53 protein-coding genes and 1 pseudogene (2 of these 54 cut by a window edge) are annotated in these 55,582 nt (G+C 71.3%); 37 read left to right on the forward strand and 17 right to left on the reverse strand.

The annotated features are described in order from the left end of the window. Both FXF51_RS43105 and FXF51_RS43110 read right to left on the reverse strand, forming a co-directional pair. Nucleotides 1-567 carry the 5' portion of a carbohydrate ABC transporter permease gene (locus tag FXF51_RS43105; protein ID WP_262380207.1) on the reverse strand. It extends 393 nt beyond the left edge of the window, so the window shows 567 of its 960 coding nt (coding positions 1-567); it begins with the start codon at nt 565-567; its stop codon lies off the left edge, out of view. Next, nucleotides 549-1,841, reverse strand: a complete 1,293-nt coding sequence (locus tag FXF51_RS43110) for an ABC transporter substrate-binding protein (protein ID WP_187414895.1) — start codon at nt 1,839-1,841, stop codon at nt 549-551. The genes FXF51_RS43105 and FXF51_RS43110 overlap by 19 nt, the downstream gene beginning before the upstream one ends. Nucleotides 1,842-2,014: 173 nt before the next feature. Between FXF51_RS43110 and FXF51_RS43115 the strand changes: the two genes are divergently transcribed. Genes FXF51_RS43115 through FXF51_RS43125 form a run of 3 tightly spaced genes read left to right on the forward strand, consistent with a single transcriptional unit; the run spans nt 2,015 to nt 5,595 of the window. Beyond that, nucleotides 2,015-3,070, forward strand: coding sequence for a substrate-binding domain-containing protein (locus FXF51_RS43115; RefSeq protein WP_187414896.1), 1,056 nt, complete (start codon nt 2,015-2,017; stop codon nt 3,068-3,070). Nucleotides 3,071-3,128: 58 nt separating this feature from the next. Then, nucleotides 3,129-4,214 (forward strand): Gfo/Idh/MocA family protein, encoded by a 1,086-nt coding sequence (locus tag FXF51_RS43120; protein ID WP_148440571.1) that lies wholly within the window; start codon nt 3,129-3,131, stop codon nt 4,212-4,214. Then, nucleotides 4,201-5,595: a sulfatase-like hydrolase/transferase gene (locus FXF51_RS43125; RefSeq protein WP_148440572.1), complete on the forward strand. Its 1,395-nt coding sequence runs from the start codon at nt 4,201-4,203 to the stop codon at nt 5,593-5,595. The genes FXF51_RS43120 and FXF51_RS43125 overlap by 14 nt, the downstream gene beginning before the upstream one ends. 9 nt (nt 5,596-5,604) lie before the next feature. Here FXF51_RS43125 and FXF51_RS43130 read toward each other — a convergent pair whose 3' ends face one another. Further along, on the reverse strand, nt 5,605-6,360 hold the full coding sequence (locus FXF51_RS43130; protein WP_148440573.1) for a class I SAM-dependent methyltransferase: 756 nt from the start codon (nt 6,358-6,360) through the stop codon (nt 5,605-5,607). Beyond that, nucleotides 6,344-7,561, reverse strand: a complete 1,218-nt coding sequence (locus FXF51_RS43135; RefSeq protein WP_148440574.1) for an MFS transporter — start codon at nt 7,559-7,561, stop codon at nt 6,344-6,346. Before FXF51_RS43135 ends, FXF51_RS43130 begins: the two co-directional genes overlap by 17 nt. 50 nt (nt 7,562-7,611) lie before the next feature. Between FXF51_RS43135 and FXF51_RS43140 the strand changes: the two genes are divergently transcribed. Continuing rightward, nucleotides 7,612-7,998, forward strand: a complete 387-nt coding sequence (locus FXF51_RS43140) for a MerR family transcriptional regulator (protein WP_148440575.1) — start codon at nt 7,612-7,614, stop codon at nt 7,996-7,998. Then, nucleotides 7,995-8,429, forward strand: coding sequence for a hypothetical protein (locus FXF51_RS43145; protein WP_222871717.1), 435 nt, complete (start codon nt 7,995-7,997; stop codon nt 8,427-8,429). Before FXF51_RS43140 ends, FXF51_RS43145 begins: the two co-directional genes overlap by 4 nt. A gap of 63 nt (nt 8,430-8,492) precedes the next feature. Here the strand turns inward: FXF51_RS43145 and FXF51_RS43150 are convergent, their stop codons facing one another. After that, nucleotides 8,493-9,470: a zinc-dependent alcohol dehydrogenase family protein gene (locus FXF51_RS43150; RefSeq protein ID WP_148440576.1), complete on the reverse strand. Its 978-nt coding sequence runs from the start codon at nt 9,468-9,470 to the stop codon at nt 8,493-8,495. Between the two features lie 85 nt (nt 9,471-9,555). Here FXF51_RS43150 and FXF51_RS43155 point away from each other — a divergent pair, with 85 nt between their 5' ends. Continuing rightward, nucleotides 9,556-9,921, forward strand: coding sequence for a winged helix-turn-helix transcriptional regulator (locus FXF51_RS43155; protein ID WP_148440577.1), 366 nt, complete (start codon nt 9,556-9,558; stop codon nt 9,919-9,921). Between the two features lie 86 nt (nt 9,922-10,007). Beyond that, a complete protein-coding gene (locus tag FXF51_RS43160) occupies nt 10,008-10,826 on the forward strand; it encodes an MBL fold metallo-hydrolase (protein ID WP_222871718.1) in 819 nt (272 codons plus the stop codon). 12 nt (nt 10,827-10,838) lie between these two features. On the opposite strand, the gene FXF51_RS43165 is transcribed toward FXF51_RS43160, so the two are convergent. After that, nucleotides 10,839-12,080: a low temperature requirement protein A gene (locus FXF51_RS43165; protein WP_148440578.1), complete on the reverse strand. Its 1,242-nt coding sequence runs from the start codon at nt 12,078-12,080 to the stop codon at nt 10,839-10,841. A 78-nt stretch (nt 12,081-12,158) separates the two neighbouring features. Further along, the gene (locus FXF51_RS61265) at nt 12,159-12,326 is read right to left on the reverse strand and encodes a hypothetical protein (protein ID WP_187414897.1); all 168 of its coding nucleotides are present in this window, start codon (nt 12,324-12,326) and stop codon (nt 12,159-12,161) included. A gap of 122 nt (nt 12,327-12,448) precedes the next feature. Here FXF51_RS61265 and FXF51_RS43170 point away from each other — a divergent pair, with 122 nt between their 5' ends. From FXF51_RS43170 to FXF51_RS43205, 8 genes are all read left to right on the forward strand, one after another. Next, nucleotides 12,449-13,480 carry a LacI family DNA-binding transcriptional regulator gene (locus FXF51_RS43170; RefSeq protein ID WP_148440579.1) on the forward strand — a complete coding sequence of 344 codons (1,032 nt, stop codon included), beginning with the start codon at nt 12,449-12,451 and terminating at the stop codon, nt 13,478-13,480. A 129-nt stretch (nt 13,481-13,609) separates the two neighbouring features. Next, on the forward strand, nt 13,610-14,515 hold the full coding sequence (locus FXF51_RS43175) for a carbohydrate ABC transporter permease (protein WP_148440580.1): 906 nt from the start codon (nt 13,610-13,612) through the stop codon (nt 14,513-14,515). Continuing rightward, complete coding sequence (locus FXF51_RS43180; protein ID WP_148440581.1) at nt 14,512-15,414, forward strand: carbohydrate ABC transporter permease; 903 nt, start codon at nt 14,512-14,514, stop codon at nt 15,412-15,414. The genes FXF51_RS43175 and FXF51_RS43180 overlap by 4 nt, the downstream gene beginning before the upstream one ends. After that, entirely contained in the window at nt 15,411-16,079 is a 669-nt protein-coding gene (locus FXF51_RS43185) for a hypothetical protein (protein ID WP_148440582.1), read from the forward strand. Before FXF51_RS43180 ends, FXF51_RS43185 begins: the two co-directional genes overlap by 4 nt. Further along, nucleotides 16,076-17,437: an ABC transporter substrate-binding protein gene (locus tag FXF51_RS43190; RefSeq protein ID WP_148440583.1), complete on the forward strand. Its 1,362-nt coding sequence runs from the start codon at nt 16,076-16,078 to the stop codon at nt 17,435-17,437. The genes FXF51_RS43185 and FXF51_RS43190 overlap by 4 nt, the downstream gene beginning before the upstream one ends. Beyond that, nucleotides 17,434-18,861 (forward strand): sulfatase-like hydrolase/transferase, encoded by a 1,428-nt coding sequence (locus FXF51_RS43195; RefSeq protein WP_148440584.1) that lies wholly within the window; start codon nt 17,434-17,436, stop codon nt 18,859-18,861. The genes FXF51_RS43190 and FXF51_RS43195 overlap by 4 nt, the downstream gene beginning before the upstream one ends. Before the next feature lie 8 nt (nt 18,862-18,869). Continuing rightward, nucleotides 18,870-20,342: a sulfatase gene (locus FXF51_RS43200; RefSeq protein ID WP_148440585.1), complete on the forward strand. Its 1,473-nt coding sequence runs from the start codon at nt 18,870-18,872 to the stop codon at nt 20,340-20,342. Nucleotides 20,343-20,511: 169 nt separating this feature from the next. After that, nucleotides 20,512-21,621: a cytochrome P450 gene (locus FXF51_RS43205; RefSeq protein WP_262380208.1), complete on the forward strand. Its 1,110-nt coding sequence runs from the start codon at nt 20,512-20,514 to the stop codon at nt 21,619-21,621. A gap of 4 nt (nt 21,622-21,625) precedes the next feature. On the opposite strand, the gene rraA is transcribed toward FXF51_RS43205, so the two are convergent. From rraA to FXF51_RS43220, 3 genes are read right to left on the reverse strand one after another with little or no spacing between them, the layout of a single operon-like run. Continuing rightward, a complete protein-coding gene (gene rraA / locus FXF51_RS43210) occupies nt 21,626-22,096 on the reverse strand; it encodes a ribonuclease E activity regulator RraA (protein WP_148440587.1) in 471 nt (156 codons plus the stop codon). Between the two features lie 14 nt (nt 22,097-22,110). After that, the gene (locus FXF51_RS43215; RefSeq protein WP_148440588.1) at nt 22,111-23,265 is read right to left on the reverse strand and encodes an MFS transporter; all 1,155 of its coding nucleotides are present in this window, start codon (nt 23,263-23,265) and stop codon (nt 22,111-22,113) included. After that, nucleotides 23,258-23,947 carry a GntR family transcriptional regulator gene (locus FXF51_RS43220; protein WP_148440589.1) on the reverse strand — a complete coding sequence of 230 codons (690 nt, stop codon included), beginning with the start codon at nt 23,945-23,947 and terminating at the stop codon, nt 23,258-23,260. Before FXF51_RS43220 ends, FXF51_RS43215 begins: the two co-directional genes overlap by 8 nt. A gap of 245 nt (nt 23,948-24,192) precedes the next feature. Here FXF51_RS43220 and FXF51_RS43225 point away from each other — a divergent pair, with 245 nt between their 5' ends. The 10 genes from FXF51_RS43225 to acnA are packed head-to-tail and all read left to right on the forward strand — an operon-like array spanning nt 24,193 to nt 35,564. Then, the gene (locus FXF51_RS43225) at nt 24,193-25,338 is read left to right on the forward strand and encodes an ABC transporter substrate-binding protein (RefSeq protein WP_148440590.1); all 1,146 of its coding nucleotides are present in this window, start codon (nt 24,193-24,195) and stop codon (nt 25,336-25,338) included. Beyond that, nucleotides 25,335-27,068 (forward strand): ABC transporter permease, encoded by a 1,734-nt coding sequence (locus FXF51_RS43230; RefSeq protein WP_148440591.1) that lies wholly within the window; start codon nt 25,335-25,337, stop codon nt 27,066-27,068. The genes FXF51_RS43225 and FXF51_RS43230 overlap by 4 nt, the downstream gene beginning before the upstream one ends. Then, nucleotides 27,061-28,155, forward strand: coding sequence for an ABC transporter ATP-binding protein (locus tag FXF51_RS43235; protein WP_148440592.1), 1,095 nt, complete (start codon nt 27,061-27,063; stop codon nt 28,153-28,155). The genes FXF51_RS43230 and FXF51_RS43235 overlap by 8 nt, the downstream gene beginning before the upstream one ends. Nucleotides 28,156-28,163: 8 nt before the next feature. Further along, nucleotides 28,164-29,237 carry an isocitrate/isopropylmalate dehydrogenase family protein gene (locus tag FXF51_RS43240; protein ID WP_222871719.1) on the forward strand — a complete coding sequence of 358 codons (1,074 nt, stop codon included), beginning with the start codon at nt 28,164-28,166 and terminating at the stop codon, nt 29,235-29,237. Further along, a complete protein-coding gene (locus FXF51_RS43245; protein ID WP_148440594.1) occupies nt 29,234-29,872 on the forward strand; it encodes an aspartate/glutamate racemase family protein in 639 nt (212 codons plus the stop codon). Before FXF51_RS43240 ends, FXF51_RS43245 begins: the two co-directional genes overlap by 4 nt. Beyond that, nucleotides 29,869-31,071, forward strand: coding sequence for a 3-oxo-tetronate kinase (gene otnK, locus FXF51_RS43250; protein ID WP_148440595.1), 1,203 nt, complete (start codon nt 29,869-29,871; stop codon nt 31,069-31,071). The genes FXF51_RS43245 and otnK overlap by 4 nt, the downstream gene beginning before the upstream one ends. Then, entirely contained in the window at nt 31,068-31,673 is a 606-nt protein-coding gene (gene otnC / locus FXF51_RS43255) for a 3-oxo-tetronate 4-phosphate decarboxylase (protein WP_148440596.1), read from the forward strand. The genes otnK and otnC overlap by 4 nt, the downstream gene beginning before the upstream one ends. Then, nucleotides 31,670-32,716 (forward strand): Ldh family oxidoreductase, encoded by a 1,047-nt coding sequence (locus FXF51_RS43260; protein ID WP_148440597.1) that lies wholly within the window; start codon nt 31,670-31,672, stop codon nt 32,714-32,716. The genes otnC and FXF51_RS43260 overlap by 4 nt, the downstream gene beginning before the upstream one ends. Beyond that, on the forward strand, nt 32,704-33,009 hold the full coding sequence (locus tag FXF51_RS43265) for a putative quinol monooxygenase (protein WP_148440598.1): 306 nt from the start codon (nt 32,704-32,706) through the stop codon (nt 33,007-33,009). Before FXF51_RS43260 ends, FXF51_RS43265 begins: the two co-directional genes overlap by 13 nt. Continuing rightward, the gene (gene acnA, locus FXF51_RS43270) at nt 33,006-35,564 is read left to right on the forward strand and encodes an aconitate hydratase AcnA (protein WP_316247668.1); all 2,559 of its coding nucleotides are present in this window, start codon (nt 33,006-33,008) and stop codon (nt 35,562-35,564) included. The genes FXF51_RS43265 and acnA overlap by 4 nt, the downstream gene beginning before the upstream one ends. Before the next feature lie 423 nt (nt 35,565-35,987). On the opposite strand, the gene FXF51_RS43275 is transcribed toward acnA, so the two are convergent. Both FXF51_RS43275 and FXF51_RS43280 read right to left on the reverse strand, forming a co-directional pair. Beyond that, nucleotides 35,988-36,608, reverse strand: coding sequence for a DUF4142 domain-containing protein (locus tag FXF51_RS43275; RefSeq protein WP_187414898.1), 621 nt, complete (start codon nt 36,606-36,608; stop codon nt 35,988-35,990). Between the two features lie 151 nt (nt 36,609-36,759). After that, complete coding sequence (locus FXF51_RS43280) at nt 36,760-37,038, reverse strand: hypothetical protein (RefSeq protein ID WP_262380209.1); 279 nt, start codon at nt 37,036-37,038, stop codon at nt 36,760-36,762. Nucleotides 37,039-37,238: 200 nt separating this feature from the next. On the opposite strand from FXF51_RS43280, the gene rarD reads away from it, so the two are divergent. Beyond that, complete coding sequence (rarD, locus tag FXF51_RS43285; protein WP_262380210.1) at nt 37,239-38,204, forward strand: EamA family transporter RarD; 966 nt, start codon at nt 37,239-37,241, stop codon at nt 38,202-38,204. Here rarD and FXF51_RS43290 read toward each other — a convergent pair. Continuing rightward, nucleotides 38,095-38,961, reverse strand: a complete 867-nt coding sequence (locus FXF51_RS43290) for a hypothetical protein (RefSeq protein ID WP_148440601.1) — start codon at nt 38,959-38,961, stop codon at nt 38,095-38,097. The two genes, rarD and FXF51_RS43290, sit on opposite strands and share 110 nt — an antisense overlap. Before the next feature lie 172 nt (nt 38,962-39,133). Between FXF51_RS43290 and FXF51_RS43295 the strand changes: the two genes are divergently transcribed. From FXF51_RS43295 to FXF51_RS43310, 4 genes are all read left to right on the forward strand, one after another. Further along, nucleotides 39,134-39,469, forward strand: a complete 336-nt coding sequence (locus FXF51_RS43295) for a YciI family protein (RefSeq protein ID WP_148440602.1) — start codon at nt 39,134-39,136, stop codon at nt 39,467-39,469. Beyond that, on the forward strand, nt 39,466-40,845 hold the full coding sequence (locus FXF51_RS43300; protein ID WP_262380211.1) for an RNA polymerase sigma factor: 1,380 nt from the start codon (nt 39,466-39,468) through the stop codon (nt 40,843-40,845). The genes FXF51_RS43295 and FXF51_RS43300 overlap by 4 nt, the downstream gene beginning before the upstream one ends. Further along, nucleotides 40,842-41,336 carry a DinB family protein gene (locus FXF51_RS43305; RefSeq protein ID WP_222871720.1) on the forward strand — a complete coding sequence of 165 codons (495 nt, stop codon included), beginning with the start codon at nt 40,842-40,844 and terminating at the stop codon, nt 41,334-41,336. Before FXF51_RS43300 ends, FXF51_RS43305 begins: the two co-directional genes overlap by 4 nt. A gap of 1,178 nt (nt 41,337-42,514) precedes the next feature. Then, a complete protein-coding gene (locus FXF51_RS43310; protein WP_148440604.1) occupies nt 42,515-43,018 on the forward strand; it encodes a hypothetical protein in 504 nt (167 codons plus the stop codon). A gap of 129 nt (nt 43,019-43,147) precedes the next feature. On the opposite strand, the gene FXF51_RS43315 is transcribed toward FXF51_RS43310, so the two are convergent. Continuing rightward, entirely contained in the window at nt 43,148-43,798 is a 651-nt protein-coding gene (locus tag FXF51_RS43315) for a TetR/AcrR family transcriptional regulator (RefSeq protein ID WP_148440605.1), read from the reverse strand. Between the two features lie 123 nt (nt 43,799-43,921). Here FXF51_RS43315 and FXF51_RS43320 point away from each other — a divergent pair, with 123 nt between their 5' ends. Further along, entirely contained in the window at nt 43,922-44,839 is a 918-nt protein-coding gene (locus FXF51_RS43320; RefSeq protein WP_148440606.1) for an NADP-dependent oxidoreductase, read from the forward strand. Between the two features lie 181 nt (nt 44,840-45,020). Here the strand turns inward: FXF51_RS43320 and FXF51_RS43325 are convergent, their stop codons facing one another. The 3 genes from FXF51_RS43325 to FXF51_RS43335 all read right to left on the reverse strand — a co-directional run bounded on the left by FXF51_RS43325 (nt 45,021) and on the right by FXF51_RS43335 (nt 49,640). Beyond that, nucleotides 45,021-45,563, reverse strand: coding sequence for a DUF6292 family protein (locus FXF51_RS43325; protein WP_148440607.1), 543 nt, complete (start codon nt 45,561-45,563; stop codon nt 45,021-45,023). An 88-nt stretch (nt 45,564-45,651) separates the two neighbouring features. Then, entirely contained in the window at nt 45,652-48,426 is a 2,775-nt protein-coding gene (locus FXF51_RS43330) for an AfsR/SARP family transcriptional regulator (RefSeq protein WP_148440608.1), read from the reverse strand. Between the two features lie 32 nt (nt 48,427-48,458). Beyond that, entirely contained in the window at nt 48,459-49,640 is a 1,182-nt protein-coding gene (locus FXF51_RS43335; RefSeq protein ID WP_262380212.1) for an NAD(P)/FAD-dependent oxidoreductase, read from the reverse strand. A 359-nt stretch (nt 49,641-49,999) separates the two neighbouring features. Between FXF51_RS43335 and FXF51_RS43340 the strand changes: the two are divergent. From FXF51_RS43340 to FXF51_RS43355, 6 genes and pseudogenes are all read left to right on the forward strand, one after another. Continuing rightward, a pseudogene (locus tag FXF51_RS43340) lies at nt 50,000-51,001 on the forward strand (endo-1,4-beta-xylanase); the annotation flags it as partial. After that, nucleotides 50,997-51,479, forward strand: a complete 483-nt coding sequence (locus tag FXF51_RS63945; RefSeq protein ID WP_411268424.1) for an RICIN domain-containing protein — start codon at nt 50,997-50,999, stop codon at nt 51,477-51,479. The pseudogene FXF51_RS43340 and the gene FXF51_RS63945, both read left to right, overlap by 5 nt. Before the next feature lie 338 nt (nt 51,480-51,817). Further along, on the forward strand, nt 51,818-51,985 hold the full coding sequence (locus FXF51_RS61270) for a hypothetical protein (protein ID WP_187414901.1): 168 nt from the start codon (nt 51,818-51,820) through the stop codon (nt 51,983-51,985). Between the two features lie 462 nt (nt 51,986-52,447). After that, nucleotides 52,448-53,929 (forward strand): serine hydrolase domain-containing protein, encoded by a 1,482-nt coding sequence (locus FXF51_RS43345; protein ID WP_262380213.1) that lies wholly within the window; start codon nt 52,448-52,450, stop codon nt 53,927-53,929. 494 nt (nt 53,930-54,423) lie between these two features. Beyond that, nucleotides 54,424-55,143, forward strand: a complete 720-nt coding sequence (gene uppS, locus FXF51_RS43350) for a polyprenyl diphosphate synthase (RefSeq protein ID WP_148440652.1) — start codon at nt 54,424-54,426, stop codon at nt 55,141-55,143. A gap of 118 nt (nt 55,144-55,261) precedes the next feature. After that, nucleotides 55,262-55,582: the 5' portion of a GNAT family N-acetyltransferase gene (locus FXF51_RS43355; protein WP_148440610.1), read on the forward strand. Its footprint extends 447 nt past the window's final position; the window shows 321 of its 768 coding nt (coding positions 1-321); the start codon lies at nt 55,262-55,264; its stop codon lies off the right edge, out of view.

The following is a 55,582-nucleotide window of genomic DNA, read 5'->3' on the forward strand; positions in this document are numbered from 1 at the left end:
GGTGTTCACCCAGACGAGGCCCGCGCAGATGACGAAGAACAGGTTGTCGTCCGACAGCCACCGGGGGACCGCGTCGAGGCCCATCGCGCCGAGCAGCCCATTGATCAGGCCGTCCGCCTGGAACAGGAAGCCCCACAGGATCGAGATGGCCAGCGCCGAGACCGCGTTGGGGAAGAAGATGACCGCGCGGACGAACTTGCGTCCCGCCATCTCCCGCAGCAGCACCGTCAGCCCGAAGCTGAACAGGAACGTCAGCGCGCCCACCCCGAACAGGATGAGCATGGTGTTGACCAGCGACGAGGCGAAGACGTCGTCGTACCAGAGCCTGCGGTAGTTGGCCAGGCCCACCCACTCGATCGGTCCTGAGCCCGCCCACTTGGTGAAGCTCAGCGCCACCGTGAGCAGGCCGGGCAGCATGAACACCGCCACGTAGACGACCAGCGCGGGCAGCACGAGCGGCCAGTAGAGCCGCCGCCTGGAGCGGGCCAGCGGGCTGGACTCCGCGGCGGCGGCCCGCGCCACCGGGACGGGGACGGCCTCGACCGCCATCAGGCGTTGACCTTCCACCACTCGACGGTCTCGGTCTTGAGCCGCGCCACGAACTGCGCGCCCGTGAGCCTGCCGGACAGGATCTCCTTCGACAGCGGGTTGAAGATCTTGGTCTCCCAGTCGCCCATGCCGCGCACCCCGTCCAGCGCGAAGTGCGCCGCGGTCGCCGAGCCGAGCGCCTTCTTGGTGTCGGCCAGCTCCGGCGGGGTGGTGGTGTCGGTGCGGGCGCTGAGCACCTTGTCCTCGGCCGGGATGCGGTCCATCCACTTCTTGTTCAGGAAGTAGGCGATGAACTTCCCGGCCTGCTCGGCGTGCCGGGACTTCGCCGGAACCGCGAAGCCGTACAGGGTCGTCTCCTGGGAGTCGAAGCCGGACTCGGTCTCGGGGAAGGGGAAGGAGCGGTACTCGAAGCCCTCGCCGGCGACCTCGCCGGTCTCGCTGGGCGCCCAGGTGCCCATGAACAGCAGGTCGGACTCGCCCTGCGCCCACTTCTGCTGGATCGCGGGGAACTTGCTGGCGTCCCAGCCGTCGGCCCAGAGGCTGCCCTTGCCGAGCCGCTCCATGTAGGCGGCGGCCTTGAGCACCCTGGGGTCGTCGAACCCGGCGCCGCTCTTGTCCTGGAGCACCTTGGCCAGCCCGCCGGGGCCGAGCTCGCGGATCAGCAGGGTCGCGGTCCACTTGGGCGGGTAGCCCGCCACGTCGCCGTCGAGGGCGAGGGGGGTCCTGCCCTTCCGCTTCAGCTCACCGGCCACGGCCAGCAACTCGTCGAAGGTGCGCGGCGGCTGCTCGGCCAGCTCGGGGTGCCGCTTGGCGTCGTAGAAGACCTGCCAGGAGTGGACGGCGACCGGCACCAGGTACTTGGCGCCGCCGTCGGTGATGAGCCGCTCGTAGGTGTCGGGCACCACGTCGGCGACCGTCCTGGTCTCGCCGGGGATGGTGGCGGCGTACACGCCGGACAGGTCGGCGGCGTTGCCGGTCGCTTGCAGCATGTTGAGCACGTTGAACGCGGCGCCGTCCACCAGGTCGGCGCCGACGTTGCCGCCGACCAGCGTCGGCTGCAGCTTCTTGAGGTTCTCGCGGCCCTGGAAGACCACGTTGACCTTGATCCCGGTCTCCTTGGTGAACGCGGTGGCCGCGTCCTGCACGATCTTGGCGCGGACCTCGTCCTGCTTGTACATCGACCAGTAGGTGAACTCCGCGGCGGCGCCGGCTTCGCCGTCCGTGCCGCCGCACGCTGTGGTGCTCAGGAGGAGTACGGCGAGGGCGGCTGTGCCCGGGGTGTGGAGTCTCATCGCGGAACCACCGTTGCTTGCGGGAACGTTGTGGAGGATTCTGCGCAGATTCATCCGCTAGGGTCAACACATTCATAGGAATGAATCTTGTCGTTACTGAGGCGATACAACCCTGCGGGCCGCTCAGGCGCCGGGGCGCCGCCGAAGTCGGCCACAATGCCCACGGAGGTGGCATGAACGAACGCAGGCAGAAGTTCCGCGTGCTCGCGGACGAGCTGCGCCGGGGCATCGCGGAGGTGCGGTGGCCGGAGGGCCGCCTGCCCACCGAGCAGCAGCTCGCCAAGGAGCAGGAGGTCAGTCTCAACACCGTGCGCAGGGCGATCGACCTGCTGGTCAGCGAGGGGCTCGTCTACCGCAAGCAGGGGTCGGGCACCTACGTGAAGCACGACGTGCCGGCGGCGGGGCCGGTGATCGGGGTGGCCGTGCCCTCGATGACGTACTACTACCCGCGCATCATCGCGGGCATCGAGGAGGAGCTGTCGGCGCGGGGCTGCCAGATGCTGCTGCGCAGCACCGGCTACGACGCCGCGCAGGAGGAGAAGGGCGTCGAGGGCATGCTGGCCGCCGGGGCCGAGGCCCTGCTGCTGGTGCCCGAGCTGGGGCGGCGGCCCGACGCGCACGCCTACCTCGACGCGCTGCCGCTGCCCACGGTGCTGGTCGAGCGCAGGCTGCGGTCGGGCGGCGACGTCTACGAGTTCGTCTGCTCCAACCACGGGGCCGGCGGCTACCTCGGCGCGCGCCACCTGCTCTCGCTCGGGCACACCGCCATCGCCTACATGGCGCGTACCAGCCCGCACTCCGAGCAGGTCGTCCAGGGCTTCACACAGGCGCTGGCCGACAGCGACCTCGCCCCGGCGGCCGAGCGGACGCTGCCGCGCTGGAGCGCGGCCGACGCGGAGGACTACCTCGGCGTGCTGCTCGACGCCGGCGCGACGGCGGCGATCTGCTTCGCCGACCGGGAGGCGACGCTCCTGGTCGGCGCGGCGCTGCGGCGAGGCCTGCGGGTGCCGGGCGACCTGTCGGTGATCGGCTACGACGACGAGGTGGCCGACCTGTCGGAGGTGCCGCTCACCGCGATCTCCCCGGCCAAGGCCGACGTCGGCAGGCTGGCCGTGGACACGATCCTGCACCGTCTGGCCCGCCCGGATGCCCCGCTCCGGCAGCACCTCATCGTGCCCCGCCTGGTGATCCGCGACTCGACCGGAAGTCCTTCCATGAAGAAGGGTTGAATTTAAGGATGACTTCGGTCAAGGTAATCACGCCGACCCCCCGACGTGAAGGAAAGCGATGAGTGTTGTTCGACTCGGCCTGCTCGGCGCCGGCGGAGTGGCCGCCCTGCACGCGCAGGCCGCGCTGGCCATGCCCGGCGAGGTGCGCGTCACCGCCGTCTGCGACGTGGACCAGGCCAGAGCCGCCGAGCTGGCCGCGCGCAGCGGCGCGCGGGTGCACCCCGACCACCTCAGCATGCTGGACGCGGTGGACGCGCTGATCGTCTGCACCCCGCACGCCCTGCACCTGGCGCCCGCGCTCGACGCGGCGGCGGCCGGGGTGCACGTGCTGATGGAGAAGCCGATGGCCACCTCGCTCGCCGACTGCGACGCCATGGCCGACGCCTGCGCCAAGGCCGGGGTGGTGCTCTTCCTCGGGCACGTCCAGCACTACCTGCCGATCACCAGGAAGGCGCACGAGGTCGTCGCGTCCGGCGAGATCGGCCGCCCCGTCGCCATCGTCGACCGGCGGGCCACCGACTACCGGCGCGACCGCAGGCCGGCCTGGTTCTTCGACCCCGCGCTGGCGGGCGGCGGCGCCGTGATGAACATCGGCGCCCACTGCGTCGACCGCTCCACCTGGCTCGCCGGCGCGCCGGCCGTCCGCGTCACCGCCCGGCTGGAGAAGCGCGGCCTGCCCGTCGAGACGGAAGGGCTGCTGCACCTGGAGCTGGCCAACGACGTGCTGGTCACCGTCTCCGTCACCACCGGCGCCATCCCGCCGATGGACGAGATCGAGGTCCTGGGCTCGCACGGCACGCTGCGGGCCTCCCGCGCCGACGGCGTCTGGCTGGCCGCGCGGGGCCGGGCCGGGCAACTGGCCGGGCCCGGCGACATCGACCAGGAAGTGGCCCTCGCCTTCCGCGACCAGCTCCGCGACTTCGCCGCCGCCGTACGCGGGGAGCGGCCCGCCGCCATCGGCCCCGAGGTGGGCAGGGCGGTGGTGGCCACCGTGCTGGCCGCGTACGCGTCGGCGGACACCGGCGAGGCCGCGCTCGTCGCCGCGGACCGCCAGCCCCTCGGCCGGCCGCTCGTCGCTACGGACCGGCAGCCCCTCGGCGAGCCGCTCGTCGCCGCGGATCGGCGCCGCCTTGGCCAGCCGTGACCCCCGGCGGCCCAACGTCCTGTTCATCCTCAGCGACGACCAGGGGCCGTGGGCGCTGGGCTGCGCGGGCAACGCCGACATCCGCACCCCGCACCTGGACGCGCTCGCGGAGTCGGGGCTGCGGCTGTCGCGGTTCTTCTGTGCCTCCCCGGTCTGCTCCCCGGCCAGGGCGTCGCTGTTCACCGGCCAGATCCCGTCGCGGCACGGCGTCCACGACTGGCTGAGCGCCCACCACGCCGGGCCCGGCGCGATCGACTTCCTCCAGGGGCGACGTCTGTTCACCGACGACCTGGCCGAGGCCGGCTACCGGCTCGGCCTGGTCGGCAAGTGGCATCTCGGCGCCAACGACCGGCCGCGTCCCGGCTTCGTCCACTGGTACGCCCACGAGTCCGGGGGAGGGCCGTACCACCACGCCCCCATCTGGGACAACGGGGTGCGCCGCGAGGTGCCCGGCTACCTCACCGACGTGCTCACCGCCGAGGCACAGGCGTTCATCGACCGCGAGGCGTCCCAGGAGGCGCCGTTCTACCTGTCGCTGCACTACACCGCCCCGCACAAGCCGTGGCAGGGCCAGCACCCGCCGGAGTTCGAGCAGCTCTACGCGAACTGCGCCTTCGACAGCTGCCCGCAGGAGCCGCCGCACCCCTGGCAGCCGCACGAAGAGGACGGCGCGCCCGTCGGCGGCGAACCGGACACCCGCGCCGCCCTGATCGGCTACTACGCCGCCGTCACCGCCATGGACGCAGGCATCGGGCGCGTCCTGGAAACGCTGCGCCGCCACGACCTGACCGCGTCCACCCTGGTCGTCTTCACCAGCGACAACGGCTTCAACTGCGGCCATCACGGCATCTGGGGCAAGGGCAACGGCACCTTCCCGCAGAACATGTACGACTCCTCCGTCATGGTGCCGTTCATCGCCAGCCAGCCGGGCCGCATCCCCGCCGGGCAGGTCAATGACACCCTGCTGTCCGCCTACGACGTCAGGCCGACGCTGCTCGGCCACCTCGGCCTGCCCTGCGACGCAGGCGGCCCCGGGCGGCCGTTCTCCGCCGCCCGGCGGGAGGTGGTGGTGCACGACGAGTACGGCCCGGTGCGGATGATCCGCACCACCCGCTGGAAGTACGTGCACCGCTACCCCCACGGCCCGCACGAGCTCTACGACCTCGGCCTGGACCCCGGCGAGCGCCACAACGTGATCGGCGAGGAGCCGCCGGAGCTGCACGACCTGCGCGCCAGGCTCGAAGAGTGGTTCGCCCGCCACGCGGATCCGGCCATGGACGGCAGCCGCCTGCCGGTCAACGGCTCCGGCCAGCACTCCCGGGCCGGGCTCTCCGCCTTCGGACGCGCCCCCTACCCCACCGAGCCGAGAAGGTGGGGATGAGCGGCTCCCTCATGCGCCCTTGACGGCGGTCAGCAGGCGCATGCCTCGCGGACCGACCTCGTCGCGCCGGACCACCAGCCCGGCCGCCGCGCACTGCGCGGCCAGCCAGTCCGCGCCGAGGCGGAGCTTGGGGTAGCTGCTCACCTGCTGCGTCCAGGTCTCGCCGGTACGGGTGTGCAGCAGGTCATGGACGAGCACGACGTCGTCGTCGCGGTAGTCCAGGAAGCAGGTGAGGAGCTTGTCGGCGGTGCCGCGTACCTGGATGAACCGGTCCGTGCCGGTCAGTGGCCCGGTGAGGTCGCGGTAGGTGACGACCAGGCAGCCGTCCCCGGCCAGGGCCGTGGCGACGTCGGCGAGCAGGGCGGTCACATCAGCCTTGGCGGGCAGGTGGGTGAGCGTGTCGCCCATGCAGACGACGGTCCGGACCTCGCCGGGCCGGGTGATCAGCGGCAGCGCGGAGCGGAGGTCGGCCCGGACGGGGCTGATCGCGGGCAGGTCCCCGGCGGCGGCGGCCAGCTCGCCGAGCAGCGCTTCGCTGGTGTCGACGGCCAGCACGCGGGAGAAGCCGAGCCGGGCCAGGGCCAGGCTCTGGTTGCCCGGCCCGCAGCCCAGATCGACCGCGGTCGCGCCCGCGCCCGCCGGGGTGACGCCGAGGCCGCGCAGCAGGTCTGCCTGCTCGGCGGCGAGGGCGTCCAGGTCGCCGCCCAGCATCCAGGTGTAGTGCTGGGCGAGCAGCCGGTCGTAGTGGTCAGCGGCGGCGGTCATGAAGCATCCTCACTGTGGCGGACGGGCTTGCGTCGGACGGGCTTGTGGTGGGCGGGTGTGGGGAGCGCCGGGGCACGGCCAGGTAGGACAGCAGCAGCCCGGCGAGACTGAGCGCGGCTCCGGCCAGGCCCGTCCAGCGCAGCCCGGCGGCGGACACGACACCGGCGCCGATCACCGAGCCCACCGCGTGAGCCAGCATGAACGCGGCCACGTTCACGGTGACCGCCAGCGTCGGAGCCGCGCCGGCGCGGCGCAGGATGAGCGTCTGCAGCGGCGCGACGGTGGCGGTGGCCAGCAGCCCGAGCCCCAGCACCGCCACCGCCGCCGCCGGCCGGTGCACGACGGCCAGCGGCAGCAGGGCGAGCAGCGCCGTCAGGCACGCGAAGACGCCGCGCAGCGTCGCACCCGCCGAGCGGTCGGCCAGCCGCCCTGCCACCAGGTTGCCCAGGAGACTGCCCACTCCGTACGCCAGCAGCAACCAGGAGACGGTGGCCGGGGAGAACCCGCTGACCTGCGTCAGCATCGGCGCCACGTACGTGAACACCGCGCCGACCCCGGCGAAGCCGACGGCCGTGGTGGCCACGCACATCAGCACCGGCCGCCTGGCCAGGACCGCGACCTCCGCCGCGACGCTCGTGGGCGGAGCCGCCACGCGCGGCAGCGCGACCGCCATCAGCGCCAGGCACAGCAGCGCCAGCGCGGTCAGCACGGCGAACGGGAACCGCCAGCCCAGGCCCTGGCCGAGCGCCGCGCCGAGGGGCACGCCGAGCAGGTTGGCCACGGTCAGGCCGGAGGTCACGGCGGCGATCGCCGTCCCCGCGCGATCGGGACCCGCCACGGTGGTGGCCACGATCAGCGTCAGCGCGAACAGCGTGGCATGACCGGTCGAGGCCAGCACCCGCCCGGCCAGCAGCGCGGGGAAGCCCGGAGCCAGCGCGCTCACCGCGTTGCCGGCCGCGAAGACCGCCATCAGGGTGAGCATGAGGCCCTTGCGCGGCAGCCGTACGGTGAGCATCGCCACCAGCGGCCCGGCGATCACCGTGCCGATCGCGTAGGCCGTCACCGCCTGCCCGGCGACGGCGACGGAGACCCCCAGATCGGACCCGATCTGCGGCAGCAGCCCGGCGACCAGGAACTCGGCGGTGCCGACGACGAAGACGCTCACGCACAGCGCGGCGATCGCCGGAGATGATCGTTGCATGCGGTGGAGGTTAAGCTCTGACATCCATGTCAGAGTCAACTGGAGGAAGCGTGCGGATCGGGGAGTTGTCGCGGCGCACCGGGGTGCACGAACGGCTGCTGCGGTACTACGAGAAGCAGGGGCTGCTGTGGCCGGAGCGGGCGGCCAGCGGCTACCGCTACTACCAGGAGTCGGACATCGACACCGTCATGCGCATCCGCCGCCTGCTGTCGGCCGGGCTCAACACTGAGACCATCGCGCAGGTGCTGCCCTGTGTCCGCGTCAAGGCGGGCAACCTCGTGCCGGTCTGCCCGGAGATCGTCGACGACCTGCGGCAGCAGCGGGAACGCATCTCCCGCGCCATCGGCGAGCTGGTGGCCTCGCGCGAACTGCTCGACGCCGTCATCGCCGCCGCGCCCCGCGCGCTCTCGCCCGGCCTCGCTCAGAGCCCCGCATGAGTGCGCAGACGGCGAAGCTCACCTCGCGTTGCCGGGCCTGCGGAGGCACCCTGATCCGGCAGGTCAACCAGTTCGTCGACGACGCCGGCCGGCTGTGCTGGGACACCGGGTTCAGCTGCGAGTCGTGCGGTGACGGTGGCTGCGAGGATTTCGGCTCGGGCGAGACACCCGGCTACATCCGCGACGCCCTGCTGGCGGAACACGGGCCGAGCCGGTTGCGGCTGGCCGGCCCCGTGGCCGGTATGGTCCCGGTTCTGAAGGTGCTGCGAGAGGAACTGCGGGTGTCGCTTCCCCAGGCTCGCGAGCTGGCCGGAGAGCTGGCCGGCCCCGGGCTGACGGGGACGTCGGCGGAGATGGAGTATCTCAACCTGCGGCTCCGGCGGCGGGGCATCGCGGCCGAGGTCCGCTCAGACGGGCCGGAGGGAGGATGAGCGTACGCCTGTGCCCGGTCACGAGGGGCCCGGTCACGAGGGGCCCGGTCACGAGGGGCCCGCTCAGACCGCGACGACGATCTTCTTCCCGGCGTGCAGCCCCTTCTCCAGGTGGCGGTGCGCCTCGGCGACGTCGTCGAGGGCGAACACCTGGTGGATCGCGGGCCGCAGCGCACCGAGCCGCACCCCCGCGTTCAGGAACGCCGCCATGCGCCGCACCACGACGGGGTCGAGGGTGTGCTCGAAGCTCCGGTAGCTGAGGATCGTGACCGCCGCGTCCACCGGGGACGGGGTGGGCCCGGGGTCCAGGAAGCCTGCGGCGAGCAGCGTCCCGCCGGGCCGGGCCGCTTTCACCAGCTCCCCCTGGCCGGGGCCGGTGACCAGGTCGAGGACGATGTCGGCCCCCGCCCCGCCGGTGAGGGAACGGACGGCGCCGGCGACGTCCGAGGTGGCGACGACCGCGGCGGCGCCGGCGGCGAGCAGGTCGTCGCGCCGCGCGGTGTGCCGGGTGACGGCGATGGGCACGGCGCCGATCTGGTTGGCGACCTGCATCGCCGCCCGTCCGACCCCGCCGGACGCCGCGGTGATGAGGACGTGGTCGCCCGGCCGCATTCCCGCCTTCTCCACGAGCGCGCCGTAGGCGGTGGAGAACGCGACCCAGACCGCCGCCGCCTCCGGCACCGAGAGCCCGGCAGGACGGGGGATGACCTGGCTCGCGGGCAGCGTGGTGTGTTCGGCGTAGCTGCCCCTGGCGCTCGCGTCCGGGATGGCCGCGAGGATGACCGGATCGCCGACGCTCAGCCCGACGACCCCGGAGCCCAGCGCGTCCACCACGCCGGTTCCCTCGCAGCCGAGGCGAGCGTGCGGCAGCGGGACGGGCGCCGGCGAGTTGCCGGAACGCATCATCTGGTCGAGCGGGTTCACCGCGAACGCCTCGATCCTGACCCGTACCTCCCCGGCGCCCGGCTCGGCGACCGGCTCCTCGACGACGCGCATGACCTCCGGCCCGCCGAACTCGTCGAACACGACGACTCTTGACATGGTGACTCCTTCGCATCGCTGCTGGTTACGTGCTCACAGAAGACGTTACGGAGCCGGCGGTTACCTCCTGGTACCTTCGAATGTCATGCAGAACGTCGCGGGACCGTCCTTCCTCTCCGACTGCCCCACGCGGCTGGCGGTCGAGATCATCTCCGACAAGTGGTCCGTGCTCGTGCTCTTCGGGCTCAGTCAGCAGCCCCGCAGGCACGGTGAGCTCGCCGCCCTCATCGGCGGCGTCTCACGCAAGGTCCTCACCCAGACGCTGCGCAGGCTCCAGGAGTACGGCCTGGTCGAACGCCGCGAGGAGGCGCCGCGGCAGGTCGAGTACAGCCTCACCGACCTGGGCCGGACCCTCGTCGAGCCCATCGAGGTCCTGACGGCCTGGGCCAGGGACCACGGCGAGGCCATCGTCGACTTCCAGGAGGCGGCCGCCGCCGCGCGGCACAACTGAGCAGCACACCGTCACGTCGGTGAGGGTTCGCCTGTTCGTCAGGCGCGGTTGGTGATCCCGATCGGCGCCCGCGCCAGGCTCGGGGAATGCTCGACCACGAGGCCGCGCCGATGCGCCTGACCGTTCTCGGCTGCCGGGCGGGGATGCCCTCGCACGGGGTGGCCAGCTCCGGCTACCTGGTCACCACCGGTGCGGCCAGGCTGCTGCTCGACTGCGGGCCCGGGGTCGCCACCGCGCTCAGCGGCGTCATCCCGCCGGGGAGCCTCAGCGGCGTCGTCATCAGCCATCTGCACATCGACCACTGCTACGACCTGCTGCCGCTGGGCCGCAGGATCCTGTCCGACCAGCTCACCGACCCGTTCGCGGCGCACGACGTGGACGCGCTGCGCCCGGCGATCCCCCTCTACGTGCCCGCCGGCGGCCGGGACCTGCTGCTCGGGCTGGCGGCCCTGTTCCCGCTGTCGACCGCGCCGATCCTGGACCGGGTCTTCGAGCTGGCCCTGGACGTGCGGGAGTACCGGCCCGGCGAGGAGTTCGAGCTGGGCGACTGCCTGGTCACCATGCACGCCCTGCGCCACGCGCTGCCCAACTGCGGCGCCCGCGTCCAGGGGCCCGCCGCGACGCTGGCCTACACCGGCGACACCGGGGTGACCGACGCCCTGCACACCCTGGCGGCGGACGTGGACCTGCTGCTGGCCGAGGCCACCCTGGACGACACCGACCGCTCCCGGCACGGCCACCTCAGCGCCGCCGACGCCGCCCGCGCCGCGCAGAAGGCCAACGCCGCTCAGCTCATGCTCACCCACCTGCCCGGCGGCGACGCCACGCGCAAGGCGCAGGCCGAGCCGCACTTCGACGGCCCGGTCCACGTGGCCGCCCCGGGGCTGGTGCACGATCTCGTCTGAATGGGACGGCCGTCAGCCCTCCCGCAGCACCTCGGCGAGGTGCCGGTGCCCCACCGTCTCGAACCCGACCACCGTCACGGCGGGCGCGAACATCAGCACCACCAGGCACCACGCCATGCTCACGCCCAGCCCGGCCAGCACCACCGCGAGCACCAGCACGCCCACGGTGCCCGCCAGGAGCAGCAGGTGGAACGGGTCCCGATGCCGCATGAAGATCAGATAGAGGGCGTACAGCGCCAGAACGTAGAGCGACACGGGCACCGCGACCGTCAGCACCGTGGCGGTGCTGCCCAGAACGGCGGCTCCCTCCAGGAAGTACGCCGCCACGTGCAGCCCCGCTCCGGTGGCGGCGATGGAGCCGAACAGCAGGACGTGCCCGACGCCCCACCCGTACGCCCGCTCCCGGTGCCGCTCCAGCATCTCGGCCCACGGGATGGCGAAGTACGTCCACCAGATGCCGAACGTCAGCCCGATGCCGGCCACGGCGAGCAGCGCGGCGTCCACGGTCCAGCGGTGCTCGGTGTGCACGAGCGCGTTGAGCGCCGCGACCGTGCCGAACACCCCCTCGCCCAGCGTGATCAGCACCAGCAGGCCGTGCCGCTCCGCGATGTGCCGCACGTGCCACGGCGTGGCGCCGCGCCGCTCCGCCAGTACGGGACCGGCCACCTCGACGGCGAACAACGCGACGCAGCACGGCAGCAGCCACGGCACCGGCAGCGCCAGCAGGGCCAGCACCACCCACCCGGCCTGCGCGGCGCCGATCGTCCACACGTACTTGCGCGCCGCGGGCGCGTGCGCCGGATCGTGCCGGGCCGCCATCACCCACAGGAAGATCATGGACGTGCGCATCACGACGTACCCGAACACCATCACCCGGTTGTCCATGGTCGTCCCCCGGTCGAGGGAGGAGAACATGTCCTCGATGCCGAGCGTCAGCACGATCACGCCGACCATCTGCACCATGGTGGCGATCCTGAACACCCAGTCGTCGTTGTCGTAGGCCGAGGCGAACCAGGAGTAGTTCATCCAGCACCAGGCGACCGCCCCGACCGCGAAGAGGAAGCCGCCGGCCGCCGTGCCGAGGTGGCCCTCCGCCAGGTAGTGCGCCAGCTCGTTCGCGGCGGTCCCGAACGCGACCACGAAGGTCAGGTCGAACAGCAGCTCCAGCGGGGTCGCGGCGCGGTGCGCCTGCCCGGGGTCGCGGCCCGACAGCGGCCGGTGCCGGTGGTTCCTGCGGTGGCCGGTCTCAGCCATGACGCTCCAGGGGGGACGGAGAACTCCCGCACATCCTCGCATCGCCGTTTCGCCCTGAGGAAGGCCGGTCGGCGGTGATCACACCGCACGCCCCGCGAGCTCCGGGGCTCCGGCGGCCGCGTAGTGCCGGATCAGCCGGTCGCAGATCGCCGTCCAGGTGCGGCCCGTCCGGCCATGCGGCGGCGGAGCGCCGCTGGTTCCCGCGCAACAACGGATCTCGGGGGTGGCGTTGCTGGGGGCGTTCACGTACGCGGTGATACTGAAGCGGGTGGAGCCGATCGGCCTGCCTGTGGGGGAGCGCCCGGAAGGGTCCCGTCCCGGGCTATCCTGAGGCCGCCCGATGATCATCGCTCGATGGGGAGAGGGACATGCGGGAGGAGCGGGAGCGGCCCGGCGCGCGCCGGGTCCGGATGATCGACGTGGCCGACTCGCTGGGCCTGTCCCGGGCCACCGTCTCGCTGGTGATGCGCAACAGCCCGCTGGTGTCGGCGGCGACCAGGCAGGCCGTCCTGGCCGAGGCCGAGCGGCTCGGCTACATCTACAACCAGGCGGCGGCGAACCTGCGGACCCAGCGCAACGACCTGGTCGGCCTGGTGATGCCGGACGTGATCAACCCGTTCGTCGGCGAGGTGTCGCTGGGCGTGCAGGAGGTGCTCGGCGAGGTCGGCTTCTTCGTCATGATCGCGAACATGGTCGACGACCTGGACCTCCAGGAGCAGATCCTGCGCTCGCTGGTGGAGCACCGGGCGGCGGGCGTGGTGACCATCCCGGCGCTGACCTCGAAGGCGGAGCACCTGGCCGGCATCAGCCGCAGCGGCCTGCCGACGGTTCTGCTGCTGCGCCACATCGAGGGCGTGGACCTGCCGTTCGTCGGCACGGACGAGGCGGCCATCGGCCGGCTCGGCGCGGAGCACCTGCTCGCCGTGCACGGTTGCCGGCGGGTCGCCTACTTCGGCGGGGACACGCTGGCGTCGCCGCGCGTCGGCAGGATGGACAGCTTCCGCCGGGCGGTCGCCGAGGCGGGCGCGGGCTGGGACGAGTCGTGGTCGCAGCCGCTGGAGCCGAGCGCGGAGGCCGCCTGCCGCAGGGCCGCGGAGCTGCTGGCCGCCGGGCCCGCGCCCGACGGCGTGCTGTGCCACAGCGACAACGTCGCCTACGGCCTGGCCAGGGCGCTGCGGCTGGGGGAGCGGGACGCGGTGCCGTGCGCGGTGCTGGGCATCGACGACCTGCGCCAGTCGGCGATGTGGAACCCGCCGATCAGCAGCATCGCGACGGACCCGGTCGAGCTGGGCCGGGTCTGCGGCCGGGTGCTGCTCGCGGAGATGGGCCTGAGGGTCGAGGGCAGCCCGGTTCCCCCGGCGCCCGAGGTGCACGCCCGCGCCTCCTGCGGCTGCCACTGACGCCTCCTAACCCGCTTTACCTACATTCCATGTGGGTTTTATGCGGTATGGTTGACCCGCCGGGTTAGATCGATCTAAATTTGCCCGCACCGCGGTGGTGAAGCCTGTACGCGATAGGGAAGGCCTCGGATGTCCACAGTTGTCCGCTCCTGGCGCCGGCGCGAGGACGGCGTCGCCCGCCTGATGCTGCTACCGGCCTTACTGCCGTACCTGGCCTTCGCGCTGCTGCCGATCGGCTGGTTGTTCTGGTTCAGCCTCCAGCGCTGGAACGGGTTCTCGCCCCCGCAGTTCACCGGGGCGGCCAACTACCAGCGGATGCTCGGCGACGGGCAGTGGTGGCTGGCCGTGCTGAACACGCTGAAGTTCGGATTCGGCCGGCTGATCATCGAGATCCCGCTGGCCCTGGCGCTGGCGTACGTGTTCTTCCGCGGGGTCCGCGGCGGCACCGTCTACCGGACGATCCTGTTCCTGCCGCACGTGCTGTCACCGGCCATCGTCGGCATCATCTTCGTCTTCCTGCTGCGGGAGACCGGCGGGCCGGTCAACCAGCTCCTCACCGGCTGGGGCCTGCTGGACGAGCCGATCCGCTTCCTCGGCGAGGCGGGCAACGCGCTGGGCAGCCTGATCGGGGTCGGGGTCTGGGCCCACCTGGGCATCAACCTGCTGCTCTTCTTCGCCGGCATGATGACGATCCCGAACGCGCTGCTGGAGAGCGCCGCCCTGGAGGGCGCCGGCCACTGGCAGACGCTGCGGCACATCGTGCTGCCCATGCTGGCACCCGTCACCCGCGTGGTGGTCCTCATCTCGATCATCGGGACGCTGCGCAGCTTCGACCTGGTCAAGACGCTCACCGACGGCGGCCCCGCCGGGAGCACCGAGGTGATGTTCACCTACCTCTACCGGTTCTTCTTCGAGCCCGAGTCGGTGCCGCAGATCGGGTACGCCGCCGCGCTCGGCGTCACCGCGAGCGTGGTCGTCGGCATCATCTCCGTGGCCTACCTGCGGATCAACCGGAGCGGGAGGACCCCGGCATGAGCGCACCCGCCATCACCGAGACCCGGACGGCCACGGCCTCCCGGCAGCGGCCGGTCCGGCGCCGCCTCCGCCCGGGAACCGTGCTGCTGCACGTGGTCCTGGCCGCCGCGGCCCTGATCATGCTCTCCCCGCTGGTGTTCGGCCTGTTCGCGGCCGTCTCGCCGCTGGAGCAGATCCTCAGCAGGAACGGCGGGATCCTGCCGCGCGTCTGGGAGTGGGGCAACTACGTGCAGGCCTGGACCACGGCCAGCTTCTCCCGCTACTTCGTCAACAGCGTCGTCGTCACCGCCCTGGTCGTGGTCCTGGACACCCTCGCCTCCAGCATGACCGGCTACGTGCTGGCCCGCAGACGGCTGCGCGGCCAGCGCCTGCTCGAAGGCCTGTACGTCGGCACCCTGTTCGTCGGCCTGACCACGGCCACGCTCTACCCGCAGTACATGATCGCCCAGGCGCTCGGCCTCGACAACCTGCTCGGCATCGCGCTCGTCCAGCTCGCCGGCATCATGCTCGTGCACATCTTCCTGATCAAGGCGTTCGTGCTCGGCCTCGGCACCGAGATGGAGGACGCGGCCCGCGTCGACGGCTGCGGCCTGTTCGGCACGTACTGGCGCATCGCCTTCCCCCTGATGCGCCCGATCCTGGCCACCACCGTGATTCTCGGCTTCCAGGCCTCCTGGAACAACTACCAGGTGCCCCTCGTCTTCTCGCTGGCCGCGCCGGACCTGCGCACCCTCGTCGTGGGGGTGAGCGCCCTGCAGTACGACGCCGCCGAGGGGATGACGCCGTACAACACGGTGCTGGCCGGCGCGAACATGGCGCTGGTGCCGATCGTGGTGATCTTCATCGTGCTGCAGCGGCACTTCGTCCGCGGCTGGACGGACGGGTCGGTGAAGGGATGACCCTCCTCACCCCTGACGGCGCCCTGATGCGGGCCTGGTCCCGCTGGTGGCTGTGGGCCTGGACGAGCGCCTGCTGGCTGCTGCTGAGCCTGCCCGTGATCACCGCGCCCGCGGCCACCCTGTGGCTGGTCGCCCAGCAACGCCGCCGGTCCGCAGGCGAGGCCCCGCTCGGCGCGGCGGAGACCGTGCGGTTCCTGGGCCGCCACCTGCTGCCCGCGCTGCGCCTGGCCTGCTGCCACGCGGGCATCGCCGCCCTGGTGCTGATCGGCCTGCTCGGGCCGTCGCCCGGCGGCCCCTACGGCTGGCTGGTGCTGGTCACCAGCGTGGTGGCGGGCGCGACCTGGCTGCTCGTCGCCCCGTGGTCGGTGCCGGCGTTCGCGCGGACCGGCCGCGCGTTCGCGGCGCTGCGGGCGGCGTACGTGCTGGCGCTGTCGCGGATCGAGTCGGCGCTGCTCGCGACGGCGGCCGTGATCGCCGCCGCGGGCGCGCCCTTCGTCGCGATCCGCGTGCCGTACCTCGGCCCGCTGCTGGTGGTCGCCCTTCCGGCGGCCACCGCCAGCCTCGTGATCACCCTGTACGACCGGGCCGCCGCGGTGCGGACCCCCTCTTCGCCGGCCGGGCCACGCCCGGCCCCGCTCCTCACGCCCGAGAGAGGCCCCCGATGAACCACACCACCCTGACCCGCCGCGGCTTCCTCGGCACGCTCGCCGCCGGGGCCGCCGCCACCCTCACCGGCTGCGGCGGCTCCACGACCGGCTCCACCGATCCGGGCGAGCTGACCACCATCGTGGTCTGGGACCGGGCCGGCGCGCACGCCAAGGCCAGGCAGGAGTTCTTCCGCACCTGGAACGCCCAGCAGGGCAAGGCGCTCGGCATCGAGGTGCGCTACGAGCCGCAGGCGACCGACAAGTACGAGGAGATCGTCCGCCTCGGCTTCCAGACCAAGCGGGCGCCCGACGTCTTCCACAGCCCGTCGGCGCAGCTCGGGGCGTTCGTCGCGGCCGGCTGGGTCCGTCCCCTGCGGGAGCTGGTCGGCAAGGCCGTGCTGGACGCCGCGGCGCCGTACCACCGCAAGAACAGCGAGCTGGTCTGGGGCGGCCAGCCGTACGCCATCCCGACCACGTCCTTCACCAACCGCATGATCATCAACGTGGAGCTGTTCGAGAAGGCCGGGCTGGACCCCGGCGCGCCGCCCGCCACCTTCGGCGAGGTCCGCAAGGCCGCCGCGGCCATCACCAAGGCGGGCGGCGGCGACGCGTTCGGCATGATCGTCCCGATCAAGGCGACCGGGTTCCGGCAGTGGAGCGTGGACGTCCCGGTGATGGCGGGCGACGCGGCGCTCGCGCAGTTCGGGCTGTTCGACGCGGCCACGCAGAAGTACGAGCCGGCCAAGTACGAGCCGGTGCTGGAGCTCTACCGGGCCTTGATCACCGACAAGACCGCCTACCCGGGCGCCGCGACCCTGGCAGCCGACGTCGCCATCAACGCCTTCGGCAAGGGCGAGGCCGGGATGTACATCACCAGCAGCGCGATCGTCTCCTCACTGGCCGACCTGGGCAGCACCGTCAAGGCCGGCGCGGCGCCGCTGCCGGTGCCGGACGGGCAGCGGCTGGTGCGCTCGCCCATGAACGCCGGCTACCCGTACGCGATCTCGTCCACCTCCCAGAACCCGGAGAAGGCGGCCAAGGTGCTGGAGGTCATGGCCGGCAACGGGGTGCAGGAGGCGCTGGCGGCCAAGGCCGCGCCGCCGCTGAACGCCGCCGTGTGGGACTCGGCCGCGATCAAGGACAACGCGTTGCTGCAGCAGTTCAAGCCGGGTGAGCTGGATCAGCAGTGGCCGAAGACGCCCGGCGGGCTGCTGCAGGTGGAGGGGGAGAGCGTCGATCAGACGATCGAGAAGCTGCTGCTCGACCCGTCGGCGGCGATCGGGCCCGCGCTCACCGGGATGGCCGGGCGGCTGCAGGCGGCCTACGACGCCGCGGTAAAGGCGGGGGAGCTCGACCCGCGGGAGTTCCAGGCGTGACGACGGCTCCGAACGTCGTCATGGTGCTGGCCGACCAGTGGCGAGGGCAGGACCAGGGCTGGCTCGGCGGCGCAGACCTCCCGGCGTTCCGGACCTGCGCCTCACCAGGCGCCCGTACGTCCCAGGTCCGCACCCCGAACCTGGACCGCTTGGCGGCCGGTGGCGCGGCCGTCGCGGGTGGGCTGGCCAGCTCACCCGTGTGCGGCCCCAGCCGCGCCGGCCTGCTCACCGGCAGCCTGCCGCACCAGCACGGCGTCGTCGCCAACGACCTGCCGCTGTCCCCGGAGCCGGCCACGCTCGCCACCGCCCTGTCCGCCGCCGGATACCGGACGGGCTGGATCGGCAAGTGGCACCTGGCCGGCCTGCCCCGCGACAAGTGGGTGCCCCCGGCCGCGCGGCCGGGCATCGGCTACTACGCCGGCGTCGACTGCTCCCACCAGCACGTGGACGGCCACTACTACACCGGGCCAGGCGACCGGGTCGCGTTCACCGGCTACGAACCGCAGACCCAGACCGGCCTGGCACTGGACTTCCTCGCCGGAGCGGAGCGTGACGGCGGCCCCTTCTTCCTCACGATCTCCTACAACCCGCCCCACGACCCGTACGACTCGGTGCCCGCCCACCTGCGCACCGGCTACCCGGCCGACCGGATGACGGTGCCGCCCAACACCCCGGACACCCCCGCCCAGCGTGAGCTCCAGCGGCTCTACTGGAGCGCGATCACCGCCGTGGACACCGAGCTCGGTCGGGTCGTGGCCGGGCTGGACCGGCTCGGGCTGCGCGGGGACACGATCGTCGTCGTCACCTCCGACCACGGCGACCTGCTCGGCGCCCACGGCCTGCGGGCCAAGCAGAGCCCGTACGCGGAGGCCGTCCGGGTGCCGATGGTGATCAACGGGCCGGGCGTGCCCGCGTACCGGCCGGACGGGCTGCTCGGCCTCACCGACCTCGCCCCGACCCTGCTCGGGCTGCTCGGCCTGCCGCCGATCGGCGCGTACGGCCGCGACCTGAGCGACCGGCTCCGGTCCCGAGGGCCGCTGCGCGAGGAGCTGCTGATCGGCAACTGGGTCAGCTTCGACAACGGCTACGACCAGGGCATCGGCGAGTGGCGGGGGTTCGTCACCGGCGAGCTGACCTACGCGCGCAAGGCCGGCGGGCGGCCGTGGCTGCTGTTCGACGACCAGGCCGACCCGTGGCAGCTCCGGAACCTGGCCGCCGATCCGGCGTCGGCCGGCCGGGTCGCCGAGGCCGACGCCCGCCTGACCGAGCTGCTGGCCGAGGCAGGGGACGCGGTCCTGCCCGCCGAACGGCTGCTGGCCGAGCTGAACCTGATCGACGACTGGAACGCCAGGGAGTCCGCCCTGCGGGGCGACCGGGCCAGGCCGCTGCCGGCGCCCGGCCGCCGACCGCCCTTCGAGGAGTGAACCCGTACATGCCCACCCGCCCCAACGTGCTGTTCGTGATGACCGACCAGCAGCGCTTCGACACGATCGCGGCGCTCGGCAACCCCCACGTCGCCACCCCCAGCCTCGACCGGCTGGCCGCCCGGGGGACCGTCTTCGACAACGCGTACTCCACCAGCCCGGTGTGCGTGCCGGCCCGCTACACCCTGCGCAGCGGCTGCGAGGCGACGATGACCGACGTCTACGACAACACGGTGCCCGGCGGCGGGCACGCCGCGATCAGAGAACGGTGCGGCCCGTACCTGGCCGAGGCGATGGGCCTGCGCGGGTACCGCACGTGGGGCGTCGGCAAGTTCCACACGACGCCGTGGGACGCGCCCGTCGGCTACGACGTCCAGCGGCACAGCGAGGAGTTCTACGACACCCCCGAGCAGCGGGCCGGTGACGCGTACGCGGCGTGGATCGCCGCCGAGCACCCCGCCTACGACTGGATCGAGGCACTGATGGGGGAGCGGACCGACATGTACTACATGCCGCAGCTCAGCCCCCTGCCCGCGGAGTGCACCGTCGAGTCCTGGGCCACCAGGGAGGCGATCGCGCTCATGGACGCCGACGACGGCCGCCCCTGGTTCGGCCTCGTCTCCTACATCGGCCCGCATCCGCCGTTCGCGCCGCCGCTGCCGTACAACCGCATGTACGACCCGGACCGCATGCCGGACCCGGTGTGCGGCGACCGCGACGTCGACCACCTCGACCAGCACATCCCCTGGATGAACCACCTCGTCTACGCCGAGGACGTCGACCCGCACCGTGCCCGCGCGCTCAAGGCCCGCTACTACGGCGAGATCAGCTACATCGACGGCTGCGTCGGCGACCTGCTGGACGCCGTCGAACGCAGGCCCGACGCGGACGACACCGTCATCTGCTTCTTCTCCGACCACGGCGACCTGCTCGGCGACCATCACGGCTGGCAGAAGGAGAGCTTCTTCGAGGCGTCGGCGCGGGTGCCGTTCCTGATCTCCTGGCCGGGCCGCGTCGCCGCCGGCGAGCGCCGCTCCGAGCTGGTCTGCCTGACCGACCTGTTCGGCCTGGCCACCTCCGCCGCCGGGCGGCCCGAGCTGCGGCAGGGCGGCGACCTGCTCGGCCTGCTCACCTGCGCGGCGCGGCCCCGCGAGACCCTGTTCGGCTTCCACGGGCGGCCGGGGACCCGCCGGTTCAAGGCGATGGTGCGGCAGGGGGACCTGAAGCTGATCTGGATGGCCAACGGCGGGCACCGGCTGCTGTTCGACGTGGCGGCCGACCCGCACGAGCTGGAGCCGCTCCAGGACAGGGAGCGGGCCGACGAGCTGACGGCGCTGCTGGCCGGGCGGCTGCTGGCCGATGGTGTGGTGGACGCCTTCGAGGGGGGCGAGCTGCGTACCTTCCCGTACGAGGAGTGGCCGCTGACCCGTATCCACCAGTTCGACCGGTCGCGCGGAGTGACGGGCTTCGGCGGCTCTTGACCGCCGCCTGATCACTCCGTACGTTCCGAGCGAGCGCGGTTGACGACGGCATCGCCCGGAGGTGGCAATGACAGACCAGCCCGGCACCAATCCAACCTGGCCCGATCTCCCCCCGGGCCCGTACGGAACCCTCTCGCCGGACATCCCGCGCCGCCACGCGGAGGCCCCCATGGAGGACGCCACGCTGCCCAGCGGCGACCGCGTCCCCATGATCGTCCGCTACGCGGACGTCCGTGCGCTGCTCATGTCGCCCGCCGCGAGCCGCAACCTGCGCGAGCCCGGCCTGCCGCGCATGGCGCGCGGCCCGTTCCTGGACGACGACCCGGCGGCCCTGGTGAACCAGGACCCGCCCGAGCACACCCGCTACCGCCGCATCACGCACGCCACGTTCACCCCGAGGAACATCGAACGCTGGCGTGCGCGCACGGCCGCGATCGCGGGCGAGCTGATCGACGCGGCCGGGCAGGAGTTCGACCTGGTGGCCGACTACGCGCTGCCGCTGCCCGCCCGGGTGATCTGCGAGGTGCTGGGCGTGCCGATCGACCGCTACGAGCAGTTCCTCGGGTGGACGGAGCTGTTCCTGGCCACGAACGAGGCGAGGGAGGAGGCCAGGGCCGAGGGGATGGCCGCGTTCATCGCCTACACCGGGGAGCTGATCGAGCAGCACCGGGCGGAGCCGGGCGACGACCTGATCGACCTGCTCATCGCGGCCCGCGACGGCGGCGACGGGCTCAGCGAGGACGAGCTGGTCAACATGGTGTTCACGCTGATCCTGGCCGGACACGAGACCACCGCCTCCATGATCGCCCGGGGCACGTTCAGGCTGCTGTGCCACCCCGCCCAGTACGCCGAGCTCGCCGCCCGTCCCGGCCTGCTGGAGCCCGCCGTGGAGGAGATCCTGCGGCACGAGGCCCCCGGCAGCAACGGCATGCTGCGGCGGCTCACCGCCGACGTCGAGATCTCCGCCGGTGAGCTGCCCGCGGGGAGCGTCGTCCTGCCCAACCTGTACGCCGCCGACCACGACCCGCACGTGTTCGAGGATCCGCTGCGGTTCGACGTCCACCGCTTCGCCGGGGCCTCGCCCACGCCGCACCTGGCGTTCGGCCACGGCCCGCACTACTGCCTGGGCGCGAACCTGGCCCGCATGGAGTTGCAGGAGGCGTTCCGCGCCCTGGTGACCCGCCTGCCCGGGCTGTCCGCGCAGGAGGACCTGGCGGCCGTGCGGTGGGCCGAAGGCTTCGTCCACCGGCCGGTCCGGCTCCTGGTGAAGGCGGGCTGACCGGTCAGGGCCTGGTCACGAGGATGCCGTCGTCGTCGGAGAACAGCTCGGCGCCCGGGTGGAAGACGATGCCGCCGAAGCTGACCGGGATGTCGCGTTCGCCGGTGCCCTGCTTGCCGCTCTTGCGGGGGTTGGAGCCGAGGGCCTTGACGCCCAGGTCCAGCTCGCGCAGGGCGGCGACGTCGCGGACGGCGCCGTTGATGACCACGCCCGCCCAGCCGTTCGAGACGGCCAGGCCGGCGATGAGGTCGCCCATGAGCGCGGTGTGCAGCGAGCCGCCGCCGTCCACGACCAGCACCCGGCCCTGACCCGGCTCGGACAGCACCCGCTTGAGCAGCGCGTTGTCCTCGTGGCAGCGGACGGTCACGATCGGGCCGGAGAAGGCGCGGCGGCCGCCGTACTGGCGCAGTTGCAGGTCGCAGGAGTCGAGCTGGTCGCCGCGCTCGTCGAACAGGTCGGCGGTCACGATGGTCATGCGGGGTTCCCTTCTCACGGATCCACGGGCAGCCGCCGGGCGGCGACGCCCGCCCAGCCGAGGCTGAGCGCGGTCACGAACAGGACGCCGCCGGCGCCGAGGCCGGCGGCCATGAGGCCGGCCGCGCCCGGGATGACGAGCTGGCCGGTGCGGTTGCCGACCAGGCGCAGCGACATGGCCCGGCCGCGCATGCCCGTGGGTGCCGACTCTGCCAGCCACGACATCGTCAGCGGCTGCCCCACGCCGAGGCCGAAGCCCACGACGACGAGCAGCGCGGCCAGCAGCCACACGGGCATCGGCACCGGGGTGAGCAGCATGGCGACGGCCGCGCCGAGCGTGCTGACGACCAGCAGCCTGCGCCGGCCCACCGCGCGGGCCAGGCGGCCGAGGAAGAACCGCGACGTCATGGACGCCAGCCCGCGCAGCGTGAGCAGCAGCCCGACGGCGCCCGCGCTCAGGCCCAGCTCGGTGCCGAGGGCGGGCAGGTAGGCCAGGGTGATGTCCACGGCGGCCAGCACCACGCAGCTCGTCAGCAGCGCGTGCGCGAGGCCGGGCAGGCGCAGCAGCGCCCGCAGGTCGCCGCCCTCCGCCTCGGCGCGGCCGGACCGGTGGCTGGGCAGCAGGGCCGACAGGACGAGCAGCAGCACGGCCAGGCCGCACGACGCGGCGAAGATGCGGCCGGTGTCGGGGATGGCGCCCGCGCCGCCGAACGCGGCGATCAGCAGCGGGCCCGCGGCCTGGCCGAGGGAGGCGGCGAAGGTGTAGTGGCCGAAGGCGGTGTCGTGCCGGCCGCGCTCGGTGGTGTTGGCGACCAGCGCCTGCTGGGCGATGACGCTGCCCAGATGGCCGGTGCCGAGCAGGATCCCGGCCGCGATCAGCCCGGCGACGGTGTGGCCGAGCGTGGTGAAGGCGAGGGCGGCGGCGGCCAGCAGCAGCGCACCGGCGACGGCGATGCGGCGCTCGCCGTAGCGGTCGGCGGCGTGCCCGGCGGGCAGCGCCAGCAGCAGCGGCGCGAGCGCGAAACTGGCGCCGAGCACCCCGAGCAGGGCGGGCGGCACACCGAGCTCGATCGCCCGGTAGGACATGGTGGGACGCAGGACGAACGTGATGACCTGGGCGCCGGCGGAGTGGGCCAGCAGGACGGCGTGCCGATGCCACACGTCAGACATCGGCCTCGGGCTGGTGCTTGCGCAGCCGCCAGGCGGCCTGGGCGCCGAGGCTGGTGTCGATGTGCTCGCGCATGACGGCGGCGGCCGACTCGGCGTCGCCCGCGATCACGTACTCCAGCAGGGCCACGTGCTCGGCGGCCTTGCGGTCGCGGGCCGCCTGCCCGCGCTCGACCTCCAGGGCGAGACGGCGGTAGCGATCCGCCTTGTCCCACAGGCCGTCGAGGGTCTGGACGAGCAGGTCGTTGTGCGAGGCGTGGTAGAGGGCCGCGTGGAACTTGCGGTGGGCGACGAGCTCCTCGTACGCCGGGTTGCCGGGCAGCGGTTCGAGCCCGTCGAGCGCGGCGCGCATGGCGGCGATGTCGGACTTGGTGCGGCGTTCGGCGGCCAGCGCGACGGCGAGCGGGTCGAGGCTGCGGCGCAGCTCCAGCAGGTCGCGGGCCTCCTCCGCGGCCAGCGGCGCGACCCGGGCGTCGCGGTGCGCGTCCAGCTCGACCAGCCCCTCGCTCTTGAGCCTGCGCAGCGCCTCGCGCAGGGGAGTGGTGCTGATGCCGATGTCGCGTGCGAGCTGTGCCTGCGCGATGACCGAGCCGGGAAGCAGCGTCCCGGACAGGATCAGCTCCTTGACACGCAGGTAGGCGAAGTCCGCCTTGGTGGTGTAGAGCTCGGCCGCTGATTCGCTCATCGCTGTCCCGTCTCGTCGCCCGATGACCGTTATAACCTACACCCCTCTCCGGACTTGTCGACAAGTGTCGGATCTGAGCAGATCGCCGGGAAGTGCGGGCAGCTAGCGGATATAAGGCATTAAGCATGGCTTATCGCGTTACATTCAGGAAACAGGGGGTTGACGTCATAGGTTATAACGAAGCAGAGTGTGCGGCATCGCAGGCGGCGGCTGGTCAGAGCCTCGCCTGGTCTAGGAGGAAGCACATGACCACCTTCCACCCCCCTTTCCGCACCCTCGGCGCCGCCGTGCTCGCACTCGGGCTGCTCACGGCATGCGGCGGCGGTGGCGAGGCGGCGAAACAACCGCCGCCGAACCAGATCGCGGCGGGCCAGGCCCCGTCGTACTACCCGGCCGAGTACGCCCAGCTCATGGAGGCGTCCAAGAAGGAGGGCGGCACCCTCACCATCTACTCCAACACCGACCAGGAGAACTGGGCGCCGATCTTCCGCGACTTCCAGAAGAAGTACTCCTGGGTGACGAAGATCGCGGCGAACAACCTGGACAGTGACGAGGTCTTCCAGCGGGTGCTCAGCGAGCAGGCCACCGGCAGCTCCCCGGCTGACCTGGTGGTGTCGAACGCCGCCCAGGCGTGGGCCGACTTCGCCGCCCGGCCGGGCACGCTGATGGAGTACGCCTCGCCGGAGAAGGGCAAGCTGCCCGAGTTCGGCGAGCTGCTGCCCGGCGTGTACGCGATGTCGGTCGACCCGATGTCGATCGCGTACAACACCTCGCTGCTGCCCGGGAAGCCGACCGGCTTGAAGAGCCTGGCCGCGATCCTGGCCAAGGACCCCGCCCAGTACAAGAACAAGATCACCACCAGGGACGTGGGCGGCGCGTTCGGCTTCACCGTCTCGCACGCCTTCGCCGACGCCCGCCCCGAGTCGTGGACGTCACTGCAGTCGGTGCTGCCGCTGGCCAGGCCGGAGACCTCCTCGGGCACGCAGATGGAGAAGATCATCGCGGGCGAGTACGTGGCCGGCTTCTTCGTCAGCGCCGCCCCCGCCTACCCGGTGGTGGCCAAGAGCGGCGGCCTGCTGGAGATCTCCTTCCTCGACGACGGCACCGTCGTGCTGCCGCGCGGCGTCGGCATCGCCGCCAAAGCGCCGCACCCCGCCACGTCCAAGCTGTTCGTGGACTTCCTGCTGTCGCAGGAGGGCCAGCGGGCGGTGGCGGAGGGCGGGCTCACCTCCTACCGCGACGACGTCCAGGACGCCGACGGGCTGCACACCTACCAGGAGTTGGTCAAGGCGGTGGGCGAGGCCAACGTGATAGTCGCGAAGTACGAGAAGGTTCCCGACGCCGAGGTCAAGTCCTTCACCGACAAGTGGAACGGCCTGCTCGGCAGATGACGCGGACAACCATCACCTCGTCTCCGCCGCGCTACCGCAGGCCGCTGGGGCTGACCAGGGAGAGCTGGCTGCAGTACGCCGTGCTGCTCCTGCTGGCCGTCCTGGTGCTGGCGCCGGTCGTGCCGACGCTGTACCAGTCCTTCCTCGACCGCCCCCTGTACGAGGCGGGCGGCGTGCTCGGCCTCGACAACTACGCGCGGCTGTTCACCGAGGCGGGCTTCGGCCGGGTCGTGCTCAACACGGCGCTGTTCGCCGCGCTCACCACCCTGCTCAGCCTGCTCATCGCGGTGCCGATGGCCGTCGTCGTGGTGCGCACCAGGCTGCCCGGCGGGCGGCTGTTCGCCGCCGCCATGCAGTGGCCGTTCTTCATCTCCTCGCTCATTCTGGGCTTCGGCTGGATCACCATGTACGGCCCCGCCGGGTTCGTCAGCGTCGAGGTGCGCCGGCTGCTCGGGTTCCTGCCGTGGAACCTGTACTCCATCCCTGGCATGGCCCTCACCGAGGCCGTCGCGCTGGCCCCGATCGTCTACACGTTCTGCGCGAACGCGCTGCGCCAGAGCGACGCCTCGCTGGAGGCCGCCGCGCAGGTGTGCGGCGCGGGCCCGCTGCGCATCCTGCGCTCGGTGATCCTGCCGCTGCTGCGCCCGCCCGTCGTCTACAGCTCGATCCTCGTGGTCAGCATGTCGGTGGAGACGCTGAGCGTGCCGCTGCTGTTCGGCCAGCCGGTCGGCATCGACGTCTTCTCCACCTTCCTCTACCGCAACGGCCTGCAGTCGATCAACCCGGACTACGGTGTGCTCGGCGCGGCCTCGGCGATCATTCTGCTGGTCACCATCAGCCTGGTCGCGCTGCAGGCCAAGCTGCTCAAGGACGCCCAGCGCTTCGTGTCCGTACGCGGCAAGGCGACCCGGCCGCGTCCGCTGGACCTGGGGTGGCTGAAGTGGATCAGTGTGGCCGCCATCGCGTTCTACGTGGTGATGGGCGCGCTGATCCCGATCGGCGGGCTGGTGTTCCGCTCGTTCACGCAGGTGTTCACGCCGCTGCAGTCGCCGTTCAAGACCCTCACCGGCGACAATTACGAGCGCATCTTCACCTATCCGGTGTACGTGCAGTCGATCGTCAACAGCCTGCTCGTGGCCGCGATCGGCGCCGTCCTGGTCAGCGCCCTGTCGCTGCTGGCGGTGATGGTGGCCAGGCGTTCGACGTTCCGGTACGCCCGCGCGGTGGAGTACCTGGCGCTCGCCCCGCAGGCCATGCCCGGCATCATCGTCGGCATCGGCCTGTTCTGGGCGCTGGCGCTGTCCGGCGTGGGCGCGCTCATCCAGGGCACGCTGTGGGCGCTGATCATCGGTTTCGGGCTGCGCGCGCTGCCCAGCGGCTTCGGCTCCATCTCGCCGTCGATCATGCAGATCGGGCACGAGCTCGACAACGCCGCCCGCGTGTCGGGCGCCGACTGGGTGCGCACCTTCACCCGCATCCTCGCCTCGCTGCTGCGGCCCGCCTTCGCCGGAGCACTGATCCTGACGTTCGTGACCCTGCTCAAGGAGTACTCGCCCGCCGTGTTCCTGGGCTCGGCCGACTCCAACATCATCGGCACGACCATGCTCGAACTGTGGGTGCAGGGCAACACCGGCTCCGTGGCCGCCCTGGCCAGCCTGCAGATCGCCATCACGGCGACCTTCGTCGGGCTGGCCGGCCTTCTTCTCAAGGGACGTGACAAGGATGCCTGAGGTCAAGGTCGCCCATCTGTCCAAGCGGTTCGGGGACAACGCCGTACTGAACGACATCACCTTCACCATCGCCGACGGCGAGTTCTTCACCTTGCTCGGCCCCAGCGGCTGCGGCAAGTCCACCACCCTGGCCTGCATCGCCGGCCTGGAACGCCCCACCGGCGGCAGCATCGCCGTCGGCGAGGCCACCTTCGCCGGCGCCGGCACGTTCGTGCCGCCCGAGGGCCGCAACCTCGGCATGGTCTTCCAGTCGTACGCGCTGTGGCCGCACATGACCGTCGCCCAGAACCTCGCCATGCCGCTCAAGATCCGCAAGGTCGACCGGCGCGAGCAGGACACCCTCATCACCGAGGCGCTGGCCAAGGTGGGCCTGGCCGAGCTGAAGGACCGCTACCCGCACCAGCTCTCCGGCGGCCAGCAGCAGCGCGTCGCGCTCGCCCGCGCCCTGGTCTACTCGCCCAGCGTGCTGCTGCTCGACGAGCCGCTGTCCAACCTGGACGCCAAGCTGCGCGACCAGGCCCGCGCCTGGCTCAAACGGCTGCAGACCGAGCTCGGCATCACCACCGTGTACGTCACCCACGACCAGGACGAGGCCCTGGCGCTGAGCGACCGCATCGCGGTGATGTCCAAGGGCGACATGGTGCAGATCGGCACCCCGCAGGAGATCTACGAGACCCCCGCCACCGCCGAGGTGGCCGCCTTCGTCGGCCGCTGCAACTTCCTGACCGGCACGGTGTGCGGCCCGCGCGAGGTGCGCCTCGACTGCACCGGCCAGACGATCACCGTCCCCGACTCGGCCATCGAGGGCAAGGTGACCGTGGCGATCCGGCCAGAACGGCTGACGATCCTGCCACCCGGTGAGACCGGCGCGAACGTGCTCACCGCCCAGGTGCTGACCTCCTCCTACGTCGGCTCCCGGCACGAGTACGACCTGCGCCTGGGCGACCACGTCATCCAGGCCGAGACCACCCGCGCCGGGCTCACCGGCGAGGTGACGGTCGCCGTCGAACCCGCCGCCTGCCTGCTCTACCCGACCACCGACGCCCTGCCGAAGGACGTCGAAGCGCTCATCACCATCGCACAGTGAGGAATTCCGTGACCTCTTCCTACCGTCTTGGCGTGCTCGAAGGCGACGGCATCGGCCCCGAGATCGTCCCCGCCTCCGTCCTGGTCGTGGACGCCGCGCTCGCCGCCGCCGGCGCCCCGCCCGTCGAGTGGGCGGATCTGCCGCTGGGCGCGGCGGCCATCGGCACGCACGGCGACGCCGTACCGGAATCGACGCTGACCGCCCTGGAAGGGCTGGACGCCTGGCTGCTCGGCCCGCACGACAGCGCCGCCTACCCCGAGCCGCACCGCTCCAGGCTCAACCCCAGCGGCACCATCCGCAAGCGCTTCGACCTGTTCGCCAACATCCGCCCCGCCAAGTCCTTCGACGGCGCCGACGCCGTCGTGCCCGGCACCGACCTGGTCATCGTCCGCGAGAACACCCAGGGCTTCTACGCCGACCGCAGCACCTACAAGGGCACCGGCGAGTTCATGCCCACCCCCGACGTGGCCATCGCCATGGGCATCATCACCCGGCCCGCCGTCGAACGGATCGCCGTCGAGGCGTTCGAGCTGGCCTCCCGCCGGCGCGGCAAGGTCACCATCGTGCACAAGGCGAACGTGCTCAAGCTGACCACCGGCCTGTTCCGCGACGTCTGCCGCGAGGTCGCCGCCCGTTACCCGCAGGTCGCCGTGGACGACTTCCACATCGACGCGATGACCGTGCACCTGGTGCGGCGCGCGAACGACTTCGACGTCATCGTCACCGAGAACATGTTCGGCGACATCCTGTCCGACCTGACCGGGGAGCTCGCCGGGTCGCTCGGCATCGCGCCGTCCATCAACGCCTCCCACGAGCGCTGCATGGCCCAGGCCGCGCACGGGTCCGCGCCCGACATCGCCGGGCGGGACCTGGCCAACCCGATCGCGATGATCCTGTCCAGCGCGATGCTGCTCGACTGGCTCGGCGCCCGCCACCAGGACCCCTGCCTCGCCAAGGCCGCCGCGCTGATCGAGAGCGCGGTCGCCGACACCGTGCGGGGCGGGACGCGGACCCGCGACATGGGCGGCACGGCGGGCACCCGCGCGTTCGCCGAGGCCGTCGCCGCCGGTGTGAAGCGATGATCGTCGCGGTCGTCAACGCCACCACCGCCTCCATCCAGCCCGCCGACGACGGGCTCGCCGAAGGGTTTCCCGAGGCCGACGCCTGGCACCTGCTGGACGACCGGCTCGTCACCGAGGCCGACGCGGCCGGCGGCATGACGCCCGCGCTGGCGCGCCGCATGCTCGCGCTCATCGACCACGCGGTGCGCGGCGGCGCCGACGCCGTGCTGCTGTCCTGCTCCATGTACGGACCGGTCGCGGGGCTGGCCCGACGGGTGCACGAGGTGCCGGTGATCGGGTCGGACGAGGCGATGTTCGCGGAGGTCGCCCGGCGGTCGGGCGCGGTGCTGGTGCTCGGCTCGCTGGAGTCGGCGGCGGCGGACTCGGCGCGGCGGCTGCGCGAGGTGGCGGACGGTGTCGAGGTGCGTGCTCTGGCCGCGCCCGGCGCCGCCGCCGCTGCCGCCGCGCAGGACTGGCCCGACCTGACGGACGCGCTCGCGCGGGCCGCCCAGCCTCTCCTCGGCGAGGCGGAGCTGGTGCTGCTCGGGCAGTACTCGATCAGCCCGGTGCACGCGGAGCTGGCCGCTCGCCTCGGCACCCCGGTGCTGAGCCCCCCGCTGGCGGCGGCCAGAGCCTTGCGCGAGGCATTGACATGAGCCCCCTGCTCGGTTGCGTCGCCGACGACTACACCGGCGGCACCGACGTGGCCGCCGCCTACCGCCGCTCGGGCCTGCGCACGCTCCTGTTCTTCGGCACACCCCCCTCGGAAACGACCCTCCCGGCCTGCGACGCCGTGGTCATGGCCCTGAAGACCCGCTCCGTCCCACCCGCCGAGGCGATCACCGCATCCCGGGAAGCCCAGGACTGGCTGACCACCCAGGGAGCCCGCCGCCTCTACTTCAAGTACTGCTCCACCTTCGACTCCACCGACCGGGGCAACATCGGCCCGGTGACCGACGCCCTGGTGGAGGCGAGCGGCGCCGGCCTGACGGTGGTGTGCCCCGCCTCACCCGAACACGGCCGCACCCTCTACCAAGGCCACCTGTTCGTCGGCGACAGGCCGCTGTCGGAGTCGCCGATGCGGCACCACCCGCTCACCCCCATGACCGACTCCGACCTGGTCCGGGTCCTGAGCAGGCAGACCCCGCACCCGGTCGCGCTGGTGCCGCTGCAGACGGTCGAGCGCGGCCCCGCCGCCGTACGCGAGGCGCTGGACGACCTGGCGGCCAGGGGCGTCCGCCATGCCGTGACCGACGCCGTCACCGACGGCCACCTCGACACCATCGCCCGCGCCACCACCCACCTGCCGGTGCTCACGGGCGCCGCCGGGCTGGCCCGCGCCCTCGCCACCGGCGACACCGCCGAGGCCATGCCCGAGCTGCCGCCCGGCCCGTCCGTCATCCTGGCGGGCAGTTGCTCGGCGGCCACCCTGGAGCAGGTGGCGCACGCCCGCGACCACATGCCCGCACACCACCTGCGAGCCCGCGACGGCGCGCTCCCCGAGGCGCTGACCTGGCTGGAGGCCCACCTCGGGCAGGAGAACCGGGTGATCGTCCACACCTCCGCGCCGCCCGGGCAGCGTTCGCCCGCCGCCGCGCCGTTCCTGGAGCGGGCGCTGGCCGCCGTCGCGGCCAGGGCCGCCGAGCTGGGCGCGCGCCGCATCGTGGTGGCCGGGGGAGAGACGTCCGGCGCCGTGGTGAACGCGCTCGGCGTGTCCGGCGCGGTCGTCGGCGCCGAGGCGGACCGCGGCGTGCCGTGGCTGCTCACCACCGGCCGCCCGCCGCTGGCTCTGCTGCTCAAGTCCGGCAACTTCGGCCGCCCAGACCTTCTCCTGCGAGCCACGGAAGCACCATGACCGACCTGACACAGCAGATCGCCGAGCTGGGCGCGTCCCTGTTCGACCGGCGGCTCACCCACGGCCGCACCGGCAACCTCAGCGCCCGCACCGGCGACGGCTTCCTCATCACGCCGACCGGCGGCTCCCTCCGCTCGATCGGCGAGCTGTCGCTGGTCAGCCTGGCGGGCGAGCACCTGGACGGCCCGAAGCCGTCGAAGGAGGCGTTCCTGCACGCCGCCCTCTACCGCGCCCGCCCGCACGCCGGCGCGGTCGCGCACCTGCACAGCACGTACGCCGTGGCCGTCTCCTGTCACGACGGCCTGAACCCCGGCGACGTGCTGCCGCCACTGACCGCCTACTACGTGATGCGGGTCGGACGGCTGCCGCTGCTGCCGTACCACGCGCCGGGCGATCCCGCGCTGGGGCCGATCGCCGAGCGGGCCGCCCGCGACGCGCACGCCCTGCTGCTGGCCAACCACGGCCCCATCGTCGCCGGACCCGATCTGGCCGCCGCGGCCGACGCGATCGAGGAGCTGGAGGAGACGGCTCGGCTGTGGCTGCTGCTGCGCGACCGTCCCGTCCGGCCGCTCACCCCCGACCAGGTCAGGAGCCTGTCATGATCCCACCCTCCGAGCTGATCTCCTTCGGGGTCGCCGTGCTGACCTCCCTGGGCGTGCCCGAGCCGGACGCCCGGCTGGTCGCCGACAGCCTGGTCACGGCCGACGCCTGGGGGCATCCGTCGCACGGCATGCTGCGCCTGGAGTGGTACGCCGACCGGCTGCGCTCCGGCGCCATGCGTCCCGTGACCGAGGTGACCACCGTGCTGGACGGCGGCGCGGTCGCGGTGCTCGACGGCCGCGACGGCGTCGGCCAGGTCGTCACCGCGTACGCGGCCCGCGACGCCGTCCGCCGGGCGGGAGAGCACGGCGTCGGCGTGGTCGCCGTCCGCAACAGCAACCACTTCGGCACCGCCGCCTACTTCACCCGCATGATCGCCGCCGAGGGCTGCGTCGCCCTGCTGACCACGAACGGCAGCCCCGCCATGGCGCCGTGGGGCGGCCGGGAGAAGAGCGTCGGCGCCAACCCCTGGTCCATCGCGGCGCCCGGCGGCCGGCGCGGCCCCGTCGTGCTCGACATCGCCAACACCACGGTCGCCCGGGGCAAGATCTACGCCGCCCTGGAACGCGAGCAGCCCATCCCCGAAGGCTGGGCGCAGAGCGCCGCCGGTGTCCCCACCACGGACGCGCGTGCGGCGATCGACGGGCTCATCCTGCCCATGGCCGGGCACAAGGGGTACGGCATCTCGTTCATGATGGACGTGCTGTCGGGCGTGCTGACCGGCAGCTCGTACGCCACCGACGTGGCGGGCCCGTACGTCCCCGACCGCCGCAGCGGCTGCGGCCACCTGCTGCTCGCGCTGCGCCTGGACGCCGTGGCCGACCCCGCCGACTACGCCCGCCGCCTCGACGACCTCATCGACCGCACCAAGGCCGTGCCGCTCGCGCCCGGCTACGACGAGATCTTCTACCCCGGCGAGATCGAGGACAGGAACGCCGCCGCGACCACCGTCCGGCTGCCCGGCAAGACCCTGCGCGGCCTGGAACGGCTCGCCGGGACGTGCGCGCTCCCGCGACCCGGCTGGATGAGCGCATGTTCGTCGTGATCGTCCACCTCCAGGTGCGGCCCGACCGGCTCTCCGCCTTCCTGCCCGGCATCGAGGCCAACGCCCGCGCCAGCCGGCAGGAGCCCGGCTGCCTCCGCTTCGACGTGCTGCGCGCCGACGATGATCCGCACCGGTTCGTCCTGTACGAGATCTACCGCGACCAGCAGGCGTTCTTCACCGAGCACCGCGCCGCGCCGCACTACGCCGCCTGGCGGCGGATCGCCGAGGAGTGCGTGACCGAGCACCGCAACACCTTCTGCCACCCCGTCTCGCTGCAAGGGCAGGACTCGTGACCGACCACCTCACCGTTGGCGCCCGCCGCTACCGCATCCATCCCGTGGCCGCGCCGCTTCCGTACAGCCTGCGGATCATGCTGGAGAACCTGCTGCGCCACGGCGCGCCCGAAGAGCAGGTGCGGGCGCTCACCGGCTGGCAGCCGCGCGGCGACCGTACGGCGGCCGTGGACCTGCATCCGGCCCGCGTGTTCCTGCACGACACCAACGGCGTGCCCGCCCTCGCCGACCTGGCCGCCATGCGCGACGCCATGGCGGCACTCGGCGGCGACCCGGAGCGCGTCAACCCGGCCATCCCCGCCGAGCTGGTCGTGGACCACTCGATCATCGCCGACGTGTTCGGCCGCCCCGACGCGCTGGCGCGCAACGCCGAGCTGGAGTACGAGCGCAACGCCGAACGCTACCGCTTCCTGCGCTGGGGGCAGGCGTCGCTGCGCGGCTTCACCGTCGTGCCGCCGGGCAAGGGCATCATGCACCAGATCAACGTCGAGCACCTGGCCCGCGTGGTCATGACGAACGACGGGGTCGCCTACCCTGACCTGTGCCTGGGCACCGACTCCCACACCACCATGGTCAACGGGCTCGGCACGCTCGGCTGGGGCATCGGCGGCATCGAGGCCGAGGCCGCCATGCTCGGCCAGTCGGTGTCCATCCTCGTCCCCGACGTGATCGGCGTGCGCCTGCACGGCGGGCTGCCCGTCGCCGCCACCGCGACCGACCTCGTGCTCACCCTCACCGAGCTGCTGCGCGCCCACGGCGTCGTCGGCAAGATGGTCGAGTTCCACGGGCCCGGCGTCACCGCGCTGCCCGTCACCGACCGGGTGACCATCTCCAACATGAGCCCCGAGTTCGGCTCCACCGCCGCGCTGTTCCCCATCGACGCCGAGACCATCCGCTACCTGCGCTTCACCGGCCGCTCCGACGAGCACGCCGGCCTCGTCGAGGCCTACGCCAAGGCGCAGGGCCTGTGGCACGACCCCGCCGCGCCGCCGTCCTACACCGCCGACCTCGACCTCGACCTGTCCACCGTCGTCCCCTCCGTCGCGGGGCCCCGCCGCCCCCAGGACCGCATCCCCCTGGACGGCGTCAAGGCGGCCTTCCGCGAGCAGGAGCGGACACCCGCCCCGCGGGCCGGACAGATCACCCACGGCAGCGTCGCCATCGCCGCCATCACCTCCTGCACCAACACCTCCAACCCCTCCGTCATGATCGCCGCAGGGCTGCTCGCCAGGAAGGCCGCCGAGCGCGGCCTGCGCGCCAAGCCCTGGGTCAAGACCACCCTGTCGCCCGGCTCACGCGTCGTCATGGACTACTACGGCCAGGCCGGGCTGACCTCCTCCCTGGAGCGGCTCGGCTTCACCCTGGCCGGGTTCGGCTGCATGACCTGCATCGGCGCGTCCGGCCCGCTCGTCGAGGAGGTGTCGCTGGCCGTCGCCGAGCACGACCTCGACGTCGCCGCCGTCCTGTCCGGCAACCGCAACTTCGAGGGCCGCATCCAGCCCGAGGTCCGCTCCAACTACCTCGCCTCCCCGCCGCTCGTCGTCGCCTACGCCATCGCCGGCACCGTGGACCTCGACCTCACCACCGAACCCCTCGGCGCCGACCCCGACGGCCGTCCCGTCTACCTGCGCGACCTGTGGCCCAGCCCCGCCGAGGTGCGCCAGGTCATCGACGAGGTGATCCGCCCGGACATGTTCACCCGCGCCTACGCCGGCGTCCTCGACGGCGACGAACGCTGGCAGCGCCTCGACGTCACCGGCTCCGCCACCTACCCCTGGGACCCCGGCTCCACCTACGTCCGCCGCGCCCCGTACCTCGACGGCATGTCGCAGGAACCGCCGCCCGTCACCGACATCACCGGCGCCCGCGTCCTGGTCAAGCTGGGCGACTTCATCACCACCGACCACATCTCCCCGGCCGGCGCCATCCTCCCGTCCAGCCCGGCCGGCCGCTACCTCACCGGCCTCGGCGTGCCCCGCCACCAGCTCAACACCTACGCCTCCCGGCGCGGCAACCACGAGGTCCTGATGCGCGGCGCGTTCGCCAACGTCCGGCTGCGCAACCACCTCGCGCCCGGCACGGAAGGCGGCCTCACCCCGAACCTGCTCGACGCCGGCCGCCTCGTCAGCGTGTACGAGGCCGCCCGCGCCTACCAGGAGGCCCGCGTGCCCGCCGTGGTCCTGGCCGGGGAGGGCTACGGCGCGGGCTCCTCCCGCGACTGGGCCGCCAAGGGGCCCGCGCTGCTCGGCGTGCGGGCCGTGATCGCCCGATCCTTCGAACGCATCCACCGCTCCAACCTCGTCGGCATGGGCGTCCTGCCGCTGCAGTTCCTCCCCGGGGAGGGCGCCGACGAGCTGGGCCTGACCGGCCACGAGACCCTCACCATCACCGGGCTCGACGTCCTGAACGGGCCTGACCTCCCGCCGACGCTGACCGTCGCCGCCGGGGCCGTCACCTTCCAGGCCCGGCTGCGCCTCGACACCCCGCGCGAGGCCGACTACTACCGGCACGGCGGCATCATGCCCTACGTCCTGCGCCGCCTCCTGACGCCGTAGGCGGCGATCTTGAGGAGGTTTCTGCGCCAGCATCCCGCCATAAATGATGATCTGGTCGAGTCGCGGCGCGAGATCCACCGGCATCCCGAGCTCGCCGGAGCGGAACGGCGACGCACCGCGGCACTGATGGCGGACCCCCTGCGCGAGGCGCCTGGCCGTGCCCGTCCGTGCCCTTCCGTGCCCGTCCGTGGCCTGCCTGCCCCGTCCGGCCCGCATGGCGCGAACGGCGGCTGATTCGCCGCGCGACCGTCGCGTGCCGCCCACGACGGCGCGTCCGCTGCCGGCCCCGGCGTGATCGACCGCTTCGACTCGCTCCAGCAGGTGGTCGTGCGAGAGGAAGAAATCCGGGCGCGGCGCGACCGTACGACTGGAGGACGCCGTCATGCTGGAACACGGCACCCCTGAGTGACCCGCGACCCGTCGTCAGACGGGCGGCGGGGTGGGAAAGCTCGCCGCCGTGGTCAGGCCGGTGCTCTCCAGCAGGCGCTGATGGTTGAGCACCGCGGCGTTCGCCTGCTCGGCGAAGCGGCGGACCAGAGTGTTCTGCGTGCTGCCGCGTACCGACCCGATCAGCCCGAAGATCTGGCCGTGGGCCAGGCGCAGCCATTTCACGTACGTCCTGTCATAGGCGGTGCCGGACCTGTCGGAGATGTCGCTCATCCACGCTTGCTGCTGAGTGGTGGGTTTCACCGGCAGCTTGATCTCCAGCTTCGCGGCGACGTCCCGCACCTGCCGGTCGAGGGTGTGGTGCTGGCTGGCGATCTCCTTGCTGATCTCGCGTACGCGGGCGGTGCCCGCGCGCTGCACAGCGTCCTGGGCCATGGGCATCTCCCACAGGCTGGCCAGCCGGACCTTGCGGACGAGGTCCCGGTCCGCCTCGGACAGCGGACCCCACTCGGTCTGCCGCGTTCCGGCGTCTGTTTCCTCGGCCGAGGGCGCGAAGGACGGCTCGGCCGTCTCCGTTTCGACGGCGGCCGGTACGGTGCTCGGCGCGAAGGCGCCGGCGCCGGGCGTGGGGGTGTAGCCCGCGCAGGCGCTTGTCATGCAGAGCAGACCGGCACCGCAGGTGATGAGCACGCGACGGCTCCCGCGGAGTCGCATCCGCCGTCACCCCTTCCGGGTCTGGGATGTGGCGCTGGTATTCATGGATACGCCGGTGGGGAGCAGTACGTTCACAGCGACCCCCGGGTGGTGCTCAGCCGAGGCGGCGGGCCCGGTCGAGTAGATATCGCCGCTCGACCTGGTTGCCGGTCAGGGCGGCCGCCTCGCGGTACAGCAGCGCCGCGCCGGGTGCGTCGCCGGTCATCTGGAGCAGGTGGGCGCGCACGGCGCGTTCTCGTTGCCGCGTCAGCGGTTCCCGATCCAGCCGGTGGCGGCGGTTGAGGTCGTCGAGCAGCGCCAGCCCCCGGCCCAGCCCGTACACCCGGCCCGGCCCGTACACCCGGGCCACCGCCACCACCCGGCTCAGCCGCACGGGCGCGGTCGGGCTGAGCCGCTCCAGCCACAGGTACAGCGCCGCGATCTGCGGCCAGTCCGTCTTTCTCCGGCGTCGCGCGGCGTGCAGGTCGGCCGTCGCGTCCGCGCCCGGGGCGTGCAGGTCGGCTGTCTCGTCCGCGCCCGGGGCGTGGGGGAGGCAGGACGAGGACGGGCTCGGCGATGGGTAGGGTTGGGCGGGTGTCTGTCGCGCGCCGAGGTGTCCTGCTGGGTGTGGCCGCGTACGTCCTGTGGGGTCTGTCCGCCCTCTACTGGCCGCTGGTCGAGCCCACCGGCTCCCTGGAGGTCCTGGCGCTGCGCGCGCTCTGGTCACCGGTGGCGATCGCGCTGCTGGTGCTCGCGCTGGGTCGCCGCAGCCAGCTGGCCGCGCTCCTGCGCCGCCGTCGTGACCTGCTTCTGCTCACCCTGGCCAGCGCGCTGACCTCGGTCAACTGGGCGTTGTTCATCTGGGCCACGATGAACGGGCACGTCGTCGACGCCTCCCTCGGCTACTTCATCACGCCACTGGTCAGCGTCGCCCTGGGGGTGGCGGTCTTCGGCGAGCGGCTGAGCGGCCGCCAGTGGACGGCCATCGGTCTGGGCGCCGCCGCCGTCCTCATCCTCACGGTCGGCTACGGCGGCCCGCCTTGGATCGCGATCGGCCTGGCGCTCACCTTCGGCGGCTACGGCCTGATCAAGAAGCGGGTGGCCGTCGGCGCCATCGAGGGACTGATGGTGGAGACGGCCGCCGTGTTCCCGCTCGCCCTGGCGTACACGGTGTGGCTGCAGGCCACCGGCCAGGCCACATTCGGGCACGTGTCGGCGGGCAACACCCTGCTCGGCATCGGCGCCGGCTTCGTGATGGTGGTGCCGATGCTGCTGTTCAGCGCCGCCGCCACCAAGATCCCGCTCAGCCTGACCGGCATGCTCCAGTACATCGAGCCCATCGTGCAGTTCCTGGTAGGCCTGCTGGTCTTCAAGGAGTCGATGCCCGGCAGCCGGTGGGCGGCGTTCGGGCTGCTCTGGGCCGGTCTGGCGGTGCTGGTCGCGGGCGGGCTCAGGCCACGGGATCGGCCTGGCGCGGCTCGTCGTCCAGCTCCACCGCGCTCCGCTCGATCATCTCGAACTGGCGCATCAGGCGTTCCAGATCCGGAGGCGAGACGGTGAACGTGTCGTGCACCGCCTCGCCGGCGGCCGTGTAGCTCAGCTCGTGCCCGCACACGCCGTCCCACAGCCCCGTGATGACGCGCATGGGCGAGGGCAGGCGGTCCACGTGCACGCGGCGCACCTTGACGCCGGCGGCGACCTGCTCGCGGGCCAGCGCGTCGAGGTCGTCGGTCCACTCGTGATAGATGAACACCCGCCTGATCTGCACGCCGCGCGCCAGCGCCTCCAACTGCGCCCGCCAGTACTGCCTGCCGACCGGCTCGCGCCACCAGGCGAGGTCCACGGAGGGGACGCTGGTGACGCACATGTGCTCGCGCGCCTGGCTGATGAGCCGCAGGAACACCTCGTTGTCGCCGTACGGGGCGCGGAAGTGGCCGCGTTCGAGGTCGGCGAGCGTGCGCAGGCACTCCTCGAACGCGGCGCGGCAGGCATCCTCGGCGGGCGTGCCCTTGTAGTCGCGTTCGACGTGCTTGACCGCGCGCAGCATCGGCTCCATGAGGTCGGGCAGCCACGGGACCTTGTCGATCGTGGCCACCATCTGGCCGACCCTGGTCTCGTGGTCGATCCGGCGCTTCTCCTGGATCAGCGACTGGATCTGGAGGGTGATGACGCCGCCGATGAGCCCGGCGACGGTGCCGAGTGCCTGGGCGGTGTCCTCGCGTACATAGAAGATCACGCCGAGGAGCACGGACAGTCCCGTGCCGACGAGCAAGATGGGGTCGACGGCGAGCGGCGACTTCTTCTTGGGCGACTTCACCAGGACTCCCGAGGGCGGGCAAAGGGGGACACATCAATATAGTCGATCTTGTTTGGTGTGGCGCGGGTCGCGGGGGCTGCCCGGCATCCTTGGGAAGTTTCCCCGTGGGTGTCCGGTCGCGCGGCTGCCGTTCGTCACTATGGTGAACCGCCATCTGAACGAGGAGCGCGACATGAAGTACATGATGTTCGTCTGCAGCGACAGCGAGCCCGACACCGACCAGCGGGACCTGCCCGACATCGAGGCCTGGGTGGCCGAGAACGACAGCCGGGGCAGGCGGCTGCTCGGGTCGCAGCTCGCTCCGGAGTCCTCCGCGACCACGGTCCGCGTACGAGAGGGCGAGCTGATACTCACCGACGGCCCGTTCGCCGAGACCAAGGAGCTGATCGTCGGCTTCGACCTGCTCGAATGCGCCGACCTGGACGAGGCGATCGAGGTCGCCCGCACGCATCCGATGGCTCGGCACGGGCGGCTGGAGCTGCGCCCGCTCGCCGATGGCGGGCAGTGAGAGCGTCCCTGGAGGCGTTGGCGGCCGATGCCTACCCGCGCATGGTCGCCACGCTGATCCGCGTCACCGGTGACTGGACGCTGGCGGAGGACTGCGCGCAGGAGGCGTTGGCGGCGGCCGTGCAACGGTGGCCGCAGGAGGGCGAGCCGGACAATCCGGGCGGCTGGCTCATGACGGTGGCCCGCAATCGCGCGCTCGACGCACTACGCCGCGCCTCCGTCGAGCGCCGCAAGCTCGCGGAGGCGGCGACGCTCGCGCTGACCGAAGCGGACGAGGCCGCCTGGACGGAGGAGGCCGCGTGGAAGGAGGAGGTCGTGGACGACCGGCTGCGGCTCGTCTTCACGTGCTGTCATCCGGCGCTGGCGCTGGAGTCCCGCGTGGCGCTGACCTTGCGGACGATCTGCGGGGTGCCCGCCGCGGACATCGCACGCGCCTTCCTGGTCACCGAGCCGGCGATGACGCGCCGCCTGACCCGGGCCAAGAGGAAGATCGCCGACGCGAGGATCCCGTACCGGGTGCCGAGCGGATCCGCGCTGGCCGAGCGGCTGCCGAGCGTCCTGGCGGTGCTGTATCTGCTGTTCACACAGGGGTACAACGCCGACGGCCGGCCCGCGTTCGCCGAGGAGTCGATCCGGCTGGCCAGGCTGCTGCGCCGGCTGATGCCGGGACAGGGCGAGGTCTCGGCGCTGCTGGCGTTGTTGCTGTTGCAGCACTCCCGGCGGGACGCCCGGCAGGACGCCGCGGGCAACCTGATCCCCCTCGACCGGCAGGACCGCTCCCGCTGGGACGAGGCGGCGATCGCCGAGGCCCTTGACCTGCTGCCCGGAGCGGAGCGGAACAGCCCGTACGCGCTGCAGGCCCGCATCGCCGCCTGCCACGCCACCGCCCCGTCGGTGCCCGGCACGGACTGGGCGGAGATCGCCCGCTGCTACGACGCGCTGGCCGGGATTCGCTCCACACCCGTGGTCGAGCTGAACCGCGCCGTCGCCCACGGCTACGCGCACGGACCACGGGCCGGGCTGGCGCTGCTGGCCAAGGCGCAGGAGGGCGGCACGCTGAACGGCCACCCGCTCGCCATCGCCGCAGAGGCCGACCTGACCGCCCGGCAGGGCGATCGCGACCGCGCCGTTGCCCTGTTCCGCCAGGCGGCCGCCGCCGCCCACACCGAATCCGAACGCCGCGCCCTGCTTGACCGCGCCGCCGAGACCGGATGCCAGGCACCGCCGGACCGTGCCGCCGAGACCGAACGCCAAGCGCCGCCGGACCGTGCCGCCGAGACCGAACGCCAAGCGCCGCCGGACCGTCCTGCCGAGACCGGATGCCCGGCGCCGCCGGACCGTGCCGCTGCGACCATACGACAGGAGCCGGGCTCATGATGAGCGCTGAGGCCGAAACGCTGCTCGCCTTCCACAACAGCCAGCGACAACACGTCCTGGGCATACTGAAGGGCCTGAGCGAGGCGGACCTGCGGCGCCCCGTACTGCCGTCGGGCTGGAGCTGCCTGGGCCTGGTGCGGCATCTCGCGCTGGACGTCGAGCGCTACTGGTTCCGCGCCGTGGTCGCCGGTGACCGGGCACTGATCGACGACCTGGACCGGACCGGTGACGCCTGGCAGATCGGCGCAGAGGAGTCCGCCGAATCGGTCCTTGACGGTTACCGCCGGCAGATCGAGGCCGCCGACGCCGTCATCGCCGCCACCCCACTGGACGCGGCGCCCGCGTGGTGGCCGGACCGGTTCGCCGACTGGCGCCTGCATACGCTGCGGGAGGTCATCCTGCACGTCATCACCGAGACCGCCTGCCACGCCGGCCACCTCGACGCGGCCCGCGAGCTCCTGGACGGCGAGAGGTGGCTGGTCCTGACGTAACACACCCCGGTGCCGCTACAGCTCCCGCACCTGACCGGACGGCAACACCTGGCACACCGCCGGGCCGCGGGTCAGTTCCGCCTTCGCCTGAATGGCGAGGTCAGGCTCGCCGTCCGGGCCAGCACCCGTGCCCGGCGTAGTACGGCAGCGCCCCGCCCGCTCGTATCCTCCCGCCCCGCTCCTTCGTCCACTGGCAGCAGGACGGCATCTTCCACCAGCTCACCAGCCTGCTCCGCCGATCCGTCCGCACCACAGCCTGGCGTGACCCCGAGCCCACCGAATGCGTGATCGACGCCCAAGGCATCAAACCTCCACCAACGTGCCCCGCGCCCACCGGGGCTACGACGTCGGCAAGAAGATCGCCGGTCGCAAACACAGCATCATCACCGACAGCCTCGGCCTCCTCGCGGTGCTCGTCACCGCCGCCACCGACCAGCCCGCCTTCACGGGCAGGACGCCATCGTCCCAGCCACAGCCGGACAGCTTTTGTGCCATGGTGACCTCACGACTTGCTGGCTCGCACCCAGCTCAACGTGCCAGGAAGCCGAGCCCGGAGCGTGGAGCTCCGCGTCCCGCGTGCCTGTGCCGACAAGCGAGTCAAGAAGCCGAGGTGGCGCTCGCCTCGGCCGCGCGGCGGCAGGCTGGATGATCGAAAGGTTAGTTCTTTCCGCTGGACCGCAGTGCGCTGGACGCGTGGGCGTCCGGACGGCGTCCGGCCACGAAGCTCGGCTGGGCTCGTGCAGTGGGGCGCGGTGCGCATGCTCGGGTGCTCATGACCGACGACCCGCTGGCCGTTCCGCCGGGCGCGATCGCGTTCATGGCCGGACAACTTTCAGGGCATGTGGGAGCGAGGTGCGCCAGTACTTGGCGGCCCAGTCGCGCGGACGGCGTCGAACTCTCCGCGCTCTCAGTCCTCACCACCGAGCGCGGTCAGCCCTGATCGCTGCCACTCAGAGATATTTCGGGACAACGAGAAGGCTTCGGGCCCTTATGGTGGCGTCTCGGACCTCTCGGAAGAAGCCGTCGAAGGACCTGATCTGCACGAGGCCTTGGACCGCGCCCACGCTGACGGCCTGGCCTGCGCGATCCTGGACGGCAACCTCCAAGCACCCTCGACACCCAGCGGGCCCCCTGCCCGCCCTCGCCGACAGCGTTCCCAGGATGAGGACAGCTCATTGATGGCCCTGGCCTCGGTCTGGTCGAACATCGCGCGAACCGCTGCCACCCCGCCGGTAGAGAATCTTCAGATGAAGCGACACAAAATCTTCCTCAGCGTTCGTGCGGACACCGACGAGGCGCTGGAGCAGGTCGCCGCACGCGTCGGACAAGCAATGACCTGCACTTTCGTCCGAGGTGAATTTCAACGGTGGCACGCACAAGTAGCGGAGGTCTTCGGCCTCAGACTCGCCCTGGTGGGCGAGTACGGAATCAGTGACAAGAAGGTGGCCAAACTCGTCGGCGTAGTCGCCGAGAAGGGCTTCCGCCACGCCCTGGACGGCGACGGTCCGATCGAGTACGAGCGAGTGGACATCAGTGCGTACGTGGTCGATCTGCTGACCATCCGCACCGGACTCCGGTGGTACCGGCCTACCGCGGAAGATCTTGCCGCCGAGGGCGCGGCAGCCCGCGGGATCGACGACTGGCATGGGCAGGTCGGCCCTCAGGAGGGCGAAGGCTGGTGATGGTGGCCCACGCTTGGAGGCGCCGGTTCACCGCGTGATGCCCAGCCCGATCCTTTCGGGAGGTCTTGGTGCGCTGGAAGGTGATGCCCGACACCAAATCCCTTTGTCAGCAGGCTCTCTGGGGCTGGGCTACTCGCGTGGGACCTCAGTGACACTTTCGAGTACGAAGGTCTGCACATGGTCGATGGCTGCCCCCAGGGCGTCCTTCAGCGGGGCGATGTCGCGGGCGACCTGAGCGAGGAGCATGCCGCCCTGAAAGGCGGACAGCAGGAGATGGGCCAGCCGGGTGGGATCGGCCTCAACGCTGAGGCGGCCGAGCCTCTGCATCCGTTCGAACCCCTCCCGGAAAACGTCTCTCCACTGCTCGAACGCGTTCGCGAGCTCCGCGCGAACGTCGAGGTCGGTCCTGATGATCTCGCTGGCGAGCGAGCCGAGGCTGCAGCCTTCCTGGCAGGAGCGCTCGTAGGCGATGTAGAAACCCGCCCACTCCCGCAGCGAGCCGAGGCTTTCAAAGCGGGTGAACCGCTCACTGCGATGGAACGTGAGGACGCGCTCCGCCTGCCATTCGATGACCGCGAGGACCAGGCTCTCCTTGGTCGGGAAGTAGTGGTTGAGCTGTGACCCGCTGATGCCCGCCGCGCGACGGAGCTGCTCGTTGCTGGTCGCGTGGACGCCGTTGGTGTAGATGAGCTCCGCGGCGTGCTCGAGGATGCGGGCTCGGGTGGCCTGCCCCTTGTTCGTGAGCTTCTGCGGCACCTGGGCTTCCGTTGCGGCTTCCATGACCACACGATAACCCAGATTGGGCTTGACAGCCCATATCTGCGACATGTTAACTGCCGTTAGTGGGCTGGCAAGCCCAAAAAGGGGCTTGCCAGACCGGCGAGCATGTACGGAGGCGCACCCATGAAGGCGATCGTCGCGATGGATCAGGCCGTCGAAGCGGCCGGCATCACACTCGCGGAGCGGCCCGAGCCGACGCCGGCGATCAACGACGTCGTCGTCGCGGTCCACGCGTCGGGCTTCGTCCCCGCGGAGTGGGAGTGGCCCTCGACATGGGTCGATCGCTCCGGCCGCGAGCGCGCCCAGGCGATCATCGGCCACGAGGTCGCCGGAGTGGTCTCTTCCCTCGGCTACGGCACGACGGGGCTCTCACTGGGACAGCGGGTGTTCGGGATCACCGACTGGCACCGCGATGGAACGCTGGCCGAGTTCGTGGCCGTGGAGGCACGCAACCTCGCGCCACTGCCAGGAGACGTCGACTTCACGGCGGGTGCGAGCCTGCCGATCTCCGGCCTGACCGCGTGGCAGGGCCTGTTCCAGCACGGTCGTCTCCGGGCCGGGCAGAGCGTCCTTGCCCACGGCGCCGCCGGTGCGGTCGGATCCATGGTGACGCAGCTCGCGAAGGAGTCCGGCGCCTACGTCATCGGCACCGGCCGGGCGGCGGACCGCCAGGCGGCGCTCGACTTCGGCGCGAACGAGTTCCTCGACCTCGACCACGAGAAACTTGACGACATCGGCGGGGTCGACCTGGTCTTCGACGTCATCGGCGGTGATGTCCAGAGGCGCTCGGCGAGCGTCGTCCGGCCTGGCGGGACGCTGGTGTCGGTGGTCGGGCCCGTTGAGGCTCGCCCTGCCGACGGCTTGGCGGTCGACTTCGTCGTGGAGTCCGTTCCGAGTCAGCTCGTGGAGATCGTAGAGCGGGTGCGAGACGGGCGCCTACGCACGCACATCGGAACCGTCGCGACTCTCGACGACGCCGTCTCCGCGCTCAACCCGACAGAGCGGCGCAAGGGTAAGACCGTCATTCGTGTGCGGCCCTGAGCGGAACCCCATGCTGACACCTGCTGCTCCTGCTCCATGTCAAGCAGGAACTCGTCGGCGAAGCCCCAGGCCCAGGCTCACCGGGTTCGACCGAGGCAGCGATCGGATGGCCGGTGGCCCGGTAGTGCGCCGCAAGGTCCTCGATGGCGTGTCGCCTATCACGAGGTATACCGGATGTAACTCACAGTGGTGCGCCGGAATCACCTGGGAATTCGGCTGCATAGGCGGCCAGAGCGGCTTCGAAGTCCACGTTGTGTTTGATGGCCATGCGGTACTTACGGCGAAACCCGCCGCTCAAACGCTCCTTTCCGGCCAGAACCGAGTCGACGAGCCGCGCCACGTCGGCAGGTTCAGGCAGTACGCCCAGCTCAAGGTCGTGGTAGGTGTAGGCGTAACCGCGCGCGGCACCGGGCTCGTTGACGTCGAGCAACGCCCACCCGTGTTCCTCGTCCCATTCGAGGCTCATCCTGACGGAGTTCTCGAAGTCCGGGATATGCCAGTAGGGGTCCAGGAGCGAGATCCCCAGGCCACGCTTCAATTTGCCTGGCTCCCCGGCCGGTGCGGCACCTCCGTTTTCGACGCCCACGGCCGTCAGCGCGTTCGCTACAGCCCGGCCGTAACTGATGGCGTCGGCGCGTTTCCGTTCGCCCATGACCACGGTCCTTTCAACGCTGATCGCCTGGTTGCCTGCATTGAGTGGTGTAGCGCCATGGTGCCGGAGCATCGACCCGAAAGTGTACGAAACCGTGAGCGCTTCGGCGGGCCGTTTCCGGCCCTCGCCGACCTACGGGCGCACGCGCCGCTCGACCCATTCACTGACTCCCATCGCTCAAGGGACGCCGCCCGCGGAGTTTGGCGGCGTCTGGATGATCCAGATCCTCCAGTATCCGCAAGGCATCGCGCCAAAGTCGATCCGCTCCGCCGCGATCACCTGAAACCAGAAGATTCTCACTTAGCTGAGCAAGGGTGTCAGCCTCGTTGTATCGGTCACCCAGACACCTATAGAGATGAACCGAACGCTGATAGCAGGCCGTTGCCTCCGCGTAATCGCCCAGGTAACGATGAGCCAGCCCAAGGCTGTTATACGTGTTGGCTTCCCCGTGACGATCGTCGATCTCAAGATGCAAATCAAGCGCACGCGTGCAACTGTCGATGGCCAGACCATAATCGCCCAGAAGTACCTGGTACCAGCCTGTCGCGTTCAACGCCCTGGCCATCCCCGCCCGATGGCCTGCTCGCTCGAAGAGCCGGAGAGATTGCAGCGCGCAGTGCAACGCCGCGTGGTGATCCTGTTGAAGGACGTGCACGGCCGACAAGTTCCCGTATGTGTGCGCCTGACCCACCACGTCATGCTCGGCCGCATAGACATCGAGAGCGGCAGAATAATGATGGTGGGCGTCGTCGTACTCGGTGAGCCGCAGATGTGCGCGCGCGAGATTCCGGAACGCCGCGGCTTGCCCCAAGGGGTGGTCACTGCGCTCCGCGGCCTCGATGGCCAGGCGCTGACAGGAAAGCTGGTCCTTCCAGTGGCCCTGCCGATCCAGGTAATCGGCAAGACTCCACGCCAGTTGCCAGACGTGCTCGTCCAAGGCGAGCTCAATGGCCAGGTGGACAGCCGCGAGGAGGGCGTCATGCTGCGCCGTGAACCATGAGAGGGCCTCGTCGTGATCGGCGAACGGTTCCAGCCGCACGCCGGGAAGAACCGGAGGCAGGACGATCGGATCGCGGTGCGGGCTCAGCAACTGCGCGGCGTCGTGCGCGCTGTGCAAGTAGTGCTCAAGCGCTCGGCGTGCGGCAGCGCGCCGGTCAACCGGAGCGTCGACGGCTTCCGCCAGCTCGGTTGCGTAGGTACGCAGAAGATCATGGACGGTGAAGCGGCCAGGACGATACTCGTCGATCAAGTGCATGTCGGCCAATTCGGCCAGTTGAGCCTGCACATCCTGCAGCCGCGCCCCGGTCAGTGACGCTGCCACCGCCGCGGTGAAATGGGCGCCCGGGCAAAGGCTGAGCATGCGGAACAACCGAGCAGCCGGCTCGCTCAGCGCCCCGTAGGACCAGGAGAACACCGTACGCAAACACGTCGCCGCATCACCGCAATCGAACGCGGCGAGACCGGCCTTCAGCTGATCGACGATGGCTCTGAGCGGGAACTCATGCTGCACAGCGCCCCGGGCCGCGGCGATGGCCAGGGCAAGAGGCAAGCGCCCGCACGCCGTGATGAGTGCCTCAACGGCCGCGGGGTCGGCCCGCAGCCGTTCGCGATCAATGCGGCGCGCCAGCAGTTCGTACGCCTCATCAGTCGTGAAAAGGGCGAGCCGCAGGAGACGAGCGCCTTCGGTGGCGACCAGGCTGGACATCTGACGACGGCTTGTGACGACGACCAGGCATCTCCCACCGCCGGGCAGCAGCGGACGCACCTGCTCAGCGTCACGGGCGTTGTCCAGCAGAATCAGCACCCGCCGATGCGCGAGCACACTCCGGAACTGCGCAGCCGCCCGATCCGGATCAGCCGGTATCTGCTGGGAGGGGACATGCAGGGCATGGAGAAATCCGCGCAGCGCATCGGCGGCTTCCACCGTGTTCGCGAGTCCATACCCACGGAGATTGACGTACAGCAGCCCATCGGGGAATCGGTCGCGGACACGGTGCGCCCAGTGCACCGCGAGTGTCGTCTTGCCGATACCCGCCGTTCCCGCGATGGCCACGACGGTGGCGACGGGCGGCGCGCCGTCATCGGGCAGAAGGGCATCGAGATGTTTCACATGCTCTTCGCGACCGGAGAAACCGACGATGTCGGCCGGAAGCTGCATCGGTGGCAGGGACGCGACGCCGGCCCGGTCAAGTGATGGGGGCTGAGCGACGAGGGAAGGATCCGCCCGGAGAATCGCCAGCTCCAATCGGATGAGCTCCTCTGCCGGGTCGAGACCCACCTCCTCCCTCAGCCTGTTCTTCATCCGCCTGTAGCACTCCAGGGCCTCGTCGCTTCTCCCCTCCCGGTGCAGGGCCAGCATGAGCTGACCGGTGATCCGCTGCCGGTACGGGTATGCGGACGCCAGAGCGGAGAGCCTGCCGATCGCGGAGCGGTGCCGGCCGAGCCGTAGTTCGGTGTCCATCTGGTCCTCGATCGCCCGTAATCGCAGTTCGGCCAGCTCCTCACGCAGATGCTCAGCCGCGACCTCATGCGTGAGACCATCGCCGCGCCACAGGCTGAGTGCCTCGGAGTACAAGGCCGCCGCCGTGCTGTCGTCGGCGTCTCGTGCGCTGGCGAGCAGATCGCGAAATCGGTGCACGTCAACGCTGGCCCGATCCACCGTCAGGCGGTAGCACGGACCTTCGCGTTCAATGTTGAGTGCCTGATCGATCGTGCGCAGTCGCGCACGCAGCCGGGAGATCAACGACTGGACGGTGCGCCGGGCGGATTCCGGGGCCTCCTCCGCCCAGGCCAGTTCGACCAGTCTGTCGATGGGAACCCAGCGGTTGGCCTCCAGCAGCAGCACAGCGAGCACAAGGCGTTCCTTGCGTGAACCCATGGGAATACGTCGCCCGGCGGCGAAGATCTCCATCGCGCCGAGAAGCCGGAATCGCATCAAAGACCTACCTCAACAGCAGATTTCTTCTCTCATCCGACCGGACCAGGCTCGCGGGTGGCGCGTCCGCCCCGCGAGAGGCTCACCGGGGCCGGGTAGCGGTGCGTCTTCACGTACGCCTTGGGCGGAGTGCTGCTGACCCACTCCTTGTAAAGCACGGCGGCCTTGCCCTTCAGGTAGAAGCGGCCCGGGGTGTCGTCGTGGCGGGTGAACTGGATGACGGCGTCCTTACGGCCCAGGCTGAGCGGCTGGTGGAAGTAACCGAACCGGAACGGCTTGACCGCGCGGCCTCGCAACTCGCGGGCGATGGAGTCAGCGGCGTGGGCAGCCGACGGCATACCGCTCTGGCAGGTGCCGTGGATCGCCCCCCAGGCCTGGCGGGCCGCCGCGGCGTCGCCGATCGCGTAGATCTCCGGGTGGGACAGCGACCGCAGCGCCGGGTCGACCAGTATGAGGCCCTTGCGGTCGACTTCGATGCCGGACTCGGCGGCGAGCGCGTGAGCCTTGACGCCGGCCGTCCAGAGGCTCACGTCCGCCGGGATCAGGCGGCCGTCGGCCACCTCGACGCTGTCCGGCAGCACCTTGGTGATCCGCGCGCCGGTGTGGACAGTCACGTCAAGCCGCTCGAACACGGAGTACAGGTAGGCGCGCGCCTTCTCACCCATCATCCAGCCGGGCTGCTCCGTGCTGATGAGGGACACCTTCAGGTTCGGGTGGTTCTCGGCGATCTCGGTGGCGGCCTCGATCCCGGTCAGCCCGCCACCGCAGACGGCGACGGTCCCGCCGTTCTCCGCCAGTGACGCCAGGCGCAGCGCCATGGAGCGGGCCGGCCGGGGGCCGTTCAACGTGTAGGCATGGTCGTCGGCGCCGGGGACGACGCTCGTGTCGGTGTAGCTGCCGAGCGCGTACACCAGCTTGTCGTAGGGCAGCGTCCGCGCGCTGTCGCCCGCGTTGACCGTGACCTCGCGCCGCGTGGTGTCGATGGCGGTGGCCCAGCCCCGCACGAAGGTCACGCGCTCGCCGACCAGTTCGGGAATCCGGAAGTCGGCCAGCTCATGGCCCGCCGCGACCTGGTGCATGCGCAGCCGCTCGGTGAACCGCTCCGACGGGTTGACCAGAGTGATCGACACGTCCAGCTTCCGGGTGCGCAGCGCCAGTCGTACCGCGCACATCACCCCGGTATAGCCGCCGCCGAGGACAACGATGTTCTTCACGGGTTTCTCCCTGCTTTCGTCGTTCTTGCAGGTCGAAACGCTACGGGCGCGGCACCGCCCGGGGTATCGGACGTCTTCCCTATATGTTCAGCCGGAGCCATCGGGCACTGTCTCACACGTCGATGAGCACCCCGATCCGGCTTCTGCAACACCATCCGGCGAACGTCACATGATCGAGAAGAGACACGCCTTATCGGCGCTGCTGGGGACCGCCGTGGCAGAGGACGGTCTCCACGTTCTCATGATCCGTCATGCCATCGGGCACGCCGGCGCCGCACCTGCCGCACCTGCCGGAGCCGCCGCCGACCACGCCTGCGGCTCGTGCCGACCGGCGCAGGCTTCTGGTATAGCTGCTGGGCATGAAATTTCGCGCTTTATGGGGCTTCATAGCACTGCTGAGTGGCCTGTTAATCGTGCAGGCGCCAGCTGCCGCGGCGGACACCACCCTACGGACGCTGGCCGCCGCCCGGGGCATCAAGATAGGCACAGCCGTGGCCGCCGGACCGCTCACCGGCGAGCCCGGATACCAGGACAAGGCACGCTACGAGTTCAACAGCCTGACCCCTGAGAACGCCATGAAGTGGTCCTGGGTCGAGGCCGAGCGGGACGCCTACACCTGGGCGGATCCCGATTCCGTCGTCGGTTTCGCCCAGGCCAACGGCCAGGCTGTACGCGGCCATGCCCTCGTGTGGCACAACGCCGTCCCGTCGTGGGTGACCGGCGGCGCGTTCACCGATGCTCAGCTACGCGACCTGCTCAAGAAGCACGTCGAGACCATGACGAAGCGCTACGCGGGCAGGGTCGGCGTGTGGGACGTGGTCAACGAAGCAGTGGCGGAGGACGGCACGCTACGCGACAGCTTCTGGCTGCGGCGCCTGGGCGAGAGCTACATCGCCGACGCCTTCCGCTGGGCGCGGGCGGCGGACCCGTCGGCCAAGCTCTACATCAACGACTACAACGCCGAATGGGACAACGCCAAGAGTGACGGCCTCTACACGCTGGTCAAAGGCCTCAAGGCGAGCGGCGTGCCGATCGACGGCGTCGGCTTCCAGACCCACGCCACGACCAACAGCGGGCTGACCCAGCTCGCAGCCACCCTGCAGCGTTTCGCGGCCCTCGGCTTGGACGTCGCCGTCACCGAGTTGGACGTGCGCATGCCGCTGCCGTCCGACGAGACCAAGCTCGCCACCCAGGCCACCCTCTACGAGCGGGCGGCCAAGGCGTGCCTGGCCGTGGCCCGATGCGTGTCGCTGACCGTGTGGGGCTTCACCGACGCGCACTCGTGGGTGCCGGACGCGCTGCCCGGCTGGGGAGCCGCCACCATGCTGGACGCCGGCCTCCAGGCCAAGCCCGCCTATGACAAGGTGCACGCCGCCCTGGGCGCCCGTGACTTCCGCAGCACCGCCGTGGCGTCGCACTCGGGCAGATGCCTGGCCGTACCAGGGGGGGACCACCGCCTCCGGGACCCAGCTCATCCAGTACGCCTGCGGTGGCGGGAGCGAGCAGGCCTTCACCTTCAAGCGGGCCGGCGCCAAGATCTACACCATCGTCAATGTCAAGAGCGGCAAATGCCTGGCCGTCTCCGGTGCCGGCACGTCCAACGGTGCGGCAGTCGTGCAAGAGTCCTGCGCGGGTACGGCGGCGCAGAGGTTCGAGCTCAAGCTGGTCTCGGGCACGCAGGGCTATCTGCTGCGGCCCACGCACAGTTACAAATGCGCAGAGGTCACCGGGGCGCAGACCGCCAACTCGGCGAAGGTCGTCCAGAACGCCTGCCAGGCCGATCCTCTGGTGAAGAAGAACCAGGTCTGGCGCCTGTCCGGGGTGCCCGGCCACCTCTAGTGCTCCGGTGACTGTTCGCGATCATGGCGCTGTGGTTGCTCAGATGAGCGCGTGCGGCCCATCGGCAGGCGGACGCTGATCCGGGACAGCGCGGCGCCGCACCGCGGGAGGTCGCCCCTTCAGCCGTATTCTGTGCCGCGGCCGAAACCGACGGCGTCCGCCCTCATCGCCGTCCCGGCGGCGTGGTAGTGGGCATGGGCGGTGGACCGCCGCTTGACCTGCATAGACGACATATCGGTCAGCCGACTGCAGATTTCTTGCAGCAGATCTGCATCGCCTCCTTGCGATGCTGAGCGAGCAGAAACTTGCTGCGTGCACCGAACGAAGAAGGACGCCAAGTGTCGATCAAGCGCGCTGTGCCCCTGTCGGTCGCCGGCTCTCGCCGCGGCGGGGCTCGGCCTGACCTCTACCTCCGCTTCGGCGCGCCCGGCGGAGTTCCCTGCCACGGGGACACCGCCGGCCTGTTCATCACCTGGCTGGACAACAGTGGCAAGCCGACGCTCTGAGCCACTGATGGGGCGAGGGCCGGAACGGGCCCGCCCTGTCAGCCGTTGCCGGTGATCGGCCGTTCGACGAACGTTTCCTCTCCCATGCCGGGCCGGCGCCGGTGACGCGACCGACCTGGCGCCCCACCTGGGCGAGCCCGCCCCGGGACAGCCGGGCTCCGGCGTACGGGCGGATAGGCGAGGTCAACGCCGCACGCTGCCGGACGGCGACGTGCGCAAGGGCAGGCGGATCCTGTCGCGTCCCGCGGCGGAGCCGATGATCAGCAACCGGCTGACGCCCGAGCGGACCGCTGCCCGCACCGTGATGGGCCGCGACCGCGTGCACATCTCTTACGGCCGGCAAGGACGCGGCCGGGGATTCGGCGTCGGCGGCCCGTGCACGTCTTCCACGACTTCCGCAGACCCCTCTACCAGGCCATCGACGCCTGACCACCACTCGACTCGCACAAGGAGCAACGCACCATGTCCGTCACCCTCTCCGACCAGGACAAGATCACCCTGTGGACCGGCGCGTGGGGCGCAGTCTGGCTGATCAGCGCCGCCAGTGCCGGCGGCTCCGCGCACCAGGCCGGCACCGACGGCTCTCTCGCCCTCACCACTGCCACCGGCCTGGTCGGGCACGTGCTGGCCAGGAAGCCGAAGGGCGCGCAACTGGGCGGCAAGTCCGTCGCCGCGCTCGCTGACCAGACGCTGCCCGCGCTCACCGCCGCCATGGGCCTGCTCAGCGAGCACGACCCGGCGGAGGCGAGCAACTACCGCTCCACCGTCCTGGTCGCCGTCGAGGCCGCCATGCACGGCCAGCGGTCCGGCCCGGCAGCGGCGGAGATGGCCCGCAAGATCGCCGCAGCCCTCGACGCCGCCGAGCAGGACCGCCCGGAGTTGTGGAAGATCATGCAGAAGATGGTCGAATCCGGCTTCGTCGGCGTGGAGTTGCGCGTGCACGACGAGCACGGCGAGTGGAGCGGCAGGGCCGGGGCACGCGAGCTGGGCGGGACGGAGCAGCCGCCGATGAACGGGCACGTGCGGATCGGGAGCAACACCAAGACCTTCACCGCGGTCCTGGTGCTGCAACTGGTGGCTGAGGGCAGGGCCGGGCTGGACGCACCAGTAGATGACTACCTGCCCGAGTTCGGCCTGGACCGCCGGATCACCGTACGCATGCTGCTGCAGCACACGAGCGGCATCTTCAACTTCACCGGCGAGTACTACCCCGACGGCACGTTCGCGCCGGGGATCGCCGCCACCAACACGGGCAAGGAGTGGGTGGACAACCGCTTCAAGACCTACCTGCCGGAGGAATTGGTACGGCTGGCGGTGTCCAAGCCGGCGCGGTTCGAGCCCGGATCGGACTGGAGCTACGCCAACACCAACTACGTGGTCGCCAGGCTGCTCATCGAGAAGATCACCGGCAACTCCTACGCCGAGGAGATGCGGCGGCGGATCCTGGAGCCGCTCGGGCTGACCGGCACCAGGGCGCTGACTACGGAGACCGACATCCCCGAGCCGCACTCCCGCGCCTACTACCGCTATGAGGAGGACGGCCAGGAGACGACCGTCGACGTCACCCGCCAGAACCCCTCGTGGATCTCCAGCGGCGGCGACATGATCTCGACGAGCCGGGACCTCCACACGTTCGTCTCCGTGCTGGCGAGCGGCGGGCTTCTGCCCGCCGAGCTGCTGACCGAGATGTGCGTGCCGTACCCGGGGATCGGTTACGGACTGGGGATCATGGTGCAGGAGGCCCCCGGCGGCGGCACGGTCATCACCCACAACGGCGGGATGGCGGGCCACGCGGCGCTGATGTACAGCTCGCGGGACGGCGGCACGACGCTGACGGCGGCGCTCAACTACGTGGACGACGCGGCGATGTCGCTGGGCCCGGTCTTCCAGGAGGTCACGCAGGAGCTCGTCAAGGAGGTCTTCGGCGGAGACGCCGGGCAGTGAGGCGACCTGCCCGCGGCCGAGGCCATGGGCTCGGCGACCAGGTTCCGGGCCTTCCTGAGCTCTCCCGGAAGGGGCGTACCCGGGCGCATGCCGGCCCGGGCGATCCTCCTCGCGACGCCGGCTGAGGCGAGCGCCACCCGAAGCCCGCAGAGCATCTGCGGCGCGGGCTTCGGTATCGTCTCCGGCGGCGTCAAGGCCGTCAAGACTCGGGACGGTCGCCGCTGTGCCTGATCCGGACTCCCGACGCAGGCGAACGCGCCGGGCCGGACCCTGCCCTATCGAGCCAGTGGGGTCGGACGAGAACGGCCGGCCACGCCATCGCCGCCAGCGCGATCGAGGATCAGTGTGCGGCCCGGCAGAGAAGGCGTCGGAGACCTTATCCGTCAGAAATCGGGAAAGATCAGATTCCGGAGCTCCGTCCGCGCCATCCTTGGAGGGTGCAGACGACTGACCTCCTTCACTCCCTCTATGCCCGGCGCCTGCGCCGTCAGGTGATGGCAGGCCCCCTGCCCCGCCACGTCGGCCTGATCATGGACGGCAACCGGCGCTGGGCCAAGCAAATGGGCATGGCCAACCCGAGCATGGGCCACAAATACGGCGCCGACCACATCGAACACGTGCTGACCTGGTGCGAAGGCCTCGGCATCCAGCACCTGACCGTCTTCCTCTGCTCCACCGAGAACCTCCAGCGCCGCGGCGACGAGGAGGTGGCCTTCCTGCTGAAGGTGATCGAGCAGATGGTGGCCGACCACTTCGACCGCCCCGACGCCCGCTGGCGGGTGCACGTCGCCGGGATGCTCGACATCCTGCCCGACACGACGGCCCGCGCGCTCAAGAGCGCCGTCGAGGCCACCCGCACCTGCGACACCGGCTTCCACCTCACCCTGGCCATCGGGTACGGCGGCCGCCAGGAGGTGATCGAGGCGCTGCGGGAGCTGCTGTACGAGCGGGCCGAGGCCGGTCAGTCCATGGTGGAGCTGGCCTCGACGCTGACCGTGGACGACGTGGCCCGCCACCTCTACACGGCCGGGCAGCCGGATCCCGACCTGGTCATCAGGACGAGCGGCGAGCAGCGCATGTCGAACTTCCTGCTCTGGCAGTCCGCGTACTCCGAGCTGTACTTCTGCGAGGCGTTCTGGCCGGCGTTCCGTGAGATCGACTTCCTGCGCGCGCTGCGCAGCTTCGCCGACCGCCAGCGGCGCTACGGCGGCTGACCCAGGGCCGCTGACGAAGGGCGGCTGACGAAGGTGGCTGACAAGGGTGGCCGATCCGGGCGGCTGACCTGGCATAAATGGGTTGCCGGACGGCCGGCGCGGCTGGTGAGGTGTCCCGGTGAATCGTGAAGAGGTACTGGCCGCGTTCGACCGGGAGCTGCGGCGGGAGGCCGTCGCCGACGACCCCGGCGCCGAGGTGGAGCACGACGGCGACGTGGTGCGTCAGGTGGGGCCGGAGGACGGCTGGAACGGCGTCCTCTGGTCCGGTCTGCGCTCCGGCGAGGACGCCGACGCCGCCATCGCCGCGCAGGTGAAGCACTTCGGGGCGCTCGGCCGTCCGTTCGAGTGGAAGGTGTACGGGCACGACCGGCCCGCCGACCTCGGCAGCCGTCTCCTGGCCGCCGGTTTCACCCCGGAACCGGTGGAGTCGCTCATGGTG

This window comes from Nonomuraea sp. PA05 (genome assembly GCF_008086045.1).
Taxonomy (GTDB): Bacteria; Actinomycetota; Actinomycetes; order Streptosporangiales; family Streptosporangiaceae; genus Nonomuraea; species Nonomuraea monospora.

What these genes read in the sequence shown, in the direction of transcription:
- FXF51_RS43110 (WP_187414895.1), bottom strand. Translation starts at nt 1,841, where the DNA reads ATGAGACTCCACACCCCGGGCACAGCCGCCCTCGCCGTACTCCTCCTG.
- FXF51_RS43115 (WP_187414896.1), top strand. Translation starts at nt 2,015, where the DNA reads ATGAACGAACGCAGGCAGAAGTTCCGCGTGCTCGCGGACGAGCTGCGC.
- FXF51_RS43120 (WP_148440571.1), top strand. Translation starts at nt 3,129, where the DNA reads ATGAGTGTTGTTCGACTCGGCCTGCTCGGCGCCGGCGGAGTGGCCGCC.
- FXF51_RS43130 (WP_148440573.1), bottom strand. Translation starts at nt 6,360, where the DNA reads ATGACCGCCGCCGCTGACCACTACGACCGGCTGCTCGCCCAGCACTAC.
- FXF51_RS43135 (WP_148440574.1), bottom strand. Translation starts at nt 7,561, where the DNA reads ATGCAACGATCATCTCCGGCGATCGCCGCGCTGTGCGTGAGCGTCTTC.
- FXF51_RS43145 (WP_222871717.1), top strand. Translation starts at nt 7,995, where the DNA reads ATGAGTGCGCAGACGGCGAAGCTCACCTCGCGTTGCCGGGCCTGCGGA.
- FXF51_RS43150 (WP_148440576.1), bottom strand. Translation starts at nt 9,470, where the DNA reads ATGTCAAGAGTCGTCGTGTTCGACGAGTTCGGCGGGCCGGAGGTCATG.
- FXF51_RS43155 (WP_148440577.1), top strand. Translation starts at nt 9,556, where the DNA reads ATGCAGAACGTCGCGGGACCGTCCTTCCTCTCCGACTGCCCCACGCGG.
- FXF51_RS43160 (WP_222871718.1), top strand. Translation starts at nt 10,008, where the DNA reads ATGCTCGACCACGAGGCCGCGCCGATGCGCCTGACCGTTCTCGGCTGC.
- FXF51_RS43165 (WP_148440578.1), bottom strand. Translation starts at nt 12,080, where the DNA reads ATGGCTGAGACCGGCCACCGCAGGAACCACCGGCACCGGCCGCTGTCG.
- FXF51_RS43170 (WP_148440579.1), top strand. Translation starts at nt 12,449, where the DNA reads ATGCGGGAGGAGCGGGAGCGGCCCGGCGCGCGCCGGGTCCGGATGATC.
- FXF51_RS43175 (WP_148440580.1), top strand. Translation starts at nt 13,610, where the DNA reads ATGTCCACAGTTGTCCGCTCCTGGCGCCGGCGCGAGGACGGCGTCGCC.
- FXF51_RS43180 (WP_148440581.1), top strand. Translation starts at nt 14,512, where the DNA reads ATGAGCGCACCCGCCATCACCGAGACCCGGACGGCCACGGCCTCCCGG.
- FXF51_RS43185 (WP_148440582.1), top strand. Translation starts at nt 15,411, where the DNA reads ATGACCCTCCTCACCCCTGACGGCGCCCTGATGCGGGCCTGGTCCCGC.
- FXF51_RS43190 (WP_148440583.1), top strand. Translation starts at nt 16,076, where the DNA reads ATGAACCACACCACCCTGACCCGCCGCGGCTTCCTCGGCACGCTCGCC.
- FXF51_RS43200 (WP_148440585.1), top strand. Translation starts at nt 18,870, where the DNA reads ATGCCCACCCGCCCCAACGTGCTGTTCGTGATGACCGACCAGCAGCGC.
- FXF51_RS43205 (WP_262380208.1), top strand. Translation starts at nt 20,512, where the DNA reads ATGGAGGACGCCACGCTGCCCAGCGGCGACCGCGTCCCCATGATCGTC.
- rraA (WP_148440587.1), bottom strand. Translation starts at nt 22,096, where the DNA reads ATGACCATCGTGACCGCCGACCTGTTCGACGAGCGCGGCGACCAGCTC.
- FXF51_RS43215 (WP_148440588.1), bottom strand. Translation starts at nt 23,265, where the DNA reads ATGTCTGACGTGTGGCATCGGCACGCCGTCCTGCTGGCCCACTCCGCC.
- FXF51_RS43220 (WP_148440589.1), bottom strand. Translation starts at nt 23,947, where the DNA reads ATGAGCGAATCAGCGGCCGAGCTCTACACCACCAAGGCGGACTTCGCC.
- FXF51_RS43225 (WP_148440590.1), top strand. Translation starts at nt 24,193, where the DNA reads ATGACCACCTTCCACCCCCCTTTCCGCACCCTCGGCGCCGCCGTGCTC.
- FXF51_RS43230 (WP_148440591.1), top strand. Translation starts at nt 25,335, where the DNA reads ATGACGCGGACAACCATCACCTCGTCTCCGCCGCGCTACCGCAGGCCG.
- FXF51_RS43235 (WP_148440592.1), top strand. Translation starts at nt 27,061, where the DNA reads ATGCCTGAGGTCAAGGTCGCCCATCTGTCCAAGCGGTTCGGGGACAAC.
- FXF51_RS43245 (WP_148440594.1), top strand. Translation starts at nt 29,234, where the DNA reads ATGATCGTCGCGGTCGTCAACGCCACCACCGCCTCCATCCAGCCCGCC.
- otnK (WP_148440595.1), top strand. Translation starts at nt 29,869, where the DNA reads ATGAGCCCCCTGCTCGGTTGCGTCGCCGACGACTACACCGGCGGCACC.
- otnC (WP_148440596.1), top strand. Translation starts at nt 31,068, where the DNA reads ATGACCGACCTGACACAGCAGATCGCCGAGCTGGGCGCGTCCCTGTTC.
- FXF51_RS43260 (WP_148440597.1), top strand. Translation starts at nt 31,670, where the DNA reads ATGATCCCACCCTCCGAGCTGATCTCCTTCGGGGTCGCCGTGCTGACC.
- FXF51_RS43265 (WP_148440598.1), top strand. Translation starts at nt 32,704, where the DNA reads ATGTTCGTCGTGATCGTCCACCTCCAGGTGCGGCCCGACCGGCTCTCC.
- FXF51_RS43275 (WP_187414898.1), bottom strand. Translation starts at nt 36,608, where the DNA reads ATGACAAGCGCCTGCGCGGGCTACACCCCCACGCCCGGCGCCGGCGCC.
- FXF51_RS43295 (WP_148440602.1), top strand. Translation starts at nt 39,134, where the DNA reads ATGAAGTACATGATGTTCGTCTGCAGCGACAGCGAGCCCGACACCGAC.
- FXF51_RS43305 (WP_222871720.1), top strand. Translation starts at nt 40,842, where the DNA reads ATGATGAGCGCTGAGGCCGAAACGCTGCTCGCCTTCCACAACAGCCAG.
- FXF51_RS43310 (WP_148440604.1), top strand. Translation starts at nt 42,515, where the DNA reads ATGGCCCTGGCCTCGGTCTGGTCGAACATCGCGCGAACCGCTGCCACC.
- FXF51_RS43315 (WP_148440605.1), bottom strand. Translation starts at nt 43,798, where the DNA reads ATGGAAGCCGCAACGGAAGCCCAGGTGCCGCAGAAGCTCACGAACAAG.
- FXF51_RS43320 (WP_148440606.1), top strand. Translation starts at nt 43,922, where the DNA reads ATGAAGGCGATCGTCGCGATGGATCAGGCCGTCGAAGCGGCCGGCATC.
- FXF51_RS43325 (WP_148440607.1), bottom strand. Translation starts at nt 45,563, where the DNA reads ATGCTCCGGCACCATGGCGCTACACCACTCAATGCAGGCAACCAGGCG.
- FXF51_RS43330 (WP_148440608.1), bottom strand. Translation starts at nt 48,426, where the DNA reads ATGCGATTCCGGCTTCTCGGCGCGATGGAGATCTTCGCCGCCGGGCGA.
- FXF51_RS63945 (WP_411268424.1), top strand. Translation starts at nt 50,997, where the DNA reads ATGACAAGGTGCACGCCGCCCTGGGCGCCCGTGACTTCCGCAGCACCG.
- FXF51_RS43345 (WP_262380213.1), top strand. Translation starts at nt 52,448, where the DNA reads ATGTCCGTCACCCTCTCCGACCAGGACAAGATCACCCTGTGGACCGGC.
- uppS (WP_148440652.1), top strand. Translation starts at nt 54,424, where the DNA reads ATGGCAGGCCCCCTGCCCCGCCACGTCGGCCTGATCATGGACGGCAAC.